The 57,671-nt window shown below is 45.6% G+C and carries 51 protein-coding genes and 1 pseudogene (1 of these 52 running past the window's edge); 12 read left to right on the plus strand and 40 right to left on the minus strand.

Annotated features, from left to right (window positions below; all coding sequences use genetic code 11):
- Together BLU12_RS08505 and BLU12_RS08515 are read right to left on the minus strand one after the other, a co-directional pair.
- Positions 1-239 (minus strand): annotated as a pseudogene (locus BLU12_RS08505) (ISLre2 family transposase); the annotation flags it as partial.
- A 308-nt stretch (positions 240-547) separates the two neighbouring features.
- Positions 548-1,921 (minus strand): aminotransferase-like domain-containing protein, encoded by a 1,374-nt coding sequence (locus tag BLU12_RS08515; protein WP_234945585.1) that lies wholly within the window; start codon positions 1,919-1,921, stop codon positions 548-550.
- Between the two features lie 156 nt (positions 1,922-2,077).
- Between BLU12_RS08515 and BLU12_RS08520 the strand changes: the two genes are divergently transcribed.
- Entirely contained in the window at positions 2,078-2,917 is an 840-nt protein-coding gene (locus BLU12_RS08520; RefSeq protein ID WP_234945586.1) for an HAD family hydrolase, read from the plus strand.
- Between the two features lies 1 nt (position 2,918).
- Here BLU12_RS08520 and BLU12_RS08525 read toward each other — a convergent pair whose 3' ends face one another.
- The 8 genes from BLU12_RS08525 to BLU12_RS08560 all read right to left on the minus strand — a co-directional run bounded on the left by BLU12_RS08525 (position 2,919) and on the right by BLU12_RS08560 (position 14,146).
- Complete coding sequence (locus BLU12_RS08525) at positions 2,919-3,890, minus strand: bifunctional heptose 7-phosphate kinase/heptose 1-phosphate adenyltransferase (protein WP_091462072.1); 972 nt, start codon at positions 3,888-3,890, stop codon at positions 2,919-2,921.
- Positions 3,891-3,900: 10 nt separating this feature from the next.
- Positions 3,901-5,382, minus strand: coding sequence for an AMP-binding protein (locus BLU12_RS08530; protein WP_091462073.1), 1,482 nt, complete (start codon positions 5,380-5,382; stop codon positions 3,901-3,903).
- Positions 5,369-6,604, minus strand: coding sequence for a M20 metallopeptidase family protein (locus BLU12_RS08535; RefSeq protein ID WP_091462153.1), 1,236 nt, complete (start codon positions 6,602-6,604; stop codon positions 5,369-5,371). The genes BLU12_RS08530 and BLU12_RS08535 overlap by 14 nt, the downstream gene beginning before the upstream one ends.
- A gap of 8 nt (positions 6,605-6,612) precedes the next feature.
- A complete protein-coding gene (locus BLU12_RS08540; RefSeq protein ID WP_091462074.1) occupies positions 6,613-7,989 on the minus strand; it encodes a hydrogenobyrinic acid a,c-diamide synthase in 1,377 nt (458 codons plus the stop codon).
- 505 nt (positions 7,990-8,494) lie between these two features.
- The gene (locus BLU12_RS08545) at positions 8,495-9,418 is read right to left on the minus strand and encodes an RluA family pseudouridine synthase (RefSeq protein WP_091462076.1); all 924 of its coding nucleotides are present in this window, start codon (positions 9,416-9,418) and stop codon (positions 8,495-8,497) included.
- The gene (locus BLU12_RS08550; protein WP_234945587.1) at positions 9,393-11,183 is read right to left on the minus strand and encodes a PEP/pyruvate-binding domain-containing protein; all 1,791 of its coding nucleotides are present in this window, start codon (positions 11,181-11,183) and stop codon (positions 9,393-9,395) included. The genes BLU12_RS08545 and BLU12_RS08550 overlap by 26 nt, the downstream gene beginning before the upstream one ends.
- Before the next feature lie 14 nt (positions 11,184-11,197).
- On the minus strand, positions 11,198-12,904 hold the full coding sequence (locus tag BLU12_RS08555) for a PEP/pyruvate-binding domain-containing protein (RefSeq protein WP_091462078.1): 1,707 nt from the start codon (positions 12,902-12,904) through the stop codon (positions 11,198-11,200).
- 33 nt (positions 12,905-12,937) lie between these two features.
- Positions 12,938-14,146 (minus strand): 2,3-bisphosphoglycerate-independent phosphoglycerate mutase, encoded by a 1,209-nt coding sequence (locus BLU12_RS08560; RefSeq protein ID WP_091462080.1) that lies wholly within the window; start codon positions 14,144-14,146, stop codon positions 12,938-12,940.
- A gap of 176 nt (positions 14,147-14,322) precedes the next feature.
- Here BLU12_RS08560 and BLU12_RS08565 point away from each other — a divergent pair, with 176 nt between their 5' ends.
- Positions 14,323-15,534 (plus strand): aminotransferase-like domain-containing protein, encoded by a 1,212-nt coding sequence (locus BLU12_RS08565; RefSeq protein ID WP_091462086.1) that lies wholly within the window; start codon positions 14,323-14,325, stop codon positions 15,532-15,534.
- Positions 15,535-15,617: 83 nt separating this feature from the next.
- Positions 15,618-17,006, plus strand: a complete 1,389-nt coding sequence (mnmE, locus tag BLU12_RS08570; protein ID WP_091462157.1) for a tRNA uridine-5-carboxymethylaminomethyl(34) synthesis GTPase MnmE — start codon at positions 15,618-15,620, stop codon at positions 17,004-17,006.
- Positions 17,007-17,098: 92 nt separating this feature from the next.
- Here mnmE and BLU12_RS08575 read toward each other — a convergent pair whose 3' ends face one another.
- The 17 genes from BLU12_RS08575 to BLU12_RS08655 all read right to left on the minus strand — a co-directional run bounded on the left by BLU12_RS08575 (position 17,099) and on the right by BLU12_RS08655 (position 34,858).
- Positions 17,099-17,995: a triphosphoribosyl-dephospho-CoA synthase gene (locus BLU12_RS08575; RefSeq protein WP_091462087.1), complete on the minus strand. Its 897-nt coding sequence runs from the start codon at positions 17,993-17,995 to the stop codon at positions 17,099-17,101.
- A gap of 14 nt (positions 17,996-18,009) precedes the next feature.
- Positions 18,010-18,867 (minus strand): ATP-grasp domain-containing protein, encoded by an 858-nt coding sequence (locus BLU12_RS08580; RefSeq protein ID WP_091462088.1) that lies wholly within the window; start codon positions 18,865-18,867, stop codon positions 18,010-18,012.
- A complete protein-coding gene (gene mch / locus BLU12_RS08585) occupies positions 18,864-19,808 on the minus strand; it encodes a methenyltetrahydromethanopterin cyclohydrolase (RefSeq protein WP_091462089.1) in 945 nt (314 codons plus the stop codon). Before mch ends, BLU12_RS08580 begins: the two co-directional genes overlap by 4 nt.
- Positions 19,795-20,661: a formylmethanofuran dehydrogenase subunit C gene (locus BLU12_RS08590; RefSeq protein ID WP_091462090.1), complete on the minus strand. Its 867-nt coding sequence runs from the start codon at positions 20,659-20,661 to the stop codon at positions 19,795-19,797. The genes mch and BLU12_RS08590 overlap by 14 nt, the downstream gene beginning before the upstream one ends.
- A 246-nt stretch (positions 20,662-20,907) precedes the next feature.
- Positions 20,908-21,798 carry a formylmethanofuran--tetrahydromethanopterin N-formyltransferase gene (gene fhcD, locus BLU12_RS08595; protein ID WP_091462091.1) on the minus strand — a complete coding sequence of 297 codons (891 nt, stop codon included), beginning with the start codon at positions 21,796-21,798 and terminating at the stop codon, positions 20,908-20,910.
- Between the two features lie 4 nt (positions 21,799-21,802).
- Positions 21,803-22,756, minus strand: coding sequence for a beta-ribofuranosylaminobenzene 5'-phosphate synthase family protein (locus tag BLU12_RS08600; RefSeq protein WP_091462092.1), 954 nt, complete (start codon positions 22,754-22,756; stop codon positions 21,803-21,805).
- Positions 22,753-23,304, minus strand: coding sequence for a DUF447 domain-containing protein (locus tag BLU12_RS08605; protein WP_091462093.1), 552 nt, complete (start codon positions 23,302-23,304; stop codon positions 22,753-22,755). The genes BLU12_RS08600 and BLU12_RS08605 overlap by 4 nt, the downstream gene beginning before the upstream one ends.
- Entirely contained in the window at positions 23,294-24,622 is a 1,329-nt protein-coding gene (locus tag BLU12_RS08610) for a DUF6513 domain-containing protein (protein ID WP_091462095.1), read from the minus strand. The genes BLU12_RS08605 and BLU12_RS08610 overlap by 11 nt, the downstream gene beginning before the upstream one ends.
- Positions 24,601-25,122: a flavoprotein gene (locus BLU12_RS08615; RefSeq protein WP_091462099.1), complete on the minus strand. Its 522-nt coding sequence runs from the start codon at positions 25,120-25,122 to the stop codon at positions 24,601-24,603. The genes BLU12_RS08610 and BLU12_RS08615 overlap by 22 nt, the downstream gene beginning before the upstream one ends.
- Positions 25,119-26,585, minus strand: a complete 1,467-nt coding sequence (gene mptA / locus BLU12_RS08620) for a GTP cyclohydrolase MptA (RefSeq protein WP_091462100.1) — start codon at positions 26,583-26,585, stop codon at positions 25,119-25,121. Before mptA ends, BLU12_RS08615 begins: the two co-directional genes overlap by 4 nt.
- Positions 26,582-28,243, minus strand: a complete 1,662-nt coding sequence (locus tag BLU12_RS08625; RefSeq protein WP_091462101.1) for a formylmethanofuran dehydrogenase subunit A — start codon at positions 28,241-28,243, stop codon at positions 26,582-26,584. The genes mptA and BLU12_RS08625 overlap by 4 nt, the downstream gene beginning before the upstream one ends.
- Entirely contained in the window at positions 28,237-29,508 is a 1,272-nt protein-coding gene (locus tag BLU12_RS08630) for a formylmethanofuran dehydrogenase subunit B (protein WP_091462102.1), read from the minus strand. The genes BLU12_RS08625 and BLU12_RS08630 overlap by 7 nt, the downstream gene beginning before the upstream one ends.
- Positions 29,505-29,861, minus strand: coding sequence for a molybdopterin dinucleotide binding domain-containing protein (locus BLU12_RS08635; protein WP_009202344.1), 357 nt, complete (start codon positions 29,859-29,861; stop codon positions 29,505-29,507). Before BLU12_RS08635 ends, BLU12_RS08630 begins: the two co-directional genes overlap by 4 nt.
- On the minus strand, positions 29,842-30,981 hold the full coding sequence (locus tag BLU12_RS08640; protein ID WP_091462103.1) for an ATP-grasp domain-containing protein: 1,140 nt from the start codon (positions 30,979-30,981) through the stop codon (positions 29,842-29,844). Before BLU12_RS08640 ends, BLU12_RS08635 begins: the two co-directional genes overlap by 20 nt.
- The gene (locus tag BLU12_RS08645; RefSeq protein WP_091462104.1) at positions 30,982-31,839 is read right to left on the minus strand and encodes an NADP-dependent methylenetetrahydromethanopterin/methylenetetrahydrofolate dehydrogenase; all 858 of its coding nucleotides are present in this window, start codon (positions 31,837-31,839) and stop codon (positions 30,982-30,984) included. It abuts the gene before it with no gap.
- Positions 31,840-31,910: 71 nt separating this feature from the next.
- Positions 31,911-33,446 carry a DUF2193 domain-containing protein gene (locus tag BLU12_RS08650; RefSeq protein WP_091462105.1) on the minus strand — a complete coding sequence of 512 codons (1,536 nt, stop codon included), beginning with the start codon at positions 33,444-33,446 and terminating at the stop codon, positions 31,911-31,913.
- Positions 33,447-33,640: 194 nt separating this feature from the next.
- Positions 33,641-34,858: an MFS transporter gene (locus BLU12_RS08655; RefSeq protein ID WP_234945588.1), complete on the minus strand. Its 1,218-nt coding sequence runs from the start codon at positions 34,856-34,858 to the stop codon at positions 33,641-33,643.
- Between the two features lie 373 nt (positions 34,859-35,231).
- Between BLU12_RS08655 and BLU12_RS08660 the strand changes: the two genes are divergently transcribed.
- Genes BLU12_RS08660 through trpA form a run of 6 tightly spaced genes read left to right on the plus strand, consistent with a single transcriptional unit; the run spans position 35,232 to position 40,994 of the window.
- A complete protein-coding gene (locus tag BLU12_RS08660; RefSeq protein ID WP_091462110.1) occupies positions 35,232-36,608 on the plus strand; it encodes an anthranilate synthase component I family protein in 1,377 nt (458 codons plus the stop codon).
- Positions 36,601-37,626, plus strand: coding sequence for an anthranilate phosphoribosyltransferase (gene trpD / locus BLU12_RS08665; protein ID WP_091462111.1), 1,026 nt, complete (start codon positions 36,601-36,603; stop codon positions 37,624-37,626). Before BLU12_RS08660 ends, trpD begins: the two co-directional genes overlap by 8 nt.
- Positions 37,623-38,372 carry an indole-3-glycerol phosphate synthase TrpC gene (trpC, locus tag BLU12_RS08670; RefSeq protein WP_091462114.1) on the plus strand — a complete coding sequence of 250 codons (750 nt, stop codon included), beginning with the start codon at positions 37,623-37,625 and terminating at the stop codon, positions 38,370-38,372. Before trpD ends, trpC begins: the two co-directional genes overlap by 4 nt.
- A gap of 2 nt (positions 38,373-38,374) precedes the next feature.
- Complete coding sequence (locus tag BLU12_RS08675; protein ID WP_091462115.1) at positions 38,375-38,998, plus strand: phosphoribosylanthranilate isomerase; 624 nt, start codon at positions 38,375-38,377, stop codon at positions 38,996-38,998.
- A gap of 11 nt (positions 38,999-39,009) precedes the next feature.
- Positions 39,010-40,194 carry a tryptophan synthase subunit beta gene (gene trpB / locus BLU12_RS08680; RefSeq protein WP_091462116.1) on the plus strand — a complete coding sequence of 395 codons (1,185 nt, stop codon included), beginning with the start codon at positions 39,010-39,012 and terminating at the stop codon, positions 40,192-40,194.
- Between the two features lie 2 nt (positions 40,195-40,196).
- Positions 40,197-40,994: a tryptophan synthase subunit alpha gene (gene trpA / locus BLU12_RS08685; RefSeq protein WP_091462119.1), complete on the plus strand. Its 798-nt coding sequence runs from the start codon at positions 40,197-40,199 to the stop codon at positions 40,992-40,994.
- 83 nt (positions 40,995-41,077) lie between these two features.
- Here the strand turns inward: trpA and BLU12_RS08690 are convergent, their stop codons facing one another.
- From BLU12_RS08690 to BLU12_RS08730, 9 genes are all read right to left on the minus strand, one after another.
- A complete protein-coding gene (locus BLU12_RS08690) occupies positions 41,078-41,875 on the minus strand; it encodes a putative hydro-lyase (protein ID WP_091462121.1) in 798 nt (265 codons plus the stop codon).
- The gene (locus tag BLU12_RS08695; protein WP_091462122.1) at positions 41,872-42,645 is read right to left on the minus strand and encodes a LamB/YcsF family protein; all 774 of its coding nucleotides are present in this window, start codon (positions 42,643-42,645) and stop codon (positions 41,872-41,874) included. Before BLU12_RS08695 ends, BLU12_RS08690 begins: the two co-directional genes overlap by 4 nt.
- Positions 42,646-42,678: 33 nt before the next feature.
- Positions 42,679-43,746: a 5-oxoprolinase subunit C family protein gene (locus BLU12_RS08700; protein ID WP_091462125.1), complete on the minus strand. Its 1,068-nt coding sequence runs from the start codon at positions 43,744-43,746 to the stop codon at positions 42,679-42,681.
- Positions 43,743-44,465, minus strand: a complete 723-nt coding sequence (pxpB, locus tag BLU12_RS08705) for a 5-oxoprolinase subunit PxpB (protein ID WP_091462159.1) — start codon at positions 44,463-44,465, stop codon at positions 43,743-43,745. Before pxpB ends, BLU12_RS08700 begins: the two co-directional genes overlap by 4 nt.
- A gap of 96 nt (positions 44,466-44,561) precedes the next feature.
- The gene (locus tag BLU12_RS08710) at positions 44,562-45,794 is read right to left on the minus strand and encodes an NRAMP family divalent metal transporter (protein WP_091462126.1); all 1,233 of its coding nucleotides are present in this window, start codon (positions 45,792-45,794) and stop codon (positions 44,562-44,564) included.
- A 32-nt stretch (positions 45,795-45,826) separates the two neighbouring features.
- Positions 45,827-46,363 carry a macro domain-containing protein gene (locus BLU12_RS08715; protein ID WP_091462129.1) on the minus strand — a complete coding sequence of 179 codons (537 nt, stop codon included), beginning with the start codon at positions 46,361-46,363 and terminating at the stop codon, positions 45,827-45,829.
- A gap of 154 nt (positions 46,364-46,517) precedes the next feature.
- Positions 46,518-47,957 carry a proline--tRNA ligase gene (gene proS, locus BLU12_RS08720; protein ID WP_091462131.1) on the minus strand — a complete coding sequence of 480 codons (1,440 nt, stop codon included), beginning with the start codon at positions 47,955-47,957 and terminating at the stop codon, positions 46,518-46,520.
- Between the two features lie 24 nt (positions 47,958-47,981).
- Entirely contained in the window at positions 47,982-48,230 is a 249-nt protein-coding gene (locus BLU12_RS08725; RefSeq protein ID WP_040348843.1) for a glutaredoxin family protein, read from the minus strand.
- A gap of 29 nt (positions 48,231-48,259) precedes the next feature.
- Positions 48,260-49,177: an AEC family transporter gene (locus tag BLU12_RS08730; RefSeq protein ID WP_091462132.1), complete on the minus strand. Its 918-nt coding sequence runs from the start codon at positions 49,175-49,177 to the stop codon at positions 48,260-48,262.
- A 119-nt stretch (positions 49,178-49,296) separates the two neighbouring features.
- On the opposite strand from BLU12_RS08730, the gene BLU12_RS08735 reads away from it, so the two are divergent.
- A complete protein-coding gene (locus tag BLU12_RS08735; protein WP_234945589.1) occupies positions 49,297-51,570 on the plus strand; it encodes a DEAD/DEAH box helicase in 2,274 nt (757 codons plus the stop codon).
- The gene (locus tag BLU12_RS08740; RefSeq protein WP_091462138.1) at positions 51,567-52,727 is read left to right on the plus strand and encodes a ribonuclease H-like domain-containing protein; all 1,161 of its coding nucleotides are present in this window, start codon (positions 51,567-51,569) and stop codon (positions 52,725-52,727) included. The genes BLU12_RS08735 and BLU12_RS08740 overlap by 4 nt, the downstream gene beginning before the upstream one ends.
- A gap of 113 nt (positions 52,728-52,840) precedes the next feature.
- Here the strand turns inward: BLU12_RS08740 and BLU12_RS08745 are convergent, their stop codons facing one another.
- Positions 52,841-54,217, minus strand: coding sequence for a sodium:solute symporter family protein (locus tag BLU12_RS08745; protein WP_234945590.1), 1,377 nt, complete (start codon positions 54,215-54,217; stop codon positions 52,841-52,843).
- Positions 54,218-54,221: 4 nt separating this feature from the next.
- Positions 54,222-55,487, minus strand: a complete 1,266-nt coding sequence (locus BLU12_RS08750) for a lactate racemase domain-containing protein (protein WP_091462142.1) — start codon at positions 55,485-55,487, stop codon at positions 54,222-54,224.
- 147 nt (positions 55,488-55,634) lie between these two features.
- On the opposite strand from BLU12_RS08750, the gene BLU12_RS08755 reads away from it, so the two are divergent.
- A complete protein-coding gene (locus BLU12_RS08755; protein WP_091462143.1) occupies positions 55,635-56,117 on the plus strand; it encodes a ribonuclease H-like YkuK family protein in 483 nt (160 codons plus the stop codon).
- Here BLU12_RS08755 and BLU12_RS08760 read toward each other — a convergent pair.
- The gene (locus BLU12_RS08760) at positions 56,114-56,314 is read right to left on the minus strand and encodes a heavy-metal-associated domain-containing protein (protein WP_009202318.1); all 201 of its coding nucleotides are present in this window, start codon (positions 56,312-56,314) and stop codon (positions 56,114-56,116) included. The two genes, BLU12_RS08755 and BLU12_RS08760, sit on opposite strands and share 4 nt — an antisense overlap.
- Positions 56,315-56,341: 27 nt before the next feature.
- Positions 56,342-57,671, minus strand: partial view of an oligoendopeptidase F gene (pepF, locus tag BLU12_RS08765; RefSeq protein WP_091462146.1) — the 3' portion only. Its footprint extends 488 nt past the window's final position; the window shows 1,330 of its 1,818 coding nt (coding positions 489-1,818); its start codon lies off the right edge, out of view — the gene reads right to left on this strand; the stop codon is at positions 56,342-56,344.

A 57,671-nucleotide genomic window follows, 5' to 3' on the forward strand; every position in this document is an offset into this window, starting at 1 on the left:
CTTTTGTCCTCACGCCTTTCTACGACTAACCCTCTTTCCTTTCGAGATGTTTTGTCCTTTAATATGGCCTCATCTGCAAGCTCGAAGTAAGCCTTTATCAGTTCTCGGATGAAGGCCTTCATGATCCGAGAGATTTCGTCTTCAATTTCCGCTAATGTCCTGACCTCGGAATCACCGAAGAATTCAAGCAACTCCTTGATGAAGTTTATTGCTATTTGTAGTAAAATATCCTTGTTCAAGTTGGGACCCTCCTTTATGAGTTTTTGTGTGCTACAAAGATTCTACCAAAAGGAGGGGTCCCTTTCTTTTTACCTCTGAAAATCTCCTACAAATATTTTACGCGATCTCAGAGTTTTGAAATGTACACAACCCTGTATTTGAATAAGGAGAGCTGAATGTGAGGCAAATAATCTTAATTTTATCTATAGCTGCAACGTTCTTTATCGGTTATGCCGTGGCTGGCATAAGCACCTTTTTATATGGTTCCGGCAGAAAGGATCTGATTTTGATAGGATTATTGGGCGGAATTTCATGCAGCATCCTTGCCTTAATGCTGTGGAAGAAGCTCGTCATTCCAAGATCTACAGAGAATAGAAAGGACAAAAGAAATATCCGACAGCCTTAAAGAGCTGACAGAAAGCCTGACCGCTTCTACATCCTCCCCTTTAACCGAAAACGCAACCCCGGGGACAACTGAAACCCCTTGGCCCGCCGCCTTGAGAGCCGCTTTGCTGCCTTTAAGGTTTGGCATATTAAGCCACAGGTAAATACCGCCTAAGGGCATCTCGAAAAGGGCTTGAGGCAGCATTTTCCTAAAGCCCTCGCACAACGATCTCATTCGCATGGAGATTTGATTTCTAACAAATTCCAGCGTTTCATATAACCCTCCCTCTTCAAGAAATGTAAGCACGAAATATTGGACCAAAGATGAAACAGAGCCGTAAAAAATCCTTTTTATGTCGAGGCAACTTTTCATTAAATTTTCAGGCAAAAGAAGGTAACTCATTCTGAAACCCGGGAAAAGCACTTGGCTGAAGGATCCCAAATACGCTATCTTTTCGGCATTTTCCATGGCCTTCAAAGCGGGCACGCTCTCCTTGCCGTACCTCAATTCCCCATAGGTGTCATCTTCTATTATCAAAAGCGACTTCCTTTTTGCGATTTCCAATATCGAACTTCGCGTCTCTAAAGAAAGCGTGCGCCCCGTAGGATTGTGGAAACTCGGTATCAGATAAAGGACATCGCCTTTGGAGGCATCTTTTAAACTGTAGGCCGGGTCGTTCAAAGATATGCAACAAACTTGCATTTTATTCTTCGTGGCCAACTCCACGACAGGAGAGTAAGTTAGTTCTTCTACAAATATATTTTTTACGCCCTGTTCTTTAATCGCTGCGATCAAAATGGCAAGTGCCTCCAATCCACCAGCAGTAACCAGCACTTCATCGGATCGTGCTGGAATCCCCCTTAAAGCAGCATGCTTAACCAGTGCCCTTCTAAGTTCGGGAACTCCGGCCAAAGGCGCCGGCAAAATCAAATCTTTACTTACATTTAATGACAGGTCTTTCAATATCTTGGATAAAAAACGTGTCGCAATCAGACTTTTATCGGGTAACCCGGAAGCTAGGTCCCATATAACTTTTTCTGAGCACACCGCTTTTTCTCTTGATACACCGGCAACATTTTTGCGGCGGACATAACACCCGCTCTTTTTCTTCAACTCGACATAGCCCTCTGCTTCCAGAAGATGCATGGCTTCATTTACGGTAGTCCTGCTTACGCTCAAATCCTCGGCCAATTGGCGCGTTCCCGGCAGTTTATACCCCTCTGGAAGCGTACCGCTTTCGATCATGCGCTTCAGATGAAACGCTATCTGGCGATAAATAGGAGTTTTAGACCCGCGCTCCAGAGGTATCTCCAACATAACAACCATCCCCTTGAATAAATCACCCGTCGATGTCAAACTAATTATGCTTGGAAGTATGATCTCTTAAATGTAGCGACATTAATTATATGTTTAATCATGCGATTCTCTCAATATATCGTATAAAATATATAGCACCAAGACATGGGAGGAAATATGGATAAATTAAAAAAAATTCACGATGCCCTTATTTTCGACATGGATGGCGTGCTCATTGATGCAACCTTCTCTTATCCAATGGTCATAAGAATGGCTGTACAATGGGGGTGGCGCTACCTGCTCGGCAATGACGTAGATTGCACCGCCTTTTCTTATGGACATTTCTACATCAGCAAGACACATCCGGCCTTTAACGATGACTACGATATTGCATGGATTTTATTGTCCCTTGCAGCTTCAAGGGGAATAAGATCTTTAAAAAAGGCTTTTCCCACCCCAAAACAGTGGGAAGAAATTCTACAAAATTTCAATGGCGACGACCCTTCGCTACTGCTTTCGGACAATTTTAACAATATCGTTCCCAGATCATCTGTGAGACAGTTATGCGAGGAGATCTACTTCGGTCGTGAGGAATACATTTCTTTACAGGGCAAAAAACCTAATTGGTACAAAGGAAAGGGACTTTGGCGAAGAGAAAGAGCTCTTATCGATGTGCATTGGAAAGATCTTCCCTTGCCTGTCTGCATTTTCACAGGAAGGTCTCGGAAAGAGTGTTTTCTTGGGCTAAAGCTTCTTGGCTGGGAAGACCTTCCCATGGAGAGGATATTCACTTTAGAGGACGGCATGCCTAAGCCTTCCCCCGAAGGCTTAGAAGTCTTGTCCGCGAGGGTGGGTGCCAAAAATCCGATATTTTTCGGAGACACGAGCAGCGATTTGGAATCGGCTAAAAGATTTGGCAGAGGAAAGTTCGTATATGTCGGCAAAACCCCTAAAGACTTACCTTTGGTCTTTGAAGATACACAAAAGGCACTGTCCGAGCTGGGGTTTATCGATTAAATCATTGGTCTCCGTCGAAATAGGGCTTTAACTTTTCCCACTCGGGAGAATTCTCGATTTCTTCCGGAGTAACAGTGGCAGTACCCATCTTTTGTACGACCAGCCCGGCTGTCAAAGTAGCAAATTCACAAGCTACACGCCAAGGCAGCCTCAATCCAAGGGCAACGGCTATAGATGCGACTACCGTATCACCAGCTCCGGAAACATCGTAAACCTCCCTTGCACGGGCCGGGAAATGGATCAATTCATCCTTTGCGGCAAGCACCATACCCTGGTCTCCAAGGGTAATGACAACAGCCTCCATGGAAAGACCTTCCCTAAGTAATTGAGCACCCTCCAGAGGAGTGAAATTCCCATCAAAGGCACGCCCTAAAAGCATTTCCGCTTCCGATTTATTGGGAGTCATAACAGTTGCTCCTATATAGCGTTCTTTATGTTGCGGTTTAGGGTCGACTATAATGGGAATACCCCTTCCTTTGGCCCAATTGATGCACCCACCGGCCACTTTTTCACTTACAATGCCCTTCGCGTAATCTGAAATGACCAATACATCGGCATCAAGAGTAGGCAAAACTTTTAAAATATCTTTCGAAATATCGCATAAACGATCATCAATATAGTTATCCCAATCTACTCGTACAATCTGCTGAGAACGGGCAAGAATCCTCGTCTTACGTATCGTCGGCATGTTTAAAGTTATTGGAGAACATATGGCAACCCTTGTCTTATTCAGCAGAGATTCCAACAGGCCCCAATAAATATCCTGCCCCTTGGGAGCCACTAAAACAGCATCGAATCCGAAAGCAGCAACGTTATTAGCCACATTAGCCGCTCCACCCGGCCGATAATCCTCCTCGATAACTTCAACTACCGGAACGGGGGCTTCAGGCGACAATCTGCTCGCACGACCAATGATATAATGGTCGAGCATAACATCCCCCACTACGGCAACTTTGCATCGCTTCGCTTTCACGGATACTCCCCTATTCTTCTCGCAATGCTGACCTTTTGGCCTTGCCCAGGGCAGTTTTGGGCAGGTTATCTACAAATTCGATGATCTTTGGGATTTTATAAGAGGCCAAAAGCCGTCTGCAATGGGACCATATATCTCTTTTTGCCGGCTGCTTATCCAATTTAGGCACTATAAAAGCTTTAACGATTTGTCCGCTCATGCTCTGGTTTACTCCAATAACGGCAGCTTCTTTTACTAATGGGTGTTTCAGAAGAATCTCTTCGACTTCTTCCGGAAATACTTTGAAGCCTCCAACCATAATTACATCGCTCTCGCGAGAGTGAAGCCTTATGTAACCATCGTCATCGATCGACACTATATCCCCCGTATTAAACCAACCGTCTTTGAAGAAAGCGTCAGTCAACCCGTCGTCTTCGAAGTAGCCATCCGCTACTGAGCCGCCTCTAATCCAAAGCACGCCCTCATGCCCTTTGGGCAATTCCTTCCCCTCATGATCGCATACTTTGGTTTCCACTATCGGAAGGGCAGGGCCTACAGTGCCAAGTTTTCTCGCAGAATAAGACCTATTAACGGCTACCACCGGCGATGCTTCCGTCAAACCATACCCCTCCAGCACGCCGATTCCTAAATACTTTTCGAGAATTTCGTCCAAAGCAAAGGGGAATTTATCTCCCCCGGAGATTGCAGCTTTGATACGCCTTGGCAAGCTTTCTCCCTGTGATAGAGCTGATGTTATGAATTGATACATCATTGGCACGCCAACCAATACATTGGTCTCGGAGCTTCTAATTGCTTCCAATACGTTTTTTACGGGCATAAAACTGGACAACATGCATTGAGAAAGGTTTAACAGCAGTGGCAATAAACCACATATTGAAAATCCGAGAACGTGAGAATTGGGAAGAGCGTTAAGAAGTATATCCCCATCCTTTATGGGTTCTACCTGATCGATGCAACTTATGGCGTTCATATATAAAGATGAGTGACTTAATGGTACGGCTTTAGGCTTACCGCCTGTCCCAGAAGTATAAAATATGACGGCGCCGCCTTCTTGGCCGGGGTATTCAGGTAAGGCCTGAACGGATTCCTTAAAAGGTGCATCGTATAGGGCCAGCCCCCAAGGGATATGCTCACGATTCAGCTCGTCAACCAAATTGGAACGCTCTTTAGACAAGACGACCATAGAAACCTTTGCATGTTTCAAGGCACTTGTAACGGCATTTACAGGCTCGCGATGATTATATGGAACTACAGCACCCCCTAAACGCCATGCTGCCAAAACGTGGGCCCAAAAGGAGGGGCAGTTCGGCATCACTAAACCCAAATGCATCCCCGATTTAAATCCACTGTCGTAAAGCTTTTCCGTAACAGCTTCCACCAAACCCCAGAACGCTCCGCGAGACCACCAAACCCCATTAAACCAAATTGCTCTGTCCCAAGGAAATCTACGGCAGATGGATTCTATCTCTTTATCCAATCTATCCAATCTCATCTTCCCCCATAGAGAGCATGTTAGACAAACAAAAAGCAAGATAGGCTTCCAAACCTGCGGCAAAAGGAAGCAGATCTTCCGGTACATCATACTTCGGATGATGCAACCAATATTTACCTCCCGTCCCAAACAGAAGAAAACATGACGGAATGACTTGCGTGTAAAAAGCGAAATCTTCGCCGGCCATCAATGGCCTATCCATAATCTCCAAGTTCTCGTCTCCAAAAGAGTCACGGGCAATCCTTAAAACTAAACTTGTAAGCCTTTCATCGTTTATCACCTGGGGGTAGTTGCGATGATATTTAATAGTACCAAGTCCCCTAAAGGTTTTTGCCAGTAAAGGAACCATTTCCTCCAGTCTGTTTTGAAGAAAATCGCGAACCTCTACGTTCAATGCCCTCAGAGAGCCCCACAGGTCTATTTGTTCGGGAATAACATTATGCGCTTCTCCTGCTTCCAGGTGCCCAAAGGAAATAACGGCGCTTTCCGTAGGGTCTATTTCCCTACCCACTAACGCCTGAGCAGCGAGTATTACATGGGCAATGATCGTCCAAGGATCTACCGTAAGATGGGGGGCAGCGGCATGGCCACCGACACCTTGAATAGATATATGAAACCTGTCGGAGAGGGCAGTCATAATTCCAGGCCTCAACAATAATTTGCCGTACCCGTATTTGGGCCAAAAATGAAAACCCAAAGCATAACCAATATTATAGATGTCCAAAAGACCCGCATCGATCAACCGTTTTGCCCCACCAAGACCTTCTTCGGCTGGTTGAAACACCAACACCACGGATCTGTCGAGCATCTCTCTTCTTTGGGATAAAAGCAGTGCCACTCCCAACAACACCGCCATGTGGGCATCATGACCACAACCGTGCATTACCCCAGGGATACACGAAGCAAATGTAAGATCGGTTTCCTCTTGAAGAGGCAGGGCGTCCATAGGACACCTGATCATTATTGCCCTTCCTTCCCTTTTGCCACTTATTTTTCCTATGACGGCGGTGGTTTCCCCAAAGGCCTGCGTAACTTCAACACCGGGCATGCTTTTGAGGATTTGGAAAACTCTGGAAGATGTTACCCTTTCCTCAAAGGCCAACTCGGGAAAAACGTGAAAACCTCTTCTCCACTCGACCAATTGATCGTAAATATTAGTTGCCTCTTCAAAAAGATCTTCTTTTGTCTTGAGCCTCTCTTGCTTCGATATTCCCACAACCATCACCGTCGTCAACTAAACATTTTTAGCATAATTTCGGGATTGCTCCAAAACTCCGGCTTCACCGCAAAGGCCGAAGCATTTCCATACACCCAACCGTCTTCTATCGGAGCTTGAGAACCCTCTTGCTTTACAGTCCACGTTGGCATGCAGTTAAAACCCTTCACCTCAAGCTTAACCCAGGTAGGCCAATATCCGCTCAAAGATTTCCCGGTGCGTTTTTCGGAAGATATATGTTCGATATTGACTTTATGGCATGGGCCTGAGCTCTCTGCATAATAACCCTTGAAAGGGAAAAATGACAAGCCCCTTATCTGATCCCCATTGGACAGGAAAAAGGATTCTCCGAATATTGGAGATGATCCCCCTTCGATTAAGAGTTTCCCCTTAACGAGAACAGACGAAAAAGCTTTTACTAAAGAGCGATTTTCAACGAGATCTTTCATAAACACATATCCTATGCCATGGGGAACATATATGAAGTCTAAGTCACTATAATTCGTTATTTCATCATATGGAAGTGATATTACGTCATATCCTAGGGCCACCAGCAACTTTTCGTTATTGTCCCCTCCCAAAGTAAGAGCAGGATGATGCACCACTCCAACCTTTCTCTTATCGGAACGATAGCTCATATCGAACTCCAACATTTCCACGTTCAACTGTGCTGCGCCACGAGCATGAGCCACAACTACCTCCCACTCGATTTGTCTTTCCATCGCTATGAGCCGGGCAGCTGCAGTTTTCAACGACAGCAAGGAACGGTTGCCCGACAATTGGCCAACTATGGATAAAAAATCCGGTTTTTGCTTGAAAATAAAACCCGGTATATAACCCAAAGCAGTCCATGGAAGATCTCTGCCGACAGATATTTCTAGAAGTTGATACTCCCTAGGGTTTAAGACGGAGGAGAAGGCGACAGCATTTATTAAATTTGAAACGGAGTTAGGCAATTGCCGCGCAAACTCCAAAACGCGCCTTGCAGTTGTAGCGGAGGAACCGCTGGAAAAAAATACGGGAATAATAGGGCATTTCAATTGCTCAGCCACAGACGCCAAAACAGGGTTAACTTTAATTTTCTCCTCGCTACAACTTCCGAGGGAAGCAAAGAGTATATTTAAACGATCTTCCCGTGCCGCTGTGACGAACAGTTGTTTCAAGCGGTGTACGTTTTCAAGCAAACGCGAATCCAATACAGTTGCCGGCTCACCGAAAAGGACATACAGCAAAGCCGTCAGATGCTCGTCGATGCCCACTACGAAGGGTTTTATCTTATAACCTGCCTGTTGCAACGCAATGGCCATAATTACACCTGGAGGGATCAACGATTCATCTCGCTCGTCTGCAAATATAACTCTTGGCATCGAAAAGGTTTTATTGTCACTCATGAATAAAGTTTATCACACTTGCTATGACTGACAAACTCTTCAAAATTAGATGGCGGATTGCAGATCAGAGTCGCACTTTAAAAAAATACCTTGGCCCACTAAAGATAATAATTTCGTGGGCCAAGGTATCGACAATTTATTTACAACCCGAGCATCCTGAAGTTGGAAGCACTGCGGACTTAACTATCAACTTCGACCCCCAAATGGAACGCATTACTTGGATGTCTATGGTATCGCTTTGAAAGGACATGCCCTTCGGAACCCACAGATCGACATCCCCATCCTTAACCTCAAAGTAATCTTCGAGATTAGCCGGCTTCCCGCCCTCAACGAGGGCCGCATAATAGGAAGATCAACCCCCTCCCATTCTTTTCACCGTAATGTATCCTTCGTTGCCCGACTCTTGTAGCTTTTTGCGAGCATCTTCAGATATAGAAACACCTAATTTAGCTATATTTTCCATTCAATTTCACCCCCAGCAAGTATCTCATACAATTTAAAGCTATTATAGCATACCTCTTATGGTATCCAAAGATAAATCAAAAAGACCTATCACAATTACCATATCTGCAGGCAATGGTGCGCAAAATTTTCTACCCGCCAAATAACTCAAATCATTCCCAAAAATTTCCAGAGAGTAGGCATGCAGCATTGGCCTTCCTGCTTCTTTGCCACTGTCGCCGTACTTGACATCGCCAACGATAGGATGCCCGATGTGCGATAGATGAACCCTAAGTTGATGCGGTCTCCCGGTAATCGGCTCCAATGCCACCAAAGAGGCACGATTTCCTGCCGACAAAGACATGTATCGCGTGGCAGACCTCTTGCCTTCCCCCTTGTTTACTACCGTCTTGAGAGAATGTTCGTCCCTTTCAAGGGGAGCTTCTATTACGCCTTCTCCGGATATACATCCCCTTACAACGGCCAAATATGTCTTGGCAACCCTTCTGTTTCTGAATATAGCTGTCAGTGCTCTTAAAGAACGAGGATTTAAGGCGAGGGCCATTACCCCGGATACATTACGGTCTAGCCTATGTGCCGGGGTAGGAATAAAATCCCCTTTAGTTTTATTGATCAAATTGAGTGCTCTGTTAACGACCGAGTCATCCTCTCTGGATGCCGGTTGGCTCAAAAGCCCGGCAGGCTTATTTATTATCAAAACATTTTGATCCATAAATATCACTTCCAAAGGTTTATCCACTACATTTAGCGAGGACTTTAGTTTCGCAGGATCTTCAAAGGGTACGCTGACTTCGTCTCCCCTATATAAGCGATAGGAGGGCTCTGTTTTTTCTCCGTTAACGGTGATCTTTCCTTTTCTGATAGCGCGCATAATGGCACCCAAGGGTACCTGACTATATTTCTTTCGCAGGAATCTATCCAGCCTCACGCAATCGTAATCTTCATCTATCTTCCATATTTTCGCCATCGCACGTACCTTTTCTGACGGCAACGATTCCTATATTTCTCGCACAGTCCATATATACATCAAAGGATCCTTTGTATATTTTGATCCCCAGATCTTGCATCTTCTGGCAACATGCCGATTCAAACCACTCCTGCCTGAAGACATTCCCCTTCTCCCCTGCGAATACCGGCATATAGAGGACGTTATCTATTTCCAGATCGGAGTAAAAATGGGTACCATAGGAAAGTTCGGGCATAAATCCCAACACGGGAATTCCAACTTCTACAATGCACTTACAGTTTGTTAATTCGCTATATTGAACTGGGACTCCCAAGGCAGGATTGCTCGATCCAACTCTGCCGGGTGCCACCAAAATATAGGAATTAGGATACAACTTCTTGTTGATCTCTCCTATGGCTCTTGCAATCTCATGTTTATTAGCCGCCGTCACGTATACTTTATGATCAACATATACCAGATATGGCACGTTCTCAAGCTGTCCGTCGGTGACCATTCTGTCCGCCTTGAGAATTACAAGCTTACCCTCCAGGTCCCTTTCATCAAATTTAGAATCACAGCAACCCGTCCAAAGAGGCCTGGCCTGCAGCAACTCCAATTTCCTTTCGCTCGGTTCGTAGGCAAACTCTATATCCACAGGGGCACCCATGGAATCTTCCAAATGCTTAAGGAGTTTTTGCATTCTTGTAAAGAAGTCAGGGTTGTGTCTCGTAAACCTTTCAAAGGTAACGCAAACCTTGCTGTCGTCTTCCTGTTGCCTGAAATAAGACAAATCGAGGTTTTCCCAATAACCGTTACCGTCATCTTCACGATATACCTGGGCATACTCTCCAAGCTCTCTTCCGTAATGCGTCAACAAATAATCTAATATTCCCTTATCGTTTATGTTGTAAGTTACTATATCTCCTCTATCTCCGTCTATCATTTGAAAGCTCTCCTGGGAATGCCTCATTACGTTGTAAGGATGATTACCTTCCGGCCTGAGATTGGGATTTGAAAGCGAAAAAATTCTAGCGTAACCACGCCTAGTGCTCATTGTTCCAAGGCCAAATACCAGCCGCAACAAACCATCTTCTACGTTCAGGCGAGTGCACCACCTTCTCAAGTTTAATGAATATCCTACTCCTGCCGTAGTTGGGAAATAATAGCGACCTCTCCACTTACCTGAGGCTCGCATGACGATTATTCCCATTTTGTCATCGCCCAATTTGTGTTTGTTGCGGTATTCTACAGCCGTTGGGAAAAAGGTCCTGGCATATATTCGCTTTATTTCGTTCTCGATCGCCAAAACTCGTTCGTTTAAGTCTCCGCTGGCGTGCAGTAGCCGTGATCTGTATTTTCCGGCGAAGGAATATTTGAGCGAATCTTCCAGCATGGACGATGAACGTACCGCGATGGGGGAATCGACACATTCAAGAAATGAAGCTATACGTTCCCTTACATTACTGGGCAATTCAGCGTCAAGAAACCTTCGCTCAATTCTTTCGGGCTCACTGTCCAAGACGTTGTCCAAATCATCTATTTGGCTTAAAAATTTATCGAAGGCCTCGATGCTTATAAAAATAGATTCCGGCATCTCCGTAGAAACAAGTTCATCGACACCACTTTCGAGAAGGGATTTCATTCCAAAAAGAAGGGACCTTCCCTTTCCGCCGATATGACCGGCTCCCACGATCGAGCTTGCAAAACGATCATCGTTACATGGGTCCCAAGAAAAATAGCTTGCCAATTTATCCTCTCGCACTCTGCCAGAAACTTCAGAACCCACAACCTAAACCTCCTTTAGGTCTCGTCGACAATGACTCCTATTTCCCTTTCCCCATTTAAATACACTCCGAAATTTCCTTCGTAGATCCTTAGGGCTTCATGTTCGCCCATAAAGAAGGGCGTCTTCTCAAACCACTGCTCGTTGCAAATATTGCCATGCTCTCCGCAAAAAACGGGCAAATAAAGTATCTTGTCCGTGTCGAGGTCAAGGAAGAAGTGAGATCCATAGGACAATTCAGGCACAACTCCAGCACTAGGGACACTTACTTCCACTATGCAGCCGCATCCCGATATCTCTCCGTATGACACGGGTACTCCAAGCAAAGGATTTGTACTGCCCCATCTTCCGGGGCCTACCAATATGTACCTTTCTCCCAAAAGCTTTTCGTTTGCCTTCCCTACGGCTCGCGCAATCTGAACGAATTCCCTCGTATCCATATATAGCTTGGGGTCTACATAGACGAGATGGCGAACACCCCTCAACTTTCCGTTGGAAATCATTCTGTTTCCTCGCAATACTATCCGTTCAGACGGTATTTGGGGAATCTCCACATCACCCCACTCTTCAAAAGTAGCAAGAGGCCTCATTTGCACTAAAGCGAGCCGATCATCTTCGGTCTCGTACGTAAATTCCAAATCCACAGCAAGTCCCGCTCTTTCCTCCATCAGCCTCAACAGGGAACGTATTTTTTCAAAAAATGTGGAGAATCTGCGAGGAAAGTTGGAGAAAGTCATAACAGGCCACATTTTTTGAATATCAGAAACAATACCGCCGTGTAGCATATAAAACATCTCTCCGTCGCTCAATTCCAAAAAGGAAGAGGCATTTTTGTGGTGAGTAATTATGTGGTCTAAGGCCATATCTATTCTGTTGCTTAAAAAGAAACCTCTTTTTAAATCGATATAATCGAATTCGTCTTGAGCATGAGCGATGATATCGCTGGCCCTGTTGCCCTCGACTCTAAGTCCCGGCAGGCTTAAGTAAAAAACCTTGGCATTAGCCCTTGCGACGGCCCTGGTACCAAGGCCAAAACACAGTCGCAACAAGCCCTCCTCTCTTCTTACTCTAGGACTTGGGCGACGATATACCTTTGAGAAGGCTACTCCGGCCAACTCGGGGTAATATAATTGACCTCGCTTCCTGCCTACAATTGGCTGTATTATTATGGCCATCCTTTCCTGTGCCAGTTTAATGCCGTGTCTTCTGCGATACTCCTTGGCAGATGGGTTGAAAGTGGATGCGTAAACTAATTTTATTGCCCTTTCAAACCTGTGAAGTCTGTATTCCAGATCTCCACTATTTCCAAAAAACCTCGTCGAGTATTTGCCGGCAAAGGAAAAGGCAAGATCGTCTTCCAGAACTGACGAAGACCTGACTGCCACTGGTGTGTCGATATCAAGCAAAATGTTAACAAGGGTATCGCGCAAACTCTCAGAAAAATTGGCCCCTTCAAAAGCCCTCTCGATCTCCTCAAAATTTTGGGCACCCCTGACAATAGGCTCTAAATTATTGCGCACCATGAAGTCATTAAATACCTCTGTGGTAAGTACATAGGACACCCTGGGGAAATCTATACACTTCCCCAAAGGGTTGGTCTGAAGGGCTTCCGCAGCAAAAGCTACTCCCTTTGCCTTGCCCCCTATCTCGCCTTCCCCTATGGACCATTTTTTTGATCGATAGAAGGATGTTCCTTCATAATGTGCATACGGTGCGCTTGCCATTGACATCCACCAACTCCCGCTCACAAAAAGGTTTTAGGCACCGTACTTTGACAGCCTCAACCCGTGAGCTAACATTAAACCCATGAGATAATGGGCGGGCATAATTCCCAGCGCTCCCTTGGCACACTCCCTTTCACCAAAGCCGGAGCAATTACCGTGACGAACATACGGACTAACCAACAAAACAGGCACCGGATGCCAGGAATGGCTTTTTAATTGGCTTGGGGTGCTATGATCTCCGGTTACTACTAAGACATCGGGCTTAAGCTCCAATACCTTTGGTATCAAGGAATCAAGTTTTTCCAAAACTTCCTTTTTAGCATCATAATTACCATCTTCGCCGTAGCTGTCGCTATACTTTACGTGGACGTAAAAGAAATCGTATTTGTCCCATTGAGAAGAAAGAGCTTCGAAAAGTCCCTCTAATCCTCTGTCAGCCTCAACCACTTCCATGCCAACCAGACGGGCAATGCCTTTATACATGGGATAGGTGGCGATTGCGACGGGATTTATCTTATAGAGCTGAGATAAAGAAGGCATATGGGGAGCTTGTGAAAAACCTCTCAACAAACAACCGTTGGCCTGTTTTTCCTCCGCCAGCAACTCTCTAACCCTCTTTATAAATTCGTTCGCTACGCTCGCCATAAGACTTCCCCTTGAAGATGAAGGTTCTGCCCACCTCATAGGAAGACCATTCTTCTGGGGGTCGGCGTCCTCGACTTCCTCCGACAGGCCCTCACCGGAGAATACAGCCACGAATCTATGTTCTTCCCCAGGGTAAAGTTTTACTTTTACTCCCTTTATTTCCTCTATATTTTTCGAAAGAAAGGCTATTAGCTCCTTGTTTTTTTCCGAGGATATACGACCAGCCCTTCTGTCGACAATGACATCGTCGGGGCCCCAGGTCGAGAAGTTCCCCCTCACGCATACATCCTGTGGTGCTACTTGAGCCCCTACGCCCAAAGCTTCGAGGATTCCTCTTCCAATGCTAAAGTCCAAGGGATCATAGCCGAATAAGGCCAAATGCCCGGGACCGCTGCCCGGAGTAATCCCCGGTTCTACCATCTGCAGCAATCCGACTTCGCCCTTAGAGGCCAACTTATCAAGGTTAGGAGTCGAGGCGGCCTCTAACTCCGTTTTGCCGTTCTCCCCCGGCAAACCGCCTAGCCCGTCTATCACCAGTAATAATAGTTTTGTTTGGTTTTCCAGCACTAACTCGCTCAACAGATCTATTCTTTTCATGTGCCAAAGCCACCTCCTGCAATTTTCGTATCCTATGTTTGTTTATGATATTTTACACCAATTTTATTATTCATGACGGTGCGAGCAGCAAAAACTCTTTGAGCAGTCACTAGATTGCATGCTATAATATAACTATGTTTTGTGGCAGGACTAACAAAAGTAGGAGGCGAGAGATAATGAGCGTTTGGGAAAAGCTGTACAGCGAAAAGGTAAGCACTTTGAGGCCTTCGCCGATAAGGGAAATGCTGCACGTGATAAGGCAACCGGGAATGATCTCTTTTGCAGGCGGTAATCCCGACCCCCAAAGCTTTCCGGTGGACTTGTTCTATGAGTCTGCCAGTATTTTAAAAGAACAAGGAAAAGACGTGCTCCAATACGGAACCACTGAGGGATATCCTCCACTCAAAAGCTTTCTCTGTTCGTGGCTTAAACCCAGAATGGGCAGGGCCATCACGGAAGATGAACTTTTAATAACGACGGGATCCACTCAAGTGGTAGATCTCCTTTGTTGGGCAATTTTGGACAAGGGCGACTTGATCATAACGGAAGAGCCCACCTTCGTAGGGACTGCACTGACCATGCACAATCATGGCGCTCAATTTCTAACCATACCATGTGACGCCAATGGAATGCTTGTGGATCAGCTACCCGAAAAGATAGAAAAAGCCCTATCTCAGGGCAAGCGGATAAAGTTTATCTACACAATACCTAACTTCCACAACCCCCTTGGTTGCACTATGTCCTTAGAAAGAAGGAAGAAACTGGTCGAAATAGCCAACAGATACGGGATTGCCATTCTCGAAGACGACCCTTATGCATACATACGCTTTGAGGGCGAAGACCTGCCCACGCTCTTTTCATTAGATCAGTCCGGCCTTGTAGTCCATGCCTGCACTTTTTCCAAGATCCTGGCTCCCGGAACGCGCGTTGCTTGGGCTGTAGGCAACAAGGAAATAATAAGAAAAATGGCGATCTTCAAACAAGGCATCGATTTATGCTCAAGTGTAGTAGCCCAAGCGTTGGTATATGAATATTGCAGAAAGGGACACCTCGACAGCTACTTACCCAATATTGTTGATCATTATCGCAAAAAAAGAGACAACATGGAGGAATGTCTCAAAAAACACCTCCCCCTGGAAGAAGTTTCCTGGGTAAAGCCAATGGGAGGGTTTTTTTACTGGCTTGAGATGAAAAATTTAAAGACGGCCGATCTTTATAAGAAGGCCTTGCAAAAGAAGGTAGCTTTTGTGCCTGGCGAATCTTTTTACCCAAATCAAAACGGCGGCAAAAACTGCTTCAGAATGTGCTTCACCTTCGCTTCTCCAAGCGACATGGACGAAGGCATCAAACGTCTAGGAGAGGCTATGAAAGAGCTTTTGAAGTCCTAGCGAAAAACAACTGCCCTCTCTTTCTGTTCCAAGAAAGAAGAGGTATAATTGTACGATCTTTTGGACAAGGGAAAGAATAATTGGTGTTGGAAAAAAGTTTTTTAAACTTAGATGACACTATCGCATCTATATCTACAGCTTGGGGTGAGGCCGGAATAGCCATAGTAAGGCTTTCCGGCCCCCAAGCTCTTGATATTGCAGAAAAGGCATTTAGAGGAATCAAACCCCTTAAAGACACGCCCCCCAGATATATGCGAAACGGATTCTTACTCGACGAAAGAGGTGCCCCAATAGATGAGGTGTTGGGAGTTTGGTTTCGCTCGCCAAAAAGCTATACGGGCGAAGATGTGGTAGAGATCCACTGTCATGGCGGCTTGCTTGTCGCCTCAAAATGTCTCGAGCTCCTGATTGCTCAGGGTGCCCGCCTTGCTGAGCCTGGAGAATTTACACAGAGGGCTTTTCTGAACGGAAGAATAGATTTGACCCAGGCTGAAGCAGTGCTTGGTGTGATAAGAGCCAAAAGTGACGAAGCGCTCCTTTCTGCTGCAAGAACCTTGCGTGGAGAGCTGTCCGCCAAGGTCAATAGTATATACGATTCCCTGCTCAATATTTCTGCAACTTTAGAGGCTAACCTCGATTTTCCCGAGGAAGATATACCATATCTATCTAAAGATGATCTCTTCCAAAGTTTGAATGCAATAGCTTTAAATCTCCAAGATGTGATATATCGCTGCAAAGTTGGCAAAGCGCTCAGAGATGGAATAAAGGTAGCGATAGTCGGCCGCCCGAATGTGGGGAAATCTTCCATATTTAACGCCCTTTTAGAGGAAACGCGTGCCATTGTAACCCCCATACCAGGCACTACAAGAGACATCATAGAAGGAAGCATAGTGCACAAAGGAATTCCCATCATATTTATGGATACGGCAGGCTTGAGGGCAACGGATGACTTAGTGGAAACAATTGGCGTAAGCATGGCCCAAAAGGCTTTAAGAGAGGCCGACTTGAGGCTATGGATAATAGATGGAAGCGAGCAACTCACTAAAGAAGAGATCGACATGGCAATGGAGCTTAAAAATCACTCCCACATCGTGGCGATCAACAAAGCCGATATCCCCCAAGTAATTTCTCTTGAAGACGTTAGGCAAATGCTTCCAGAAAGCGAAATAATGGTCCTCTCTTCTTATGACAAAGAAGCCATAAGGGAATTAAAGGAACGAATTGTCAAGAAACTGTTCAAAGATTCGGCAATAAACGAGGGTTTTAATGCAACGGCAAGGCAAATAGAGACCTTAAAAAGCGTGTTATCCTGTGTTGAAAATTCCATATCTTCCCTAGTATCCGGAGAGCCGCAAGATCTCGTCGCTTCCAATTTGCTCGAGGCAAGATATCATATTGACAGATTACTGGGACGTAATTTCGACGAAGACCTGATCCATTTGATTTTTAGCCAGTTTTGCGTGGGGAAATAATTAATACAAAGGTCATTAAGAAACGCCTTTCGTCGCTCAAAAATCCCCTCTTCGGTGATCGAATAAAATTACCGATTCACTGCCTCGACAAACTACCAGCGTGTGACGAGATCTCTCATAAGGCCGCGATGAATAGCGTCTAGGAAATACAAAAAAATCCCCGATACCACCAAATCTGCTGTCGTGCCTGGATTTCTTTTGTTGCCTTTTTTCCGGAGGAAGTTATCGAAATTATGAATAGATTTTCTTCCTCTTTCGGTCATAACCCCTCCCCTCTCCAAAACCTCGAAGGCCTTTCCGGAAATCTCTACCGCTTCCTCCCATCCCAACTTGCGGAATATCAAAGTATCGGGAACCTTGGAAAGGATTGTCAAAAAGGCTTGCACAGCAGCATCTCGCAATCTCAACCCCCTCTCCAGCGCGTCGGCAAAGGATGGCAAAGAGAGCTCAAAGGTAATGGAAAAATCGGTCACGTATTCCCTTGCGATAGAATCTCTATCCGAAGCTTCAGCCATTGCTTCTCTCAAAGTGATTCCCCGAGGCATCTCATTTACGTCATATAGGTCCACCCGACCCATACCGCCTGCGCCCGACATCCTTATGGCTTCATATGTCTTGACGGCGTCGCTTTCGCTTAGACTGCCAAGAACACCTCTTAAGGAATTGCGAATAGCTTCAGCATCAGAATCGTTATCGCAACATAGGGCAGCCTTAGAAAGGGGAGCCAATAGCAATATAATGCCTAAATTCACATTTGCAGAGGTGAGCTTTGCTCTTGCTTTAATGCTTTCCAAAACGATTTCTCCCACGGACAATCTGTCAAGCTCTTGAAAGGCCGAACCCAATGCGACAGCCCCTGCAAAAAAATCAAAGGGGTTAGTGTCGTGAAAAGATCTGTTTATATGAACGTTGCCGGGTTTCTTTGAGCATACTTCAACGATTGAAGCTAATTGAGCGGCCCAGATAATCTCGTCTATAGCATACATCATGTTTAATCACTCTATCACATCATAGCATCGACAATGGTCGATGCTATGTCCGATTGCGCAACCTGCTGGAGCCCTCTCCAACCTGGTATTCCGTTAACCTCCAATAAGTAAAGCTCTCCTTCTTTGGAGGGCAAAATATCAACTCCTGCATAAAATGCTCCAACGGCCTCGACAGCGCGGAGGCTTAAATCAACTATACTGGTGTCCGGATCCAAAGGGCTAACCTCTGCTCCTAGGGCCACATTGCACCTCCAATCAGAGGAGTGCCTCTTCATCGCTGCTATAACACGCCCATTTACCACGAAGACCCTTATATCACTACCTTCGTGGGGAATGAACCTTTGAAGATAGTATACATATCTACATTGATATAATGCCATAAATACTCTATGAGCAGTCTCGGGATCCGTCACCCTTATCATACCCCTGCCTTCCGAACCAAAGAGAGGCTTGACCACTACATCACATCCCAGTTCCTTAAAGGCAGCCATGGCATCTTCATATCTTTCAGTGATGTAAGTCTCCGGAACTTTCAATCCTGCCCGGGAGAGCAAGGCTGTAGTATACATCTTGTCCACAGTCCTCTCCAAAGCCCGAGGGGAATTTACAATCTCTACGTCCTTAACTTCCTCCAGCACATGAAGCAAGTCGACCCTAAATATCACCTGCTCCAACGAACCTCCAGGCAAGGAACGTACTAAAACCACATCTCCAATATCTGTCCCAACGCCCGGACAAGCTATATCGTCCTTTATAAAAGCCTTCATTTCTTTGGCGCGAAGAACGCTAACGACAACACCTCTTTTTTGAAATGCCCTTATCAGTGCCTCAACGTGCCAGGCGTTATCCGATCCCAATATCGTTACCTTCATTGTTCAAACCATTCGCGCCTCAGAAGCTCGAGGTTTTCTCTTCCAAAGTTCTGCCAACGCCCTGTAGCAATATTGTTTATTGATACGCTTGCCGGACTGAAAAGCATGGGGTCGACTTGGTAAAAGTCGTAATTATATCTTTTAAAAAGCTCCGAAAAAGGTAGACCGTAATCTTTAGAAGATGCGGAGGGCAGTTTTTCGGCAATGGAATCGATTGCAGAATCTTTGTCGCAGAGCGTAAACCATACCTTGCCACCATATAATACCGCATCATTAGTCCAACCCATAGCAGTCATAAAATCTCCTGGTGTCGGGGAAATGGGGCAAATTCCGTAACCATGGATGAGCATCGTCGTATCGTAACCTAGTTCGAATAGTTTATGAACCCCTGTTTCAACTACTCTCGATACGATCTGAACGGCTCCTGCCAAGGAATTGGTAGGTGCCACCAAAACGTACAGATCCCTCGGATCGACGTCGCATTTTCTTGATATCGAATCCAATAAGCTTTCAGGGGGAAGTATAGATGATTCGATCGCCAGCACGGCAATGGGTGAAGTTTCTTTGTATTCAAGCACAGAATACAAGGGCTCGTTGCAGTAAAGCGACCTGGCGGGGCCGGAACCCAGTGCGAAAAAATCTCCCTCTTTCAGAGCCCAACCAGCATATTGCGAAGCAAGGCAGGCAACTGCAGGATTTGCAACCTGCACTGTAACGCTAGGGATCGATAATCCGGGATAGACGCCGAAACTCACCTCTCCAAAGCCTCCCATACAGGCCTCTGCGAAAAGTCTGCCCGCCTCATAAGAACCATTCGAACCTATGCCAACATCTAAAACTGTCGATCCTGTCTTTGTCTTAATAACGGATATGCCCAATTCATAAGACTTTTCGATCATTTCGCTTACGCGTTCATACGCTCCCTCATTAAGAGTTTTCAAGGATCAAAATCTCCCCCTTCCCCAGCGAAGACATATCTCCAACATACCTTCTGTAAAGACCGTTAAAAATTTCATCGGTAATGGGAAAACCTTTATCCCATAAATACTTAAAATAAAGCTTCAGGTATGTGGGCGAATAAAGACAACTATAGCCAAACGTTGAAAGCACTCTATCGGTTCCTCCTATCGATACTATGCTCCCCCTCTTCATGCCACCGCCTGCGTTGAGCCCCATTTTTCCAAATACTACAATCGTGCCTGCTATCATGTTGGCTCCGGCAAAATCTCCGGCATCTCCCGTCACTGCTATGAGGCCTCTCCTCATCCCCTCTCCAACCCTGTTTCCAACAGAGCCGAAGACCATGATCATACCGCCTCTCATGCCTTTGCTGTTTCCTGGAAGAGGAGAGCCTAGCATGGCCTTCGCATTGCCCTTTACGACTACCGTCCCGCCCGACATCTCACAACAGCACCGTGGCTCTAAATTACCATTAACGACAATCGTTCCGCCTTTCATGCGTTGGCCCAAGTGCATGCCTGCATCTCCCTTGACCATGATTCGCCCCTGAGACATGTTTTCGCCTATTCGCTTTACGCTTTTTAGGTCTCCTTCGAATATCAAAACCTCGTCTCCGTGGCACTTGATATCAAAGATATCCCCAAGTTCAACTGTTTGCTTTCCAATTTGCACCTTTAATTGGCCAATCTCCTTTGCACCCAGGCTCAACACCGTTTCAGGTAAAATTCCGTCGACTTCGACAGGGACTTTACCGATTTCTTTCAAGGTTAAGGTAACGCCCCTTTCATTCACCGAATAGATTTTCCCCAAGGTACATAGGGCACAACCTCTCATAAATTTCACCCCGGCCTTCGGTCTTAAATTACTACAACTTATCCTCTCAAAAAGCAGGGACCAATTAACTACCGAATCCTCCGATATTAACTTATTGCGATTCCCACCAGAATTGCCTGGCAATTTCCTTGAGCAGTTGCCCTGAAATACGATCATCCTAATATGCTAAGCCAAAAATATATAAATACAGGTCTTTTATCGATGTTTTTTGAATATACCTTAATATTTTTATGATATATTATCAAGTCATATATTTTTTAAAATATCGAGCAAAGAAAATTTGTACTGCCCAAGACTTCCGCCGTAGTTTCCTGCTGTTACCGAGACTACATCAACGGCACATACGGCCAAGAGACCGTACCCCATCGCATCTCTTACAGACTTTTCATCCAAACCGTCTATGACTATTTCATAAACGGCATTCACTTCTTCTGACAACGAAGTCTTTACTTGCCTTTTCAGGGTGGGACAAAAAGGGACATTTGTGGAAGCGTTCAAAAAAGGGTATGTAGAGCCAACTTTACTACCGCTTCGGACGATACCGCCGGGAAAGGGAAGAATTATCCCTGGCACTTTCTTCATGGACTTTACGGCCCTTTGGGCAGCTTCGAGACAAGAGGTAACGTCTTTAGCCAAAATCAACAAGTTCCCGCCACCCACGCCTTTCTTCACGCAAAACTTTTGCTCGACCAAAAACTCCCCATCCATTACGGGAATCCTCCAAAATCTCCTCTTGTCGAGAAATTTGCTCGATTGATAAGAATCCCCGAAATATCTGAGTTTTCCGCCAACGTCTATCTGCTCTCCCTCATCAAGTCCGTTGTAGCAGGCCGTAGTGGGACAGGTCATTATGGATTGGCCTATTCTAGAGATGAGCTGAGACTCCAAAGCTGACTTGGAAACGCCAAAGATCAAAATGCTTGTTCCGGGACGGCCGTCCGGTGTCTGAGTGCTATTCAACTCCGCCTCTATTCCCGCCTCACAGCCACAACCAATGACGGATGTGGCAAATCCCGTGGCAGACACCGCTGCCGTCATGGCCCATTCAGGGGTATCTGCCGTAACTACGAGGCGGCTTCCCCACATTGAAAATGCCTCTGCGTAAGTATCTTCGACATTAACTCCATTATAAATCATTAAATCAATCCCCTCTCACTTCCACGCTTGCCCCTTCCTGCGCACAGGAAGTAACAAATATCAACGAGCCATCTCCAAATGTGTCTTTAAGCTTCGCGCAAATAACTCGTGCAGTCCCTTGATCTTGTGTTATGCCGTAAACTGTTGGCCCCCATGAACTTTGTCCAATGCCTACAGCTCCTTCTTTTTTCATACAAAGCGCCATGTCCTCAGACAGTTGCGAGTTGAAATTCCCCCCTTGTGCTTTAGAAAAACAACGGCCAATCAAATCCTGTATTCCTGTAACAGCTTCACCGAAGCCACAGATTTCTTTTTCTACAATGGAAGGCAACAGTTTCATCAATGTAATTCGACATATACTTGAAGACAACTCCTCGTGTATGCTTAGGGATCGAAATTTTTCGTCCTCTTCAGCACCGCTTATTCCTTTAAGAAACAAAGGTATTGCAACGACAAAGGCCCACTCGCGCGGAAGCAGGCTGTGAAAGAGCAAAGGAGGAAAACCTGTTCCGTCCCACCTTTTGTGTCCCCCATCCAAGACAAACCCTCCTCTTTCAAACGTTACGGTACCGACGCTTGACCTTTTGCTTCTTCCCATTATGCCTGCCAAATCCTTCACCGATACGTCTATCTCGAAGAGGACAGAAAGGGCCCTGCCTACTGCTAAGGCCAATCGCGTTCCCGATCCCAGCCCGACGTGGGAGGGTATGGAGGAAATGATTTTTATGTCGACACCTCCTTGAATGCCGAAGAAAGACAAAAACTTCTCTGCGTACTGCAATGCCCTTTCAGCATCCTGTCCCTCTACTGTCAAAATGTCGTTCAAGGAGACATCCAGCACTACCTTTGGCTCGTTTATGCCCACGCCTATGCCGCCGAAAATTCTTCCAAGGCTCCCGTTTAAATCAAGAAAACCAAAATGCAGTCTGGCGCCTGTTTCGACGTGAACAACCCTCAACTAAATACCCCCTTAAGATAATTATCTATGACGGCAAGCGCTTCCATTTCCCGCTCTCCTCCAGTCTTTTCTACTATGATCTTCGCCTCGGATATGCACCTATCAAAAAAACTCTTTTTGTAAAATTGATATCTTGTTGCTGCTATCAAAAGTTCCATAATTGAACATTTAGCTCTATTATAGCCCTTAAAGGGATGCCCTATTCCATAATAAAGAACGGAACAGAGGAAGCTTCCTCTATCTGTTTCTTCGCTCACCTCGCAGGCTTCAAATTCAATCCAGGAACAAACATCTACATATACAAATCCGGCTATTTTTTGAGCTTGTCGGCATTGAAGATCGGGATCATCCAGGGCACTAAGGCAAAAGGATAAAATGTCATCTGTGATATTGGCTACAAAATAGCCAAATCTCAATAGATTTCTGTATGTATGGCTGGATTTATAGGGGCACAAAAAATATCGGCCTTCACTTTCTTTTAAGCCCATAGGTGCCCAATTGGGAGATCCGTCGGCATTCAAGGTGGAAACTATAACTTCATAAATCATCGTCTGACAAATAGCCCCAGTCCAAGGGGCGCTCCTGCATATATTTTTTGCCCAATTTCGCGGCCAAAGAAGCTTTTTCGAGCTCTCTACCTAAATAAAAAGCATGACCCGGATCGTTAACACCGATGGATTGAAAAAGCATATTAATATCTTTGCCCTTCAAAAATATCGAATTGTTGAAAATATATATATACCCATCTGCTACAAAAATACGGAAGTTTTTATCCGTTACTTTTTTATGAATGTCGATTATCTCCTCTTCGCTATAGACCTCGAAAGGAGTATCCTTGGCTGTCACTAATCCCAGGTTAAAACCCTTGGGCAACATCCCCGATTCCCTTGCACTTTCGTTCATTAAGCTCGCCAGGTATGTTTCCCTTACTGCACCCCTAGCCCAACTTGTCACTTCAGTTGTCAAGACATAATTGATCTCAAGCTCCGCACAAATTCCCAAAAGAATGGCATTTATTCCGGTAGAGTCTGCTTCCGTAAGTTCTGTCAAATTTCCGATCCCCATAAGCATCTCATCATCAGGGAAGCGTCTTCTGTATTCTACGTAGCGTCCGATCGACTCGGAAAGGCCAAAGGGAAGGGGGTCAAGAATGGGATCAACCAGATATTTCTTGCCTCTATCCCTTAATCTGGCCACATTTCTTTCCAATGAATTAAGGTTTTTGTCTTCAAAATCGGGTATTACAACCACCGGACATGACAAACTGAAGGCAAGATCTATGTTGAAACTGTTGACACTCAAATAAAGGTCGATGCCGAATTTATCAGCTTCTAGGGCTGTCTTTTCGTCAAATGTGTCAAGGCTAACGCATAAGTTCAACTCCTTCAAAACCGACACAATGTCGCCAATGTTGGGGATAGACCCCTTATTTGGTCCGCCAATGTCAATTATCGTTGCTCCCTTGTCTTTGTAATCAAGTGCTTTATTGACAATTTCGTTTAACGTCATCTTATGGGCATCAACTATCTCGGCCAATATCCTTATATTGGGCTTTGTCTTTTTCAAATGCGTCGAAAAACCGAAAAAGCTGGGGAGGTCTTTTAGGTCCTTAGGACCCCTCTTGACTTCCACGCCCAACGCTTCGGCAAGCACCTTCTCATCGCCCTGACACAGGCCGGGCAAAATGACGACATCCGCATCCCCTGCGCTCCTAAGCTGCGACATAACCCAGGTAACGTTCATAAGAGCCGCAACGGAGATAGGCAAAACGGACACTTCATAAGAAAAAGGAGGGTCCATATTCTTCAAAATATTAAGCAAGGCGTTATGGGCTAACCTGCCAGTTACAAATAAAATCTTAGACAATCTTCCAACTCCCTGAGATTATTTACTACCCCTACTCCCGGAAAAGTCTTCAGAGTCCGGAGGTGTTGCAAATCGACGGGCCTGGGGTACACCATAATTTTTCTTCCCGTTGGCGTAAGAGACTCTATCCTTGGAGATACGTCGCTTGGTAAAACCAATATCGGAACTTTTGATTTTCCAGCCTGGGAAAATAGATTTGACGGAAGGGAATCGGCTATCCCTAAAGCGCACTTAGCCACTGTATTCGAGGTCGCAGGCGCTATGACCAAAAGATCGTATCTTCCGGCAGCAAATGCTCCACAGGATGGCGAGCTCGACTTGTAGTCTTTTACTATGTTGATATCCCTACGTTCTAAGAAATCGCCGTATTTGTACATCTTTATTACTTCAATGCCGGCGCTTGATAAAAAAAGGTCTATTTTGTCTTTGTTTTTTTCGATAATTTCCAAACATTCTTTTAGAAAATGTCCTGCCCCGGTAACAACCCATGCGACTTTCATAGCTTCAACCACTCTTCCAAAGTAACACTTGAACATAAGATATCATCTTTTAAGCGTATTTCACCTCTTATATCGCCCAGTAATCCGCTTCTTTCCGCAAAGGCATTATGTTGATGGATGCTTTCCAAGCTCTCCTCTCTAGCCAATACAAAAGTATCATCGGGAAGATCGGGGTAAACTTCCACCAAATTCAATAGCATATGCCTAACAACGTCCTCAGCAAACCTGGCATTTTGATGAGCTTTATTGACAACAAAAAACTCATCAGGCCTTTTAAGCAGTTCATATGTCTCGGAACTCATTGATGCCTCTATAATATGTACCAGATGCTCCGCTCGAACGGACATGTCAGAACCGACGAGTAGCGTCCCCCTTGCCCTCTGATTATGAGTGGCCATCGGGATCAAACTGACGATCTTTGCTGCTTCCTCTGAAGTATAACCTGCTTCCTTAAGCAACATCCTCGAATGTGAAGCCATCATGTCTTGAGCGCAGGGACAGGCAGTCATCCCTTCAACTTCTACGCCGATAACCCTGCGAGACATTTTGCCGTCAGTCGATGCGATACCGATAAATGTAAACAATTCCTCGGTCTTCTTGGCCGAGATCGGAGTTACCCTTTCCATTGGATACTTCGCTTTTATCCGCACCTCAGCTTTCTTAGCTCTCTGAGACTGAACAACCTGAAGGGCAAGCCTCTCGGCAAGGCTTTCAATATCCGGAGAAGGTTCCAGGGAAATCTCTTCTACTATGCCTTCCAATACATCTGTAAATCTTGACATGTGCACACCTGCTTTGTATGGATCGAGGTAGGCAAAAAAATCAAGCGTGGCGTAAAAAAGCTCCGCCTTACCCTTAACCCCCAACCTTATTACCCTATTCAAATTTGTAATGCCCACCCTGGACAGGCCGACATTGATAGAGGGTCGACCACCCTGTATATCGCTTTCCAGTTTGAATTTAAGGCTTCTGTCTACCTTTTTCACAGTTGAAGCATCTATTTTTTGAGACATATCTTTTATCGTCTCGTTTGTAAGGGGGTGAACGTAGTCTGGAGCTATTTCCGCCAAGGGAATTAGAGTAAAAGCTCTTTCCTGCATTCTAGGATGAGGTATCCATATATCACTTTCCTTTATTATGAGATCATCGTAAAATAAAAGATCTATATCTATGGGTCTGGGAGCATTTCTCTCAGCAAAGGTGCGTCCCATCCTCCTCTCTATCCACTTCAAAAAAGCCAACAGGTCTTTGGGCGAATCGTCGGTGATAATTTGACAAGCCATGTTCAGGTACTTCGGCTGGTCACTTCCGTCTAACGGCTCCGTTTCGTAGAAAGAAGATACCCTTTCTACTTTCGCTCTTACCTGGATATATTGAAGCGCCTGTAAAATATTGCTTTGTCTGTCGCCTAAGTTGGCTCCTAAAAGGATAAAGGCAACGTGTCTCTGTTCCTGTAAGTTCACTGGCAGGCCACCCCTTTAGTGTCTTTTAAGTACTCTTCCTGGACGGGATAATTATCAAAAGAAAGGGTATAGTATCTCTCAAAATCTTCTCTTATTTTATCTACGATTAGCCCGTCATAAGAAGGATTCACCCTATATACCACCCCGGGGATATCCCTTAAAATCGCACCATCCCTCACGACTATTTCTCCACCCTTTATAACCCATGACGGAAAATCAAGAGCTCGGCGACAAGGTTTAAAGCTGCAGAGACACTTTCTTTTTCCGAACTGATTAGGATCATATACCGCCACGTCTCCATCGGCTCCAATGCCCAGATGTCCCTTTTCCGGCAAGCCTAATATCTTTGCTGGAGCAGCTCTCGTTATTATCGCTATTTCATAAAGAGTATACTCTCGATTCAATTCCCTCAAGACCGACCCCCTGAAGGCCTTCGGAGGCAATAAGCTTATAAAGTGATCCCTGTAATCTTTATCCATCAAAAGCCTTACAACCTGAGGATAACAGAAGAAAGGTCCTGCATTGGGATGATCTGTCGTGAGAGCCAACTGCCACGGATCTTTAGTCAGTAAAAAAAGCTCCAAACCAGTAATCCATTGAACTGCCGACGAGACCGATTTAATTTTATATTCCAAAGGAACTACTCCACCACCGGTCTCACACTCCACATCATCATTACACCACTTATGGCCCGTCATTTTTTGTATTCTATACTCAAGAGGCCCATCGGACGTCATAGTGACGGCATTGCCGAAAACGATTTGCCCGACGTCCATTGTCACGTTGGGATGCCCATTTAAAACTTCGGCAACAGCCGAGGCGCCACTACGAAGCCCACCTTTTTTGTTCCTTCCATAGCTCATAAACTGCAGGTGACAGAGGTGAAGTCTGCCAGGGATATCTTTTATGATCTCCGCTGTCGTATCTGCGTTTCCGGGCAACCCCAAGTTAATTCCGTGTAGATGCACCGAATGGGGAAGTTTGAGCTCATCAACTATAGTGACTAGAGTATTTATCAATTTTCTCGATGAAATGTCAAAATGTCGTACTTCGTCATCCCAACTTTCTACATTACCTCCCCACTTCCAGTTTTCCACTCCGCCTGGATTTACTACTTTAACGCCATAACCTCCAGTTGATTTCAGCAGCCAGGCCACGATATCCCTTGCTTCGTCGATTTTGCCCTGCGAAATCCTATCCATCAAAATTTCGTTATTACCCATGGTAATTAATATTGCTTTATCCATAGAAGGCATGTCTCTTAATTCTTCGTGTGTATGACGTGTTACCAGAGGGGCAGATGCAGCTTCTACGACCGTGGTGTACCCCATCTCGACGTATCTGTAGGCAGTCATGAAAGTCGTAGGCACTCTGGAACCGACGCCGGACCTTAATCCCCTTTCGGCAATCCTAAAATGCTCGTAATGATCTTCAGGGCAGAGCTTTCTGCCCATATTCACTTTGGACCCTGCAATATGAGCATGCATATCAATACCACCCGGCATCACAATCATGCCATCTGCATCTATTGATATCGTATCTTTAGGGATGTGCTCGGGCTTTCCCACAATCTTGCCGCCCTCAATGTAAATGTCCCTAATTTCTCCCTTTACACCGTTTATCGGGTCATATACCCGACCGTTTTTTATCACTAACATTCTTTCACGCCCTCAAAGATAGCTTCCAAAACCTCTTCATCACTCTTTCTCTGCCGTTCCAAAGGAGCTTTTAATCGCAAGGGTACACTGTCCATTCTATAGGCAGTGCCTTCACAGTCTACTCCATACATAGCGGTTGGGAAATAAACAGTAGCGATTTTCGCGGTCAAGCTCTCCACGGGATCTATCACTATGGATGGAATATTCTCGATATGCCTTACCGCCTCAGCAGGAAAGTGTGCAACCGGATCTGATGCTATGACCAGCAAAGCGTCTGCCTCTCTGCCGGACAATAAATCGACAGCGGTAAACTCGCCTGGGCCGTATCTAGGATACCCCTTGGAAAAGTTGATGGCAAAAGGATACCCGCATAGCCAGGACATAACCTGATCCGCTCCGGTCACGTTGCCGTGACCTCGCATCGGCATAGCAGAAAATCTCGTATAATTATTCAACTCCCTGACCAGAGAAAAGACCTCGCGAACGTTTAAATCCCTACCTTTCGTCATGGTCAAACCCATTCCGAAAAAGATGACACCATAACGACATGACTTCATCGTATGAACAAATTGTTGTAATAGTTCTGTCGGAACCCCTCCAACCTCGGTTGCGCTTAAAACCTTCCCTTTTAAAAGGGCCTTTATCGCTAAAAGAACCTCGTAGTCATATCCTTGCCTTATTTGTATAAATATGTCTGCCGACTTGGCCGTCTCTGAACGACGGACATCAACGACTACGACTTTGCGGTCTTTCCTCCCTTCTGAGATGAAACGCCCCTTGGGCATGGCTGAATACCTGGCGAAGTGTCTGCTATGAGATACAAGGGGGTTGCAACCCCAAAATACGAGCAGATCTGCCCTATTTTTTATCTCCCCCAAGGTGCAGGTCGGCTCTCCAACGGACTGCATGGCCAGACCCGTGGGCCCATGACATACAGAAGAAGTAGAATCTATTGAAGCACCGATAGTTTCTGCGAGCTGCACCGAGATGCGTTGCGCTTCGACCGATGTGGAAGATAAACCGTATATTAACGGATACCTAGCAGAGGAGAGAATATTCGAGGCTTCTTTTATTGCCTCTGGAAAGGCAACCTCCTTACCGTTGACTCGGGGCGCACGGAATTGAGGATCGTAACCTTCGAACAAACCTCTTCCGTTGGCACATGCCTTCTCGACCTTGGTTATGTTGTTATTCTCAATAGTTAGGGTTATATCGTCACACAGGCAACCGCAAAAGGTACATATGACGTTCTTCTCGATTTTCATCGCGCCTTGTCGACCTCCACTTTTAAGCCCTTAAAGGATGGCATACCTGTCCCCTCAGTCTCGGGTCCTACCAGAAGGTTGACCATTGGGCCCATGGGCATGAAAACCACGTCTTCAGGCAATCCCATGTCTGCGCACGTCTTTACCCGCACACTTCCATAGGGAGTCGTCAATAAAATCTCCTCTCCCTCACTTAAACCAAGTTTTTCCAGAAGCAGGGGCGATAAAAAGGCCTTTTCGACTGCTTTTTTATAGCCGTCATTATTTTTACCGCCATGCATGCCCTTGGCCTGCTCCAGCGTCCGTCCGGATATCAAAGTACAAACTTGCACGTCAATCTTTCCGCCTTTCATGACAATCGTCGCTTCTTAACTCTCGATATACCTCATTTGCTCTTTCATATAGATGGAAAAGACAGCCTCCTTCGCTTATACCTTTACCAAATACGCTACATACAGGAGAACCCTTGGGAATGCTCTCGCCTGGAAATGGAATGTCGGCATGCATCCCAAGCCAACTGGATGTATCGGGGGTCACTGAATCTGCTTTGGCATAAACTATGCCTTTAGAGACGAATTCTGACGTATTGACCAAGGATACCTCTTCCAGCTTGCCCTCGCAAGCCAATGTGTGGAGGGCGAGTAAGGACATGTTGATATAGGGTTCAATCAGCTCCATAGAAGCCGTGTATCGAGGATTGATCTCCACTAAACAGGGCCTTTCGTCTCCGCCTAATATAAAATCTATACCGAACAGGCCTTTCAGGCCAAAATGACCCACCACTTTCTCTCCCCATTGTGATATCACATCTGCCAGACCAGCAAAATCAGGCGAAAGGGGAAACACGTTGCCGCACCACTTAAAGCCCGAACCCCCAAGCAATTCATCACCTATGAGCTGTCGTGTCATGCCTAGAAGCTGACAGCCCTTTCCGTTAGACAAGAAAGACGCTGAGGCTGGAAGACCTGACACGAACTTTTGAATGTAAAATCCTTCTCCTAGCTCCTCCCCCTCATAAAAACGGATACCAAAACCGCTTCCACCATACACCGGTTTCACCAACCAACCTTCATTAAGATCCATATTGCTCGTTTCATCGGGCAGCAAGGTCGTTGGGAAATTAATCCTCATTGTGCGACAGGCGTCGCGCAATGTTACAGGATCTCTGATGTCGCGCAAAACATCGGAATCGTTGCCCAACAATAACTTGTCTTTCGAAATAAAACGTATAAGAGAGGGCTTGATATCTGCTCCCCCGGTATAAATAACGGCATCATATTCGATCAAGGAACAAACTTTAACGATCGATTCCTCGCTAAAAGGAAGACCAAAATCCCTTCCTACTGCCAAACTGGGAATTATGAGACTTTGATCAAGATCTCCGAAATAGTCGACAGCAACGATATTTAGGCCCGCCTTTAATGCGGACTGCGCTATAGCCCTTGTGCTCACTCCTACGAGTAAGACCCTCAATTAGGAAAGCTCCTTGGCCATCTCTAATATCGATTTTGCGTCATAGACGATGTCGTTTTTCTCGAAAAGTTTTGCAACGCATGCCCTGTGCACTCTCATCTTGAGTCCGCCGATTCCCATGGAACCAAACAATACCTTCCCCTCTACCACCTCTCCGTTGAAAGAAGATTTCATCCCCTCCACGCCAAGGGGCGGCACAGCATTGACATCCCCAAGGACTCGCAAAGTAGGATGGCCCTTCCACAACTCCTCCCCGATTAAAGTAACTCCGGGCGCTCCGGTGCAAAGAGCGGCTACAGCACCATCAAGGGCTTCTTTCGTGCTTTCATCGTCGAAGGCGGCACATGCATTTGCTTCCAAACCAAACATAGCCTTTATCTCTTCCGCAGACCTTTTTGCCTTTTCCAGCTTTCTGGATGTAACAAAGACCTTTGCTCCTTCCATGGCAAACATCGCTGCAGCCCGTTGTCCTACGGGACCGGTACCCGCCAAAACAACTACCTTTTGTCCCTTTACGTCGCATTCTTTGGTCATCTTTGCAACTGCAGCAGCAGCTGTGGTATTGCAACCACTGGGATCGAACATGACTGAATTCCTCACATTGCCGAAAAATGTACTTTTTACTATTTCAAGTATTTCGGCAGCCTCAATTACCTTGGAACCGCCTATAAAAATGGCGCTGAATTTCAAATTGTCTCCTCCGCGGGTAAACATAACTCCATAAACTAAATCCCTGACGTTTTCTTTCGTTATATTTCCATATTGCAGGACGATATCAGCTCCGGCGTCATAAGCTGTTACGGCATCGAAAACGCTGGGCAAAGAATCGCAATCCAATTGAAGCAGGATTTTTTTCAAGACATTTACCCCCCTTTGCATATTAAGGGGGGCCGGAATTTCTCCGAACCCCCCATTCTACAAGACCCTAACTAAACAGCTCTATACCATTCGCAATATCCGCAGGGGCCTGCCCCTTCGCCTTTGACGTACGGGACGTTTCTCTTGATGAGCTTCGTCACGGCACATCCCTTGCAGGCTCTAACAGGAGCACCGGGCATACCGGGATTCTTGGCCACGATGTTAGTCATCAAAGTGGCGGTAGTACATTCGGGTGTCAAGTAGCACGGAAAATCTGCCAGCGCCATCAAAGCAGCAAACCTCTGAGTTATAGCGCAGGCAGGATAGGTGTACCTTTGAGGATTGCTCACTATTTCGTGTTTGTCAATTGGCGAAAGGTCTACCTCGATTCCCTTAATTTTACCACCTGCTCCAAGGGGACTGATATCCAGAATTTCTTCCCCTCTCAATATTACGTCCATGAAATCCACGTTGTGAAGTTCGTCGGCCTCCCCTCTCTTCGGGTTCATAGCACAATAGTTATAGAATCGCTTTGTAAGAAGATCAATCACCATAGGAACAGTGAAGCTGTCAAGCCATAGGATATAAGCCACGGCGCATGCCGGGGCCCCAGTAGCGACTGCTAAAACGTCCCACTCGCTTTTGAAAGCCCCTTCTTTCAAACCCTTCTTAAGGGTGTTTTCGAAGACCTGCATTACAGCATCGTATATCCCAAAGACCATGTCATTTTTAAACATATTGTACGCCGATTGTGAAATGTGATGTCCCACATCGCCGACGCAATAAGCCGGAACAGCCGTTATGTTGGCCGGATGCACGCCGGCCTTCAAGGCAGCCACAACGTAAGGACGCATTCTTTCTTTATATTGTGCCATATACTTTCTCACATCGAAGGAGCTGTGAGGACCGTGTCCGCCAAGGTTATGAGTCTCCATGAGCCTCGCCTGAGCTTCCACGGGTTCCTTATATATGAACTGGAACTGTTTTACCTCTGCATCTTCCGCCTCGGCAGCCGATTTCCCTGCCTCAATGGCAGCCCGAAAGGCAGCTCCAAAGCCGTAGGATGTATTCATGCCCCAGGATTTGCAAGCAAGGATTGTCTTTTTGTCTTTGTCCGGAATATCTAATCCGAGTAAAATTTTATTCACAAGATTAGGCACAGAACCTACGGACATCGCAAAATCAACAACACATGTAGGGCCGTACATGCCGCCATATCTGCGAGCCGCCTCGCGCCCGATCAACGCCCTGTTTTCACCGATAGCTTCGATGAACTTGTCCATTGATTTTTTGAAATCGGGGTCTTCCTCATAGAGTATTTCGAGTATGGGCGGTGTTTGATAATGTTCCACAAAGGGATCATCTTCCGGCCGAATGTAATCGGTCAACCCTTTTAAAATTTCGTAATGGGCATTGACCGACTGGACGTGAAGATCGATGACTTCCTTGCACTGACCCTCGCCTACGGACATCTTGTTGACCGCATCGACATAGGGTTTGCAGTCATCTAGCCTAAACTGACCACCGCGTTTTTCTTTTATCACAAGAAAAACGGATTTTGTTGCATCAATTGCTTCATTAACCATCTTTTCAATTAAAGTAACCATGAAACCCTTCCCCCTCCTCAATTTTTAAATTTTCCTCTAACGGAATATAGAGCAAATTTTATATCCCCTTTCTCACCCCCTCTGTTTTGAATGAATTCATAGATACACTACCTTTTTTTAATTCTCGCAAAGCATCCCTACTTTGTCAAGAAGAGCTAATGAGATGCAGTATCCATTTGTTATTCAGTGCTCTATTACTTAGCGGTCTCTCGGGCAAAGATGTGAAAAACACAGGCTATACATATAACAAATGAAGCGTTCAAAAGTATCGGTGTCGAAAAACCTACCCTATCGGCAAGCCAACCCAACATAACCGGCCCAACCACGAAGCCAATATCGCTTATTGCCCTGTACAATCCCATACCTATCCCGTATTCCTCCCGCGACAGGGTATCTGCGACGTAAGCAGATATAACGGGTCCCGCTAAGCCTATGCCGATACCCATAACCATAGCACTAACGATTAACGACCAATAGCTTCTGCTGAAGGCCACCAATGCCAATCCTATGCCCAAAGCAACGCTCCCAGGCGTTATTAAAATTTTCCTGGGAAGTCTGGCGGATAGCCTGCTAGCGACAAGCAGCGCCAAAAACTGAAAAATTGTTACCACAGTCAAAACTGTACCTATGAGCGAGGCCGAAAGATCCAATCTATCTGCTCCGAGCAAGGGTATGAGTTGGTTTTGCGTGCCGGTACGGGTGAAAAATATACCGAAGGTCACAAGCGAACCAAGCAGGAATTCTTTCTTTTCAAATAACTTCAATATGCTTCCCATAAACGTTGCTCCAGGCCTGGTATCTCCGCTTTCATCGATAGAAATGTCGTCGCAAATCTCCCTTACCGTCTTAGGGGACTTAGTTTCAGGTAGTTTAAAGTAAGCCCAGGCTGTAGCGAAAGCCGCCATGAATGCATAGGCTATGAAGGGAGCTCGAATACCCCATATATCAGCTATGTACCCCCCAAGAGTCGGACCAAGCCCTGCACCGATTAATATAGCGCCTTGATAAAAACTCATCATGGGACCTCTGGTCCTAACGTTGCTGATATCGGCAAGCATGACCATCGCGGCTGTTGTATATAAACCGGAGCCCAGACCCTGCAAAAATCTGAAAAACAACAGCTGCGGATAGGTCTTGGCCAGGGCGCAAAAAAAGGACGCTCCCCCAAGTAAAGCGGGCCCGGCAATCAACATGGGTCGCCTTCCCAATACCTCGACCAATCTTCCGGCAGGAATATCCACCAAAATTCTTGCAACGCCAAATCCTGTAATCAAAAGTCCGACCATAGCGATATTTACTCCAAATGATCTCGCATAATGCGGTAATATAGGGCTAACTATTCCAATACCTATCATCATGATTATCGCTATTGTACACAACACGATCAATACTTCTTTTCTCTTCCTCAACATTACACCTCCATAAAATCTATCTATTCGCTTAAAAACAATCACATAAATAAATACAAAAAATGTTTTTACCACTTGACAATTATTATCAGGCCATGATAAATTCTACCCAACCTGACGAAAGGGGCAATAGCAATATGATGATACTCAATGATCTCAATAAAAAGAACAATAATTGGTGGTGGCAGGCTCGCTGAGTCTGCCTACCGTGGCCTAGATAAATTTTAAAGAGGGCCAGGGAGGCAGATCCCACAAGGATCGGTCTTCGTGGCCCTCTGTTTATACCCAGGTGTAATAAAACCGGAGGGCCCTCTAAAGAGGACTCTCCGGTTTTATTTTTAGAGATTAATTTTACTGATATGAGGAGTGATGGGAAATGTATGTGCAAAGAAAAAAATCACTGGCGACAGTTTCGGACAATACAAACCTCAAATCACCATACGATAACTTAATAGCCGAAGATAAAAGGGATTTATACGAGATATTGAAATACTACGAACCATCTTTTTTGATGGAATTCAATGATTATATCGTTATTGGCACTTCTCCAAAAAGAATCTTTCAAGCTAAAAAAGACGAAACTATTGTATTAGACCAGGAGGGGCGAGAGAGCAAATTCCCAAAAAGGGACTTCTTCAAAATAGTAGATGAATACCTTAAAGAAAAGAGACCCTGTCCGAACAACTACGCGCCCTTCGACGGAGGACTTTTAGGATATATAGGATATGACATTATATCGGACTCGTGCTCATTTTCGCCCTTCCCCGATGCCTTTTTATTCGAGCCAGGGGTTTATTGCGTTGCAGATAAGTCCACCGGAAAGATTATTTCTTCCAACCAAAGGGCGTTCTTCGATGAATTATACTTTGAAACAACCTCTGAAGCTCACGGATATGAAGATGTGTCTTTCAAGTTAGAGTCCATCCCGTCGAAGGAAGACTTCATCAGCATGGTTTCCAAAGTATTAGATCGAATAAAAAAGGGCGAGGCAACTCAGGTCGTCCTATCAAGACAAATCAAATCCAAAGACGTTTTCTGCCCTCTCTCGTTGTACAAAACATTAAAAACCGTTAACCCCTCCCCTTATATGTTCATCATGAATTTCGACGGGAAAAGTCTGATCGGATCCTCTCCGGAACTTCTTTTAGGGATCAGAAATGGCGTAGCCGTCACCAGACCGATAGCAGGCACCAGACGGCGAGGCAAAGACCTCGATGAAGACAATTTCTTCGAGATAGAGATGTTGTTTGACGACAAGGAACGTGAGGAGCACATGCTTTTATTGGAGCTATCTATGGAGGAATTCAGAGGAATATGTCTTAAAGAAAGCATCAAAGTCTCTAAGTACTTTGAGGTGGAAAGGTACAGCAAGGTCATGCATCTCGTCTCTCAAGTAGAAGGAAAGCTCAGACCTGATATCAGCGCAATCCGGGCTCTTCAAGCCTCCTTCCCGGCAGGGACGGTAACGGGAACGCCTAAGGAAGTCGCCATAAAAATTATAGGTGAGGCGGAGCCCTTTTCGAGAGGTCCCTATGGTGGCGCAATAGGATATGTGGGGTTTAATGGCAACTTAGAGATGAGTATTGCCATTAGAACCTTCATGCAAACCGATGAAGGGCTGACAATTCAGGCCGGAGCAGGAATAGTCGCAGCTTCCGACCCGAAAAGAGAGTTTTTAGAGACGCAAAACAAAGCAGCAGGCTTGATCGAAACTTTAAAAATTGCGAAAACCAGGAGGGATAGCAATGCTTAAAAACTATATCGAAAAACTTACCGCGGGAGAAAACCTATCTTTCGAAGAGATGCACGAAGCCGTGGTGGAAATCCTAAACGGCACCGCCACCGAAATAGAGTCTGCAGGGTTTTTAGTGGCTCTAAGAAGCAAAGGAGAAACCGTCGAGGAAATCACTGCCGCAGCAAAGGTAATGCGGGAAAAGGCAACTAAAGTCACCGCCCCCTCTACGGCCATAGACACCTGTGGCACGGGCGGAGATGGGGTGGGCACGTTTAACATCTCAACTATCGCGTCTATCGTAGTAGCCGGCGCCGGAATTCCTGTGGCCAAGCACGGAAACCGCTCAGTTTCGAGTAAAAGCGGTAGCGCCGATTTGATTGAAGCTTTAGGAATAAAAATTCTGTCATCTCCTGACATGATAAATGAAGCAATATCTCGGGTTAACTACGGATTCCTCTTCGCTCCCAACTTTCACAAAGCTATGAAAAACGTGGCCAGAACCAGAAAGGAATTGGGTATCAGGACGCTTTTCAACCTACTTGGCCCTTTAAGCAACCCTGCCTTCGTAAACTACCAGATAATGGGCGTATACGACGACTCTCTGACGCGACCTATTGCAGAGGTCTTAATGAACCTGGGGCTTAAAAGCGGAATGGTGGTTCATGGCCATGGAGGACTAGACGAATTGTCTCTCAGCGGCCCAAATCACGTCGTCTATTTCAGGGGAGGACAAATGAAAGAATTTTACCTCGCTCCTGAAGACGTAGGATTGAAAAAAGCTCCCATAACAAGCTTATTGGCCAACTCGCCCAAGGAGAACGCAAAAATAGCGTTAGAGATCTTAAACGGCAAGGAACGCGGCCCTAAAAGAGACGTAGTTACGCTAAATGCAGGTGCTGCCCTTTTCGTTGTCGGAGCAGCTGGCGATCTCGTCGAAGGAATAAGGCTCGCCGCAGAGGTGATCGACGAGGGCCTTGCTGCAGATATACTTTACAGAATCGTTAAATTCACTAATAGCTTTGGTGAGGCTGCATGATACTAAATCAAATTGCAAGAGAAAAAACTAAAGAACTGAGAATTCTCAAGGCTCCTAAAAGATCGCTTTATGCAGCATTGGACAAGCCTGGCATCTCAATAATTGCCGAGATCAAAAGGGCCTCGCCCAGCGCTGGCACGATCTTGGAAGATATCAATATTCCATTGCGAGTCAAACAATACGAGATGGGAGGAGCAAGTGCTATTTCGGTAGTCACTGAAAGGCGTTTCTTCAAGGGAAATATAGGCATGCTTGAAGAGGCCAAAAGGGCGACTCCTCTGCCCGTTCTCCGGAAGGACTTCATTATAGACCAAATTCAAGTCTACGAAAGCCTCTTTGCAGGAGCTGATGCCCTTCTTTTGATCGTCTCTCTAATCGAAGAGGAGAAAAAATTAAGGGATTTGTTAAATCTAGCCTATGAACTTGGAATGGAAGCTCTCGTGGAAGTCCACGACGAAGAAGAACTGATAACAGCTCTGAAGTGCGATGCCAAGATCATAGGATTTAACAATAGAAACTTGAAAACCATGACCGTTGATGTCAACCGATGCGAGCACCTTATGTCCTTTTTCAAAAAGCTCGACCCAAAAAGCAACAGGAAGGTAGTGGCAGAAAGCGGAATGAAGACAAAGGAAGATGTAAAAAGGCTAAAGGAACTGAACTTCGACGGTCTTCTTATCGGCGAAACTTTGATGCGCTCTTCTTCTCCAGACAAGACCATTAGATCCTTACTAGGTGGGGAATAATCATGAGGGTAAAGATCTGCGGACTGACCAGGAAAAATGACGTAGAGGCTGCTTTGAGAGCGGGAGCAGATGCAATCGGCTTTATATTGGCACAAAGTCCGAGGAAAGTAGATTTAGACACAGCGAAAAAACTGGCCTGTTGCATTCCGCCTTTCGTTTCAGTCGTGGCTGTAGTAAAAAATCCGACAATTGAATTTTTGAATGAAGTCATAAAGTCCAAAATCTTCGATATGGTCCAATTTCACGGCCAAGAAGATCCAGACCTCATATACGATTGCCCCCTTAAGACAATTAAAGCCATACCCGTAAAAGATGAAAGAGATCTCCAAGCTATATCTCGTTATGCCCATGTTGCTAATTTTTTTCTCTTCGATACTAAAGCGGGATCCCTTTCGGGTGGGACGGGCAAGACCTTCGATTGGCGAGTAATCAAAGGTCTTGACCCGGGTAAACCTTTTATACTGGCAGGCGGCATAGGGCCAGAAAACATAGAAGAGGCCATCGAATTTGTAAATCCACATGCAATTGACGTTAACAGCGCTGTCGAATCTTCTCCGGGAATTAAAGACGAGAAGAAAATTTACGAACTCATGGAAAAGTTAAAAAACTGGAAATATAAATTTTAGGAGGGATAAAATTGGATCTTAAAGGATATTTCGGAAGATTTGGAGGAAGGTTCGTACCGGAGACGCTAATTCCGGCCCTGGAGGAATTGGAAGAGGCCTTTTACGAAGCCATAAACGACGAGACCTTTATGGCACAATACCGATATTTGTTGAAGGATTATTCCGGAAGACCGACGTCGCTTTATTTTGCCGATCGCCTCTCGAAGCACCTTAGCGACATCAAGCTTTACCTCAAGCGCGAGGATTTAAATCACACGGGAGCTCACAAGATCAACAACGTCCTTGGACAGATCCTTCTGGCTCTTCGCATGAACAAAAAAAGGATAATAGCCGAGACCGGCGCAGGACAACATGGCCTGGCCACAGCCACGGCGGCGGCCAAGTTTGGCCTTGAATGTCACATCTACATGGGATTGGAAGACATGCATCGCCAAGCCCTAAACGTCTACAAGATGAGGACTTTAGGAGCCGAGGTCATACCAGTTACTTCAGGTACGATGACGCTCAAGGACGCCACCAATGAAGCCATAAGAGATTGGGTAACAAACGTGTCGACCACTCACTACGTCATAGGCTCCGTCGTCGGCCCCCACCCCTATCCCATGATGGTACGTGAGTTCCAACGCGTAATAGGAGATGAAACGAAAGAACAAATACTGCAAAAGGAGGGTCGCCTTCCCGACCTTTTGGTTGCCTGTGTCGGCGGGGGAAGCAACTCCATGGGAATGTTCTATCCCTTCGTAAACGATAAAGATGTGAAGATGGTCGGAGTCGAAGCGGCAGGATACGGAATAGAGACAGGGCAGCACGCCGCAGCACTCACAGGAGGTAGCGTTGGCGTGTTGCACGGATCGCGCTCTTATATCCTTCAGGACGAGAACGGCCAAATTGTTCCTGCAGTTTCCATATCGGCAGGCTTGGATTATCCAGGGGTAGGTCCTGAGCACAGTTTTTATCATGAGACTGGCAGAGTTCACTATACCCATGCCACAGATGACGAAGCCATAGAAGCCTTCAAGCTCTTATGCGAAACGGAGGGCATCATCCCGGCGTTGGAAAGCGCCCATGCCCTTGCATTCTTAGTGAGAGAACACAAAAACATCGAGCCGGGAACGCTCGTAGTCCTATGCCTTTCCGGCAGAGGAGACAAGGATATGGAAGCGATAAAGGGAAAACTTTTCGAGGAGGAGATGTAATTATGAGGACATTAAGCGAGGCTTTCGATGCCGGCAAAATACTCATACCCTACATAGCAGCCGGCGACCCGGACCTTGATACGACTGCCGAGATCATAGGAGAGCTGGACAAATTAGGGGTGGGGATCATAGAAGTGGGTATGCCTTTCTCAGATCCGCTTGCAGATGGACCGATTATCCAGGCGGCATCCCAGCGCGCATTAGCCAGCGGGACTAATATATCGAGGATATTTGAGATGTTGGAAGAGTTAAAGGACGTCAAAACACCCATCGTCTTAATGGGATATTTTAACCCTATTATGAAGTACGGCGAAAAAAGCTTCATCGAAGATGCCCTCTACTGCGGAGTCTCTGGCGTGCTAATACCCGATCTTCCCTTCGACGAAGGCAAAGAATTTTACGATATTTGCTCTGAAAAGGGCCTGTGCCCCATCTACATGGTAACGCCAAACACCAAAGAAGAAAGGCTGTCTCAAATCGGAAGGAAAGCACGGGGATTCTTGTACTGCGTGTCTCTCCTTGGTATAACGGGAGATAAAAGAGGACCCATAGAAGGGATAAAGTCCTACATGGAGAGAGTAAGAAGTCATGTCTCCGTTCCCGTTGCCTTGGGTTTCGGCATAGACAGCCCCGATAAAATAACAGCAGTAAGGCCTTACGTGGACGGAATAGTAATAGGAAGCGCAATAGTGAATATCATCTCTGAAAAGGCTGACATGGGAAGAAAGGCCATCGTCGACGAAGTATCGGTCTTTACATCCGCACTCATCGACGCCCTGAGAACAGCTTTGCAACCTTAAACGCCTGATCATACCTAAAGACCTTTCTCTCCACACATAAAAAGGAGCGAGGATAAAAAGATCTCGCTCCTTTTAAAAACTTCTTAAAATATGGCGTAGTCTGAGTCCTTAGGGTCGCATACGAACATATGGCCCGGTGCATGAGTTATCGCGAAGGGTGGCTTACTTGCCATTAAGGCTGCCTGAGGAGTAACGCCGCAGGCCCAAAAGACGGGCACCTCTCCTTGGTTTATAGGGACGGGATCGCCAAAATCGGGTCTGTTTATGTCTTTTATCCCTATGACAGAGGGCTCGCCAATGTGTATGGGAGAGCCGTGCACTGCGGGAAATCGTCCCGTGGACAAGACGGCCTTTGGCACCTGATGAGCGGGAATGGGCCTCATGCTAACTACCATTGGGCCGGAAAGCCTCCCGGCCGGCACGCACTGGATGTTCGTTATATACATCGGGACGTTGCAGCCGCATTCTATATGGCGCACAGGGATTCCGGCATCAAGCAAAGCGGATTCGAAGGTAAAGGAACAACCCAACAAAAAGGCAACAAGATCATCTCTCCAACAAGATATAATATCTGTAGGTTCGTCAACTAATTCGCCTCTTTCCCAAACCCTGTACTTGGGCAAATCGGTGCGAAGGTCGGCTCCCCTTGCTACAAGCTTGGGCTCGGGATCCCCAGGTTCCGTAATATCCAACACTGGGCAAGGTTTCGGATTACGTTGTGCGAACACGAGAAAATCGTATGCCCAATCCTTTGGCAATATGACCAAGTTTGCCTGCACGTGCCCCTTGGCCATTCCGGCAGTGGGACCCGTCCACTCCTTATTTCTGATCGCCTGTCTGACTTCTTTGGGACTCTTTGAAGCGTAATCTATTGCTTTCATCGTCTAATCACCTCTGATATGGGCGCTATCTTTATACCTGCAGCTTGCAAGCCTTTTCTGATTTCGGTGGCCATCTGAACGGCTTTGGGCGAATCGCCGTGCAAACATATGGAATGGGGCTTAAGATCTATGACATGACCGTCTATGGTCTCGACTTTGCCTTCCTTAACCATGCGAACTACCCTAGCTACTGCCAAGCTGACGTCATGTATCATGGAACCCTGGACTTTGCGCGGCACCAACGTGCCATCCGCTTGATAAGCTCTATCGGCAAAGGCCTCCGCTGCATAGGGCACGCCAACTTCCGCTGCCGCATTGTCGAACTCGGAATTAGCCAACCCCAGCAGAATTAAACCTTGGCCTGCATCCTTGACAGCCTGTGCTATGGCGACAGCGAGTGCACTATTTTTGGCTGCTTGGTTGTATAAAGCCCCATGGGCTTTTACGTGCTGCAGTTTAGCGCCCACGGCATGGCACGCTGCCTGCACGGCACCTATCTGGTACAGAGTGTAGGCATAGACTTCATCCTGCGTTACTTCCATATTTCTACGTCCAAAGCCAATTAAATCGGGATAACCGGGATGGGCTCCTATGGCCACACCCTTTTCCTTGGCAGCCCTCACTGTTGAAAGCAACACTACGGGATCCCCGGCATGAAAGCCACAGGCTATATTGGCAGAACTGACGAACTGCAATACAGCATCGTCATTGCCCATTTTCCAGGCCCCAAAGCTTTCGCCAAGATCGCTGTTTAAATCGATGGCATACATGAAACACACCTCCTCAGAACATCTTTACAGAATTCAATCGACCTCTTCAACGGTTACATCATAAGTCACTTCTTGAATCTTGAGCCTCATGCGATAAACTTCTTTCCTAACCCTTCCCTCTCCGGGAAAAACTTTGCGAGTCCTGTATGAAGCTCGAAGCCTTAAAAGCTCTTCTATCTGTTCCCTTTCGACCTTTACGGCAGCTATGGATTCTTCAAGGGTTATAGACTTAAAACGTACCCTTTGTCCCGGCATTCGCTGCGCTAAATTAGCTATATCGGGGGTACAAAGCACTGCTATTTTCGTATAGCCTCCAGTAGTCTGTCTGTCGGACAACATGCAGATAGGCTTGCCGTGGCCGGGAACCTGAATTGCCCCTAAGGGGATGGCATCTGAGATAATATCCGCTCCGGATTTGTGCTCTATCACCGGTCCCTCAAGCCTGTAACCCATTCTGTCCGCCTCGTTTGTTATGGTGTACTCCGATTCCAAAAAGGCCCTGATTCCCTTTTCCGTGAAGGCATCGTCTTGTGGACCCAAGACCACGCGCAATGGAGAATCTTCGCTTCTGTCCGGTCTCAGATGCTCGGGGCATTGGAAATCGGCCGTCTGCCATGTTAAGGGTTTAAGAGGACCCGTGGAAAGCTTATCTTGTGCTTTAAGGGGGCGCCCTTCCAAGCCGCCTACTTTTGCCCTTAGATAGGTAGATTTGCTTCCCATTACCACCGGGACATCGATGCCGCCCGATAAGCAAAGATAGGCTCTGCAACCTCTTCCCTGGGGTGAAGCGACTAAAATTTCGTCACCGGCTTTTACCTTAATCGATTGCCACATAGGCGCACCGACACCGTTAATATTAAACCCCAGCTCCGCTCCAACTAAGGCAATCAGCCCTTCCCCTTCCTCCACAATCAATTTAGGTCCCATGGCCGTAATCTCCAAAGCAGCTTCCTTGGGATCGTTTCCCACCAATATATTCCCTATCTGCAGGGCCTGTGGATCCATTGCCCCCGCCACCGGCATTCCCTTTCCCTGATATCCCCATCGGCCTAAATCCTGAACGGTCGTCAGCAATCCCGGAGTCTGCACTTCTAATATCATGCAACATCACCGCTTTTTTGCAATATTTCAGGCTTGTAAGTTCTCGAGGCTACTTCGGATGCAATTTCGTCGTATTCCTCCCTGTCGATGCTTTTAAATCTAACCCACATACCGGCATCGATCAAAAAAGGTTGTTCGCCTTGAGGATCAAAAAGCCTCAAGGGAGTCCTTCCAATCAGTTGCCATCCTCCCGGGCTGTCTATGGGATATATGCCGGTTTGCTTTCCCGCTATTCCCACGCTTCCCGCGGGAATCACCTTTCGAGGCTCCTTCAACCTTGGAGTAGCGAGACTCTCGTCCATCCCTCCCAAATAGGAAAAGCCGGGCGTAAAACCCAACATATAACAATAGTAATCCGGAGCTGTATGCCTGCGTATAATTTCTTCTTCCGAAATCCCCGTATGGCTTGCAACATTTTCCATATCAGGCCCAAATTCCCCACCGTAACAGACGGGAATTGCTATGACAAGTCCTCCTTTGGAAATTTCTCCTTTGGTCCTTTGGGCCATGCTTTTGAGCTTTTCAAAGAAGAGGCCTATATCGCCTACGGCAAGAGGATCAAAATAAATTGCCAGGGACCTGTATGTTGGGACCAGTTCCACAATGCCGTAAAGATGTGAGTTTTCAATGTATCGGCGAAGCTGTTGAACCCTGGCGTTGATTTTCATATCTATACTGTCCCCGAATTCGATAACTACCGCACTATCGCCGGCGCACATGATCTTGGGTTCAAGATATTCGGCCAATTAAACACACCCCTTAATGCCCTAATATAAAGGGCAGAAGGCTATTAGCGCCTTCCGCCCTTAACAATCCTATCCAAACATAGTAAATATTCTGCCCAGCGAAGTAATGCCCATCCACAACGTAATGGCCACCATGAGATACCCCGTAACGGTCAACCATTTAGGATGTCGATACTCTCCAATGATATCCTTTCTGTGGGCTGCGAGCATGACCGACAACAAAGCCAAAGGAAGGATCAATCCGTTGACCGAACCGGCGAAGATCAACAGCGTCACGGGTTGACCTATTGTAATCAGGACCACAGTAGAAGTAACGATGAATCCTATGATCCACCAACGATTATTCTTCTGAATTCCCTTAAATAAAGTCTGCAAGAAAGATATGGACGTAAAAGAAGCACCTACGACGGATGTGATCCCGGCAGCCCAAAGCACCACTCCAAAAATTCTATAGCCAATCTCGCCTGCCCCCAACCTAAAAGCAGAGGCCGGAGGGTTTTGCGGATCTAAGGTGTGACCTGCCCATACAACGCCAAGGATTGCCAAAAACAGGAGTATCCTCATGATACCTGTTATTACGATGCCGTTAGTTGCTCCTCTCGTCACGTCCTTGATATGCTCAACACCGCATATTCCAGCGTCCAAAAGCCTATGGGCCCCTGAAAAGGTAATATACCCGCCGACGGTGCCTCCGATTAACGTAATGATGACCATCCAATCGATTTGAGAGGGCATGAAAGCTTCTCTAGTCGCAACCCCAACAGGCGGCTTAGTAACAAAGACAGTATATAAGACCAAAGCTATCATGACAAAACCAAGTATTTTAGTGAACTGATCCATAGCTCGTCCCATTTCTCTGTATAAAAATAACATGATGCCTATACAGGCACTAATAACTGCTCCCCATGCAATGGGTATCCCTGCTATTACATTTAAACCCATAGATGCTCCGGCAACGTTTCCTATGTTAAACACCAAACCGCCCAAGGCAACTAAAAAGGCAATAAAATATCCAAGACCGGGAAAGACTTTGTTTGCCACGTCTTGGGCACGCATCTTAGATACGGCTAATATTCGCCATACATTGAGCTGAACTATCAAATTAATGATAATGGAAATCAAAATAGCAAAGGCAAAAGAGGCTTTGAGTTGGTTAGTGAAGACCGCCGTTTGCGTAAGAAACCCCGGACCTATCGAGGATGTGGCCATCAAAAATGCGGCACCTAACAGTATGCTTAACGTTTCTTTTCTGCTCCTTTGTCTTACATTGTCAATGCCATTCTGAGTTTCTTGCTGTGACAATTAATCCACCTCCCAATAGTTTAAATAGCTTTTCAGGAAACTATTTTTACTAGTGCTTCGGCAAATATCTGATAGGCCTCATCATCATATAGATATATGGCAATTTCTTTTAGCGATGTATCCTCTTCTTCTATGTAATACATCATTTCTTCCAACATTGCCCCCGCACATGTCTCGTAGTCGATGGAACCCACGCCCGTACCCAAAGCCGGAAAGGCAACGCGCTCGATCTTCAATTCGTCACAACGCATTAGTGCGCTTTGAGTAGCCTCTCTTATCGACCGCTCATTTGTTTTAAGATCTTGGTCCATCACCACAGCATGAATTACATAGTCAACTTTCAGTTTTCCGGCCCCAGTAACCACTGCTTCCCCCACTTTTACCGGCCCTTCGGAGATTGCTTCTTTCTCTATTGCGTCACCTCCTTTTTTCTTTATCGCTCCAGCAACCCCAGAACCCATCCAAAGGTGATTGTTCGCTGCATTGACTATGGCATCCCCATCGTATGCAGTTATATCTCCTTTATAAAGCCTTATCGTAACAGCTTTAACCTTTGCCTCCGTAAGCATCTTTCTCCCCCCAAGGGAAATATTAGATAGCGTTTAACTATATGATAATACACGCTTGACAATAGACTCAATTATTATCGAAGCTTGCAATAGCTTTAAAACTGTGCATAAAACATCTGCCGCCCATTGCACAGACCAGAATATTCCCATATCGCTAATAGGCCTTGGCAAATACGGCTAATTTGCCGCCCTTTTTTTTCGTATAAAAACACGTTCCCTCAGTTGGCTCGTTTAACAGGAAACATCGTATGGTAGCGGTAGTTGCTTCCTTTATGGCCTTCTCGTCCTCGGGAGAGCCGGCAAAATATGCTTTGATAAACCCTCCTTTTTTGTTTAAGACCTCATTAAATTCCTCAAAGGAAGTCACGTGATAGGTGTTTTCCTCTCTGAAAGATCTTGCTCTCCGGTACAATGTGTTCTGTATATTTTCTAAAAGCCTGGGAACTTCTCTCTCTACAGCATCGAAGGATATGTTTACCACCTCACCCGTATCCCGTCTTACAGCACGTAAATGGGATGACTTCATCTCTGCTTCTCCCAACTCCAATCGCAGAGGAACGCCCTTTTGAAGATGATAAAAGAACCTATCGCCCGGTCTCATATGAAATTGTGTATCCAAAACAACCCTATTTGCTCCTAAAATTTTCTTAAGCCTTTCCAAGATCTTTTCTGCTTCGGGCAATATTTTCTCTTGTAACAGATTTTGATCAGGAGTTATCGGTAAAATTACAGTTTTAACGGGTGCAACATTTGGGGGCAATACAAGGCCATCGTTATCGGCATGAGTCATGATAATTGCACCTATCAAACGCGTGGAAACACCCCAACTTGTCGTCCAGGCGTATTCCAATTCCCCATCCTTATTCTGAAATCTTATGTCGAAGGCCTTTGCAAAATTTTGGCCTAAAAAGTGGCTTGTTCCGGCCTGCAGTGCACGCTTATCTGTCATCATAGCCTCGCACGTATAAGTGTTTTCCGCTCCTGGGAATCTTTCTCCTTCCGACTTCTCGCCCGTCAGCACCGGAAGAGCCAGAACCTCTTCCATGAAAGAACGATAAACTTCCAACATTCGAAGAGTCTCTTCGAGGGCTTCTTCTCTCGTCGCATGGGCAGTGTGCCCCTCTTGCCACAAAAACTCAGAAGTGCGCAAAAACAGCCGCGGCCTTTTCTCCCAGCGAAGAACGTTACACCATTGATTTATCAGGATGGGAAGATCTCTCCACGACTGTATCCATTTGCTGTACATGTGCCCAATTACCGTCTCCGACGTCGGCCTGATAACCAAAGGCTCTTCCAGCTCTTCGCCTCCGGCGTAAGTAACGACAGCGCACTCCGGGGAAAATCCCTCAACGTGTTTGGCTTCCTTCTCCAAGAAAGAACTGGGAATCAAGAGAGGAAAATAGGCATTTACGTGCCCCGTCTCCTTGAAGCGCTCGTCCAGTTGGCTTTGTATGGATTCCCATATTGCATACCCCGTAGGGCGGATGACCATGCACCCCCTCACTGGGGCGTAGTCGGCCATTTCTGCAGCTTTTATTACATCCAGATACCACTGCGAATAATCTTTTTCTCGTGGTGTAATATTCCGAGCCATCTTCATTCCCTCCGCAATCTCGATCTACAAATTGATTATCCCTTCGTCCTCTAGGAGGCTCAATAGACGATCTTTGTTGAAACCAACCACGAATTTGTCCCCTATTTGAACCACGGGCACAGCCAGCTGATGAGTTCGCCTGACAAGCTCCATAGCCGCATTTCTATCGCGACTAATATCCACCACCTCAAAACCTATCCCCTTTTCAGATAAAACCTCCTTAACTTTTTCGCAAGCCGGACAGGATGGGCTCGTATAAACCTTGATATCCATAAAAGTATCACTCCCCATTTGCCAATAATTTAAAACAAAATAGCAACCCATAAAGGAATAGTTATTAACGAAACAAAAGTGCTAGTTGCGATAAGCCTGGCTGCATAGTCATGATCCATATTCATGCCCTTGGCAACAATGAATGTGTTTACAGCAACAGGCATTGCAGAAACTAGTATAACAGCGTTTCTAACATTATGGCCAACCGGCCAAAAGGAAAATAAAAACATGAGCAAAAGAGGATAAACGGCGTTTTTCATCAGAGTGTCGATCCCAGTTTCTTTCAAAGATTCGCCCATTTCCCTCAAGCGTATGTTTGCTCCCAGGGCAAGCAACGCCAATGCTGTGGCCGAATTGCTTAATATCTTAAGGGATTCGTCAATCCACAAAGGTAAATTGATGCGAAATATTTCTGAACACACCATAGCAAAAATACAAGAAATTATTAAGGGATTTTTTACTAATTCCTTTAGCGTCTTTGAAACAGCGTTAAAGTTAAGTTTACCGTAAAGGCCGAGCTGTCCGCATGCAACGGAAAAAATATGGTAACCTACAAGCGATATCCCTAAATATTTGGATGCTGCCGTTACCCCTACCTCCCCCATAACTAAAGAAACAACGGGTATCCCCATATAAATGTTATTCGACCTCATGCAGGTCAGGAGGGAAACCCCCCGCCTTTGAGGATTTTTCTTCCACGGAGACATCACAAAAGAGACAGCGGGCATGATAATGAAAGAAACATACACAACATACAATAAATTTAGATCCTCTTTCGCAAATCCTCCTGAATAAAAGATGCTCCTGAAAAGAAGGGCCGGCAGTATTCCCCAATATAGAATGTTTTCCAAATTACCTACATCGCCTTTGATAACTTTTATGCGCCGCAAAAACCATCCCAATCCCATAATTGCAAATATGGGCAATACCACAGCTACATACTTCACAAGGCATCTACTCCTCTCAAAGAAAGACGCAGGGATCTCGAAAAATTATAAGCTACTTTTAGAAAAATTAATTACCGATCCTCTATCTAATGCTAAACTTTAATTGGAGGTGTATAAGTTTGGAAGCGCTCATGCACAAGAAAGATTTAACGGAATTTTTAAAAACACTTCAAATTCTTCCCGGGGAAATCGCTGCCTATGAAAAGATCCCCGCACAAGAGGCAAAATTTGGACCGTGGCCGAAAATCGACCCCAGACTTTCTGAATCCTTAAAAAAACTGGGTATAGAGAAACTATATACACACCAAACAAAGGCTATCGACCTTGCAATGGCCAATAAGCACCTAGTTGTCGTCACCCCAACTGCATCCGGAAAAACTCTATGTTACAACATACCGGTAATACATTCAATTCTACAGGACCAATCTTCAAGATCCCTTTACATATTTCCAACAAAGGCTTTAAGTCAAGATCAATTAGCTGAGATTAACTCTATAACAGAGGGAATCGATGTTTCTATAGCGACCTATACATATGATGGAGATACTCCTCCAAACGAGAGATCGAGGATCAGGGCTGCGGGACACGTTGTAATAACAAATCCAGACATGCTGCACACAGCGATCTTGCCTCATCATACCAAATGGATAAAGCTCTTTGAGAATTTACAATACGTGGTAATAGATGAACTTCACACATATAAAGGGATTTTCGGATCCCATCTGGCGAACGTGATAAGGCGACTTAAAAGGATTTGCGCTTTCTACGGATCACATCCAACCTTCATTTTCTGTTCCGCCACCATTTCGAATCCCGGGCAATTGGCCGAAGGGCTGATCGAGGAACCCGTTGAGTTGATTGCCGAAAACGGGGCACCGAGGGCAGAAAAACACGTAATGATTTACAACCCTCCACTGATCAACAAAGGGCTCGGGATAAGGGCGTCTTCTATTTCTGCAACGGCAGACATTGCAACTCAGGCAATAGCCAATGGGATAAGCACTATAGTGTTCACCAGGTCAAGGATAAACGTTGAACTCTTGTTGACATATATCAGGGAAGGCCTCAAAAAGCTGCGTATAGACGAAAATCTCGTCAGTGGGTATCGTGGCGGATATTTGCCCAAGGAGCGAAGAAAGATTGAACGAAATCTCAAGAGCGGAAAAATTTTGGGCGTCGTTAGCACAAACGCCCTGGAGCTTGGGATAGATATAGGAAGCCTCTCTCTTGCCATAATACACGGCTATCCGGGCAGCATTTCTTCCGCTTGGCAACAGATCGGCAGAGCCGGCAGGCGTTTCGGGCATTCTGCGGCAATAGTAGTGGCCTCTTCCGGACCTCTTGACCAATTCATCGCCACAAAACCGAGTTACTTTTTTGGAGGATCACCCGAGTTGGCGAGGATCAATCCAAATAATTTATATATTTACGTCAATCACGTAAAATGTTCAGCTTTCGAGCTGCCCTTTTCCGAAGATGAACCCTTTGGTTCAACGAAACCAAAAGAGGCGCTCGAATACCTGGCCCAATATGACATCTTACATAAAGCCGGGTCAAGATATTTTTGGCAAAGCGATTCCTTTCCCGCACAGGATATTTCTCTAAGAAGCGCGACGAACGATAACTACACGATCATCGACATCACTGAACAGCATAAGCCTAAAGTAATTGGAGAGGTAGACAGGCCAAGCGCGCCAATGCTGATCCACCCTGAGGCGATATATTTTCATGACGGAAAAAGCTATCAGGTAACCGAACTGGATACTAAGGGTTTGCGTTGCTATGTGAAACGTGTATCTGTGGACTATTATACAGATGCAGATCTTGCTACGCGTTTGCAGGTTCTGGATATATTTAAGGAGGACGGCCATTGGGGTTTAGGCGAAGTTTTATTGAGCTTTAGACCTACGGTTTACAAAAAGATCAAGCTCATGACTCACGAAAATGTCGGATACGGACAAATTTACATGGACGAGGAAGAAATGCACACAACCGCATGTTGGTTTAAACTGGGAAAAGAATTTATTGACTCATTAAATGAAAGTTTCTTGAGTTCTGGGCTTTTGGGTGTCTCCCATCTGATGAAAGTTGTCGCACCTTTGTTTTTAATGTGCGATCGCAGCGATATAAGAGTACATCACATGGTTCGAGATCCCTTTTTTGAAACACCCAGTATATATATTGCAGACAACGTTCCTGGCGGAGTTGGCTTAGCGGATGGAGCCTTTGCCTTAAAGAAAAAACTAATAGATGCAGCCTCTGAGGCAATATATAATTGTCCCTGCAAGAATGGTTGTCCTGCCTGTACGGGCGCCTTGGGGGCAACGATGAATGCAAAATATGCCACCATCGCTTTGCTCAATCTTTTAAGCACACAAGAGGGTATAAGATGAACGACTATATGCCGTTACACATGAAATTTCTGCTAGACAACTCAAAGAGGAAGAACGAAGAAAGGAAGAGAACCTTTATAAAAGGCCTTCCCTCGGGGCAATTTTTGGACGATGACGTATATTTTTGCGAGAGCAAGCATGAAATGTTACCTTACAAAAACCGGGGCGAGTTGGAAAATCACTTACAAATCCTCTCCCATTGGGGAGCGAAGGAACCGTTGGTCTTTTTTGACCTGGAGACAACTGGGCTCTCCGGAGGGACTGGCACTTACGCTTTTTTGGCAGGAATAGGCATGCTCGATCAAGACCAATTTATCGTTCGTCAATTATTCTTGTGCTCTCCAAGGGCCGAAGGAATCTGGCTCCAAAAGCTTATGGAAATAATTCCCTACAAACCTTCCTTCGTGACATATAACGGCAAAAATTTCGATCTTCCCTTAATCAACACTCGCTTTATCCTATCAAGGATGGAACCGATTGAACCTACCGGACATTTAGACCTACTCCACCTCGCAAGAAGGCTTTGGAAAAAGCGGATAGGCTCGTGCACCCTATCCAATGTGGAAAAACAAATTCTTGGCATCGACAGAAAAACCGAGGATGTCCCGGGATTTCTCATACCTGAACTTTACGCTCAATTTCTTAAAACGGGAGACGCTTCAGGATTAAGTGGCGTATTTTATCACAACAAGATGGATATTTTGTCGCTTTACATGCTCTTCAGTAAAGTGGCATTGACCCTTTCCGGAAGGAGCACCGACCCACACGAAATCGATATGGCCGGAGATGCTTGGTATAACTACGATTTAAATAAGGCCAGCCACTTATGGGAAAAGGCTTCCTCGCTAACTCCACCGGCAAAAAACGCCATATGGAAGCTGGCAATTGAATACAAGAGGCAAGGAGATCATTGCGAAGCTTTGTCTCTCTTTAAAAAGTTATATGACATGGAATACAAAAGGATCGACGTCGCCGTTGAAATATCCAAAATCTATGAACATCAACTCAAGAACGCAAAAGAAGCCCTACTTTGGGCCGAAAAAGCTATGGATAATTTTCTTAGGTATAGACCTTTCTTATCTTCGATAAGAAAGGAAAAAATGGCCGAATTAACTAAACGAATAGATCGGTTAAGAAATAAAATCCGCCTACGTTGATATAAAACACTATAATTACATACTTAAAGCCATTAAAACCTTTGATAAAGGCTTTAATGGCTTTAAGTATGTAATTACTATATTAAATTAAACTTTCTTACTTTTTACCCACCCTATTTATTCGTAAGCAGGGAAACAACTACAAAAACCACAAGGGAAATTAAAGCAGCGAATATCTCCACAGGGGCTCCAAACAGCGAAACTCCGCCAACTATTCCCCATAAAGCAACGATCGAGCCTACGACCAAAGAAGCTAAGGCTCCTGCTTTAGTGGCGCCCTTCCATAAAAATCCTCCGATGACGGGGACAAATACACCTGCAGTGTACATAGTGTAGGAATAAATCAGGGCATCTATGATACCGGGTACCATCAATGCAATTACCAAGGCTAATATACCAATGACAAAAGTAGAAATTCTTGAAATCTTAAGCAATTCTTTTTCTTGATCTGTTTCGCTAGCATGAAATATTTCAATCCAGAAGTCCTTTACAATATGAGATGTGGCAGCTGATAACAATGAATCTGCCGTCGACATAATGGCAGCCAACAGCGCAGCAAGGATCACTCCGCCGAGCAATGGTCCCATCATGTTCTTTAATATCCAGGGTACGGCCATCGACGGATCTTCCAGATCTGCCAAAGCATTGGCACCCATGCCCATAATGGCAGGGAAAAAGCTGACTATTACCAAAACAATGCCGCCTACCAGGGCAGCTCCTTTAGCTGTTGTCCCATTTTTAGCAGAAAAAAGCCTTTGGTAAAAGTCTTGACCTATAAGAGTGTACATCACTGTAGGGACGAGCAACCACATGATACTTGCGGTTCCCATTCCCCATATGCTCAAATATTCCGGCCCCACGGCTTTCGCTTGAAGAAGCGATTCCAGACCTCCAAAACCTCCAGTATGTCCCAAAACTACAAATGCTGCAACTATAACTCCGATAGCTCCAAGAAGCATCTGTATTAAATCGGTTAAAGTTACAGCCCACATCCCCCCCGCAGTGGTGTACATGATGAAGACAAGGGTCGCCAGAATTGCTCCGGTATTTCCGGTTATTCCCAAAATACCCAAAGCTCCTCTGGCCGAAAGCACCTGTGCTGCCAAAATTCCTATTAAAGCAACTATAGAAAGCAATGAACCGAGAGCCCTAATAGTCTTGCCACCATAGCGCTTCTCCAGGTAATCCGGGACGGTATAAAAGGCCAGATCGCGAAATTTTCTCGCCGTAACCAAACCCAATAAAATTAATCCAATGCCGCAGGAAACACCATACCACGCTCCGGACAGCCCATACCTGAAACCATACTCTCCGCCACCCATGACTGCACCGCCCCCAAAATGCGTTGCAGCAAGAGTAGCGGCACAAAGGACAATTCCGAGCCTTCTGCCCGCAAGCAAAAAGTCAGTCATCCCCTTGACATAAACCTTGCCAACCCACCAACCTATTAAAAGAAGCACAGCCATATAAAATATAACTATGTATAACACCGCTTCACACCTCCCTCTTAACTTTCTCTACGTGAACAGCATTCCCGGTAGGTATGTACAAAGCCCTTCCGGCAAAAGCCTCGCCCAAAACGTAATTTGCTGCCTCTTCTATATTGTCTGTTATAAGTCCCGGAAAGGCAACGTTCTTGTTTTTTGTGACTAAGGCACACCGTCGCCCCTGAAGCTCGTGAACCGTTTTAGTAGCTATATAAGCAGGAATTGTAAAATCCTTCTTCAGTTCCTCTATCGCTACAACTAAGTCACCCATTGCAATCCTCATAAATCTGTCGAAAATGGGAGTACCCATGCCTTCCCTGAGCTCCGCAACCAAAATTATGCCTCCCCTATCTTTGATGCCATGATATACGGCCGTCAGCGCTTTTGTCGCCTGGTAAAGCTCTAAATCATAGGGATAACCGCCACATGAGACAAAGGCAACATCTGCAAGCTCATCCACCCATATGGTCTGTAAAGCCTGAGCTTCTCTTACTCCTTTTCTCCAGGCCTCCAAGAAATTCCCTGCTACATACGAATGTGGTTTTCCTCTCTCGTCAGTTATTACGTTTAAAAGAAATGATTTTTTGTTGTTCAAAACAACCTTTGTATATTCTTCCATATCTAGAGCTACAGGGTTTTTATCGAGCTCGCCACAGGTAACTTTTTCATTAAATTCATTTCCGATCAATCCGTTACGGTGGTTTGCCTGGATCGATTCTCTTGAACTTATGCCCGGAATTATGATTTTTCTTCCCCCTGCAAAGCCGGCCAAATCGTGATAGCAAATGCCTCCCAAGAGGATCAAAAGATCTGCCTCATAGGCATCTTTTTGTATCACTATAGGTGTGCCGCGGCTGGTTACCTTACCGGTATCCGTTAAATTTTCGGTGGATTGATGACACAGGACATGGTCTTGAGGTTTTCTCGCTTCGCCTAAAACTGCCCTTTCTTCATCACCCGACATCCTGCGATGTTGACCTGTAGCTATAAGCCAAGTTACCTCACCTACGCCTGCTGTGCTCAACCTTTTTCTGACGGCTACGCACATCCTGTCTATTCCCTGCCAGGCTCGTGTGATATCGGGCACTAAAACGACAACCTTGCGGCAACCGGCAGCAAGTTCTTCCAAACGAGGCGATTCTATTGGGGAATTCAAAGCTTGCTCTACGTCGAAGGGTCTTACTGATCCCGCTCGAGTTGTCGTATTTATTATGTCATACTGGCACTCCCAAAGAAGGGTATCGTCGCCCATTTTAAAAGCCAATGATTTCATAAAAGTCCACCTCCCACTGTCAATAGATTAACATAAAAAACGATCATTTGAAGCATAAAGTGTAGCGAATCCGTAAGACTGATGCAATATAATGTGATCTAAAATATAATAGAATTTAACCCTTGACGAAGAAGGAGATGATCTTTTGTGTTCGTTAGCCCTACTTACGGTCCTCTCGAACTCGACCAAGTGATCAAACGAATGTGCAACTTTATGGCTCAAGAGGGAAATTATCGGATAATAGTTGGAACCGATTCACAACTTCTAATCAACAGTACGCTTTTCGTTTCCGCAATAGTGGTCCACAGAATTGGACGGGGTGGGATTTATTTTTACAAAAAAACCTACGATTCAAAACCCTACTCCATCAAGGAGCGCATCTTAACGGAAACATCGATGAGCCTTACGCTTGCAAGCGAAATACTCCAACTTCTCGCTCAAGACATCATCCTCTGCGAACAATATAGACAATTACTTGAGATACACCTCGACGTCGGAGAAAAGGGTCTTACGAGGGAGATATTAAATATGGTCGTCGGCATGGTAAAAGGAAGCGGCTACGTGGCCCATATAAAACCGGATGCCTTCGCCGCTTCCTGCGTAGCCGACAAATACACAAAGAGCGCTTAGTTTTTTAACGTGGCTTTGTATCCGATTTCGTCCAGAGTTTCTATGACGCTTTCAATGTCATCGGTATCTGCTTCGACCGTCTTGTTTTCCAGGTTCACTTTAAATTCCGTTAAACCCAGCTCTTCTAAAGTCTTGGAAATTCTTTTAACGCAATGTTGACACGACATATCCGGAACGTCCAGTATGAAATGCGCCATCCATAAATCTCCTCCTTACTTTACTTTTTACCCTTCTAGTATCAGTTCTTTTAACGTGTTCAAATCTTCCTCAAATTTTTTACAAGTCATTTCCAATGGTTGAGGTGAAGTCATATCCACTCCCGCTACCTTCAAGGCGTCAACGGGATCCATGGAATCGCCCAAGGAAAGAAACTTCAAATAGCGATCCACCGCCTGCTTTCCGTCTTTCAATATGCTCGCAGCAATTGCAGTGGCAGCCGAATAGCCGGTGGCGTATTGGTAAACATAATAGGCATTATAAAAATGCGGAATTCTGGCCCATTCCAAAGGCAATTCTTCATCTATAAATAAAGTATCGCCGTAATGCCTTTCATACAAATCTCTCCATATGGAGCTAAAGTCTTCATTCGTTAAGGGAACACCTTTCTCCAATCTTTCGTGCACTTGAAGCTCAAATTCCGCAAAGAGCAATTGCCTGTAGACCGTGGTGCGCACCTGTTCCAATCCATAGTTGATCAAATAGACCTTTTCGGCTTTATTGTTAGCTCTTTTAATCATGTGTTCAAGCAATAATATTTCGTTAGTCGTTGAAGCGACCTCGGCCGTAAAAATGCTGACACCGGAATATACGTAAGGTTGGTTTTTAAAAGTAAAATGGGAATGCATCGCATGTCCCATTTCGTGAGCCAAGGTGAAGACGTCCCTGAAGGTCCCGTTGAAATTTAAAAGCACGTAGGGATGTACTCCGTAAACGCCCCAAGAGTAGGCCCCATTCCTCTTGCCCCTGTTTTCGTACACATCCAACCACCTGTTTTCGAAGGCTCCCAGAAGAGCTTTCCGATACTCCTCGCCCAGAGGAGACAGGCCCTCTATGACGATATTTTTTGCTTCATCAAAGCTGTATCTCGTCTTGGGTTCCGGAAAAAGAGGAACATAAAGGTCATAAAAATGCATCTCATTCAGGTTTAAAATTTCTTTTTTAAACAATACATATTGCCGAAGGGGAAACAGCCATTGGTTTATCGTTTCTAACGCTTTTTCATAAACGATTGTCGGGATGTTCTCGGGATGAAGCGAGGCCTCCAGTGTTCTGTCGTAATTCCTCGCTTTGGCATAAAACATGTCCTTTTTTAAGCTTCCCAAATAGGTGGCAGAAAGGGTATTTTTAACTTTTTTATAACTTGAGAAAAGACCTTTAAAAGCATCGCGACGCAAACGCCTGTCTCTGCTGTGTAAAAAATATGAATACCTTTCCTCGGATAGTTCCACCTCCGTTCCTTCTTCGTCTTTGATCTTCGGGAACTCCATATCTGCATTTGTTAAGAAGGAAAATATATCTTCGGGAACTCTCGCCACATCTCCGGACATGGCAAGC

Source organism: Acetomicrobium thermoterrenum DSM 13490 (assembly GCF_900107215.1).
In the GTDB taxonomy this organism is placed as follows: domain Bacteria; phylum Synergistota; class Synergistia; order Synergistales; family Acetomicrobiaceae; genus Acetomicrobium; species Acetomicrobium thermoterrenum.

Bases quoted from the DNA above. Each gene is read 5' to 3' on its own strand.
- BLU12_RS08515 (WP_234945585.1), bottom strand. From the start codon at position 1,921: ATGTTGGAGATACCTCTGGAGCGCGGGTCTAAAACTCCTATTTATCGC.
- BLU12_RS08520 (WP_234945586.1), top strand. From the start codon at position 2,078: ATGGATAAATTAAAAAAAATTCACGATGCCCTTATTTTCGACATGGAT.
- BLU12_RS08530 (WP_091462073.1), bottom strand. From the start codon at position 5,382: ATGAGATTGGATAGATTGGATAAAGAGATAGAATCCATCTGCCGTAGA.
- BLU12_RS08535 (WP_091462153.1), bottom strand. From the start codon at position 6,604: ATGGTTGTGGGAATATCGAAGCAAGAGAGGCTCAAGACAAAAGAAGAT.
- BLU12_RS08540 (WP_091462074.1), bottom strand. From the start codon at position 7,989: ATGAGTGACAATAAAACCTTTTCGATGCCAAGAGTTATATTTGCAGAC.
- BLU12_RS08545 (WP_091462076.1), bottom strand. From the start codon at position 9,418: ATGGCGAAAATATGGAAGATAGATGAAGATTACGATTGCGTGAGGCTG.
- BLU12_RS08555 (WP_091462078.1), bottom strand. From the start codon at position 12,904: ATGGCAAGCGCACCGTATGCACATTATGAAGGAACATCCTTCTATCGA.
- BLU12_RS08560 (WP_091462080.1), bottom strand. From the start codon at position 14,146: ATGAAAAGAATAGATCTGTTGAGCGAGTTAGTGCTGGAAAACCAAACA.
- BLU12_RS08565 (WP_091462086.1), top strand. From the start codon at position 14,323: ATGAGCGTTTGGGAAAAGCTGTACAGCGAAAAGGTAAGCACTTTGAGG.
- BLU12_RS08575 (WP_091462087.1), bottom strand. From the start codon at position 17,995: ATGATGTATGCTATAGACGAGATTATCTGGGCCGCTCAATTAGCTTCA.
- BLU12_RS08580 (WP_091462088.1), bottom strand. From the start codon at position 18,867: ATGAAGGTAACGATATTGGGATCGGATAACGCCTGGCACGTTGAGGCA.
- BLU12_RS08590 (WP_091462090.1), bottom strand. From the start codon at position 20,661: ATGAGAGGTTGTGCCCTATGTACCTTGGGGAAAATCTATTCGGTGAAT.
- fhcD (WP_091462091.1), bottom strand. From the start codon at position 21,798: ATGATTTATAATGGAGTTAATGTCGAAGATACTTACGCAGAGGCATTT.
- BLU12_RS08605 (WP_091462093.1), bottom strand. From the start codon at position 23,304: ATGATTTATGAAGTTATAGTTTCCACCTTGAATGCCGACGGATCTCCC.
- BLU12_RS08615 (WP_091462099.1), bottom strand. From the start codon at position 25,122: ATGAAAGTCGCATGGGTTGTTACCGGGGCAGGACATTTTCTAAAAGAA.
- BLU12_RS08625 (WP_091462101.1), bottom strand. From the start codon at position 28,243: ATGTTAGTGATAAAAAACGGTCGGGTATATGACCCGATAAACGGTGTA.
- BLU12_RS08630 (WP_091462102.1), bottom strand. From the start codon at position 29,508: ATGAAAATCGAGAAGAACGTCATATGTACCTTTTGCGGTTGCCTGTGT.
- BLU12_RS08635 (WP_009202344.1), bottom strand. From the start codon at position 29,861: ATGAAAGGCGGAAAGATTGACGTGCAAGTTTGTACTTTGATATCCGGA.
- BLU12_RS08650 (WP_091462105.1), bottom strand. From the start codon at position 33,446: ATGGTTACTTTAATTGAAAAGATGGTTAATGAAGCAATTGATGCAACA.
- BLU12_RS08655 (WP_234945588.1), bottom strand. From the start codon at position 34,858: ATGTTGAGGAAGAGAAAAGAAGTATTGATCGTGTTGTGTACAATAGCG.
- BLU12_RS08660 (WP_091462110.1), top strand. From the start codon at position 35,232: ATGTATGTGCAAAGAAAAAAATCACTGGCGACAGTTTCGGACAATACA.
- trpD (WP_091462111.1), top strand. From the start codon at position 36,601: ATGCTTAAAAACTATATCGAAAAACTTACCGCGGGAGAAAACCTATCT.
- trpC (WP_091462114.1), top strand. From the start codon at position 37,623: ATGATACTAAATCAAATTGCAAGAGAAAAAACTAAAGAACTGAGAATT.
- BLU12_RS08675 (WP_091462115.1), top strand. From the start codon at position 38,375: ATGAGGGTAAAGATCTGCGGACTGACCAGGAAAAATGACGTAGAGGCT.
- trpA (WP_091462119.1), top strand. From the start codon at position 40,197: ATGAGGACATTAAGCGAGGCTTTCGATGCCGGCAAAATACTCATACCC.
- BLU12_RS08690 (WP_091462121.1), bottom strand. From the start codon at position 41,875: ATGAAAGCAATAGATTACGCTTCAAAGAGTCCCAAAGAAGTCAGACAG.
- BLU12_RS08695 (WP_091462122.1), bottom strand. From the start codon at position 42,645: ATGTATGCCATCGATTTAAACAGCGATCTTGGCGAAAGCTTTGGGGCC.
- BLU12_RS08700 (WP_091462125.1), bottom strand. From the start codon at position 43,746: ATGATATTAGAAGTGCAGACTCCGGGATTGCTGACGACCGTTCAGGAT.
- pxpB (WP_091462159.1), bottom strand. From the start codon at position 44,465: ATGTGCGCCGGCGATAGTGCGGTAGTTATCGAATTCGGGGACAGTATA.
- BLU12_RS08715 (WP_091462129.1), bottom strand. From the start codon at position 46,363: ATGCTTACGGAGGCAAAGGTTAAAGCTGTTACGATAAGGCTTTATAAA.
- proS (WP_091462131.1), bottom strand. From the start codon at position 47,957: ATGGCTCGGAATATTACACCACGAGAAAAAGATTATTCGCAGTGGTAT.
- BLU12_RS08725 (WP_040348843.1), bottom strand. From the start codon at position 48,230: ATGGATATCAAGGTTTATACGAGCCCATCCTGTCCGGCTTGCGAAAAA.
- BLU12_RS08740 (WP_091462138.1), top strand. From the start codon at position 51,567: ATGAACGACTATATGCCGTTACACATGAAATTTCTGCTAGACAACTCA.
- BLU12_RS08750 (WP_091462142.1), bottom strand. From the start codon at position 55,487: ATGAAATCATTGGCTTTTAAAATGGGCGACGATACCCTTCTTTGGGAG.
- BLU12_RS08760 (WP_009202318.1), bottom strand. From the start codon at position 56,314: ATGGCGCATTTCATACTGGACGTTCCGGATATGTCGTGTCAACATTGC.